Origin of the sequence: Niallia nealsonii, from assembly GCF_002835805.1 — a bacterium.
GTDB lineage: Bacteria > Bacillota > Bacilli > Bacillales > Cytobacillaceae > Niallia > Niallia nealsonii.
On the sequence record NZ_PISE01000060.1, the window covers coordinates 1 to 55,513 of the forward strand.

The window sequence follows — 55,513 nt, forward strand, 5'->3', positions numbered from 1 at the left end:
ACTTGTTGTTTCGTTTTATAACGAAGTTATAAAACGAATATTGTTGACGTTTTGTTTGTTCAGTTTTCAAAGAGCAAGTACATCTTCACTTATAAAAGCGACTCAATAAATATATCATATCCAACATTATTAAGTCAATATCTTTTTTGAAAGTTTTTTCATTTCTTTTCCTCTCGTTGAGGACAAAAATAAATATAACATGAATAAAATGAATATACAACCTCTTTTTTGCTATTTTTTTTAAAATATAGGTCGGTTTTAATAAAAATTTTATTTCCTACCTATTTATATATTTTTTTCATCATATACCACTCCACTAAAAATCTTTACAAGACCTTTATTATCCAATATTTAAACTTCCCCATTTACCGTCCTGAATTAATAAATGCATGTTTAAAAATAAATCTAAAAACCTTATCTCTTTATTAAAACAGATTAACTACACACACTCCCCTAACTTTCCCTTCAAAACACGCACCAATAAAAATCTAGCATCTTTCTTAATGCATAATGATTCTACTATCATACATCTACTTAATGAAAGCACCTCCCACCCAATGGCAATAACAAAAGATTACTACAAACTATGTATTCAAATACATTAAAAAGCAGGGTTTCTCCTTACATAAAACCATTTATTCATTTCATATTAAGTTTTCTTCCGAAATGAAAAGGAAGATTTACTCGTCTAATGAAGGTTATCTTTTATTGACAAGCATAACAACAAAACAATTCTCTAGCGTAATAACTAAATCATACTATTCATAAAATAATATTATTAACTCCTGTTTGGAATTTAATAGTAGAAGGTTATTACATTCTTTATAATAATGATATAACCTTTAAACAAGTACAAAACACTAACTGGAAAGATGGAGATATGATGTATTTTGATTATGATCTTTTTATCAAACTAGGAATTACAACAGTACTAGGCATTATCATTGGCCTAGAAAGAGAAATAAAACGTAAGCCAGTGGGTTTAAAAACAAGTTTAGTTATTAGCATAGTAAGTTGTTTGCTAACAATTGTATCAATAGAAGCTGCATATAAATTTCCAGGCAGCGATGCAGTAAATATCCAAATGGATCCATTGCGCTTGCCGGCTCAAATTGTATCTGGAATCGGTTTTTTAGGTGCTGGTGTTATTCTAAGAAGAGGCAATGATAGTATTTCTGGTCTGACTACCGCTGCTTTAATTTGGGGAGCTGGCGGTATGGGGATTATTGTGGGAGCTGGTTATTACACGGCCGGTATTACTGGCGTTTTACTGCTAATTTTCAGCATTAAATATATTCCTATTTTCATGAGTTTAGTAGGCCCTCGCCAATTAAGAGAAAAGGAAATTCGCATAAAAATTAAAGTGCCTCAGAAAGAAAATGTTTCCTCCATCATTAATTCTGTAGCAAAACTTGAAATGGGCATTAAACATGTACGTATAAAAGATTTAGAAACAGGCGATCATTCTATTCTCCTTATTGTCATTGTAAATAATAAAAGAAGCATCACAGACGTATATCAAGATATTGGAGAATTACACGGGGTACAACAGATAGAAGTTGAAAGTTTAAATTAATCTGTTGTAAAAGAAGAGATAGACTATCAGTAAATTTTATCTCTTCTTTGTAAAACCTTATTTAATTCATAAAAAGATATTGAAATATGGTAAAAAAAAATGTATAATTACTAGTAGTTAAATGGGGGCTTAGCTCAGATGGGAGAGCGCTTGCATGGCATGCAAGAGGTCGTCGGTTCGATCCCGATAGTCTCCACCAATAAAAAACTAACAGGCAAAATATTATTTTGAGATCTTCTACCTAAAGTAAAAGATTTGAAAATAATATTTTGCTTTTTTTCTATGCATATTTTAAAGTAAAATTTCAGTCTTCTATCCATTTTTTTCATAAAAATTTCCTAATACAAATTATTCTATAAAAATTTTTCTTTCTAAAAATGCCTATATAACAAAAAAAATGACATATACTAAAAAAAAATATTATATTTTGTCGGATTTTATGGATTATTTAACACACTTTCTGTATAATCAGCCTTATTGAATTTTTTCAAAAGGATTATGAAGGAGGTTTTTCATTTTGGGAAAAGCATTAATTATTGGTGCTGGCGGTGTCGCTAGTGTTGTTGCACATAAATGTTGTCAGGTGCCAGACGTATTCGAAGAAATTTGTATTGCAAGCAGAACGCTTTCTAAATGTGAAGCGTTAAAAAATAAATTAGACGGTGGCAAAACAAAAGTTTCAGTTGCTCAAGTCGATGCTGATAAAACAGAAGAAGTAATTGAGCTAATCAATTCTTTTAAACCAGAATTAGTAATAAACGTGGCTTTGCCTTATCAAGATTTAACTATTATGGATGCATGTTTAGCTACAGGTGTTCATTATCTAGATACAGCTAATTACGAGCCGCCGGAAACAGCTAAATTTGAGTATAAATGGCAATGGGAATATAAACAAAAGTTTGAGGAAGCTGGTTTAACTGCATTGCTTGGAAGCGGATTCGACCCAGGTGTAACTGGAGTATTTACAGCCTATGCTCAAAAACATCATTTTGATGAAATTCATTATATTGATATCGTGGATGCAAATGGTGGAGATCATGGCTATCCTTTTGCGACAAACTTTAATCCAGAAATCAATATTCGTGAAATTACAGCAAACGGCCGTTATTGGGAAAATGGCAAGTGGATTGAAACAGCTCCCCTTTCTGAAAAAAGAGAATATGATTTAGATCAGGTTGGACCTAAGAATATTTACCTTTTATATCATGAAGAATTAGAGTCACTTGCTGTTAACATTAAAGACCTTAAGCGTATTAGATTCTGGATGACATTCTCTGATAATTATTTAAATCACTTAAAAGTTCTAGAAAATGTTGGTATGACTTCAATTGAACCAATTATATATGAAGGAAAAGAAATCATCCCGTTACAATTCTTAAAAGAGATTCTGCCAGATCCAGCTTCTTTAGGACCTAGAACAAAAGGGAAAACAAACATTGGCTGTATCATCCAAGGTATAAAAGACGGCAAGCCAAAATCTTATTATGTATACAATATTTGTGACCATCAAGAATGCTATCAAGAAGTAGGATCTCAAGCTATTTCTTATACAACTGGCGTACCTGCAATGATTGGCGCTATGCTAATTATGAAAGGTCAATGGAAAAAACCAGGCGTTTACAATGTAGAAGAATTCGATCCGGATCCATTTATGGATGCTCTAAATAAATATGGTTTACCATGGCAGGAGAATTTCTCTCCAACTCTTATAGATTGAGAGGACTGAAATGAAAAAAATCGATTTTAATCAAGCACCATCACCTTGTTACGTGGTAGACGAAAGACTATTAACAAAAAATCTAGAAGTATTAAATTCTGTGCAAGAACGTACCGGAGCAAAAATTCTTTTAGCGTTAAAAGGTTTTTCTATGCACTCTACATTTCCTTTAGTAGGAAAATACTTAGCAGGTGTTACATCAAGTTCCCTATTTGAAGCTAGACTAGGTTTTGAAAAAATGGGGAAAGAAGTTCATGCATACGCTCCAGCATATGTTGATAGTGAGTTTGATGAATTGCTGCAATACACAGATCATATTGTCTTTAATTCTTTTGACCAGTGGAATCGTTTTAAAGATAAAGTAAAAAACACAGACAAAAAAATTGACGTTGGTCTTCGTATTAATCCAGAGTATTCAGAAATTGAAACTCAATTATATAACCCTTGTGCTCCATATTCACGATTTGGTGTTACTCTCGCTAATTTTAAACCAGAAGAATTAGAAGGCATTGACGGACTTCATTTCCATACAATGTGCGAACAAAATTCTGATACTTTAAAGCGTACAATTAAAGTAGTCGATGAAAAATTTGGTGAATACATTAAAAAAATGAAATGGATCAACTTTGGCGGTGGACATCATATTACAAGACCAGACTATGATATTGAAACACTTGTTGAATCTATTCTGTTTATTAAAGAAAAATATAATGTTGATGTATACTTAGAACCTGGTGAAGCAATAGCTTTAAACACTGGCTACCTTGCTACAACCGTTCTTGATATTGTCAATAACGGAATGGATATCGCTATATTAGATACTTCTGCAACTTGTCATATGCCAGACGTTCTCGAAATGCCGTACCGACCTAATATTATTGGTGCAGGCATGCCTGGGGAAAAGGAATACACATACAGACTTGGCGGAATGACTTGTTTAGCAGGTGATGTAATCGGAGACTATTCCTTTGACGAACCATTAAAGCCAGGGGATCGATTAATATTCTGTGATATGGCGCATTATACAATGGTTAAAAATCATATGTTTAATGGAGTAAACTTGCCAGCTATTGCTTCCTACAACGAAGAAGAAGGCATGAAAGTTATCCGTCAATTTGTTTATGAAGATTATAGCAATAGATTATCTTAATAGATGCAAAAAAATCCACCTAGGTGGATTTTTTTGCATCTATTATTTTTTATTAGGATTATGCTGTAGATAAACAACATGTGTTTGCAGGAATTCTTCTAGACCATGTTTGCCATCTGCCCCACCGATGCCAGATTTTTTTCTTCCGGAATGAAACCCTTGAATAGCTTCAAAGTTTTCTCTGTTAATATATGTTTCCCCAAATAATAATTCATTTGCTGCGCGCATAGCTGTATCAAGATTTTGTGTATAAATGGAAGATGTTAAACCATATTGACAATCATTAGCGAGTTTGATTGCTTCATCTAAATCTTTAAAAGTCAAAATAGGTAAAACTGGTCCAAATACTTCTTCCTGAACAATCTCTGAATCTTGTTTAACATTAATTAGTACAGTCGGCTCATAAAAATAGCCCGTTTCTCTATCTGCACGTTTTCCACCTGATAAAACTTGTGCACCTTCAAGCACTGCTTGATTTACCATCGCTTCAACGGACTCTAATGCTTGTTTACTTACTAGAGGTCCCATATCTAAGTTCTCTTCTTCTAATGGATTTCCAAAATTAACTTTTTTCATTGCTTCAACTATTTTAGTAGTAAATGTACCTGCGATGCTTTCATGCACATAAACACGCTCTGCACAATTGCATACCTGTCCGCTATTAATAATACGTGAATCTACTATTGCCTTTACAGCTAAATCAAGATCTGCATCTTCAGCTACAATCGCTGGGGCTTTTCCTCCAAGCTCTAAACTTACTTTTGTTACATTATCGCTCGCCGCTTTCATAACACTTACTCCTGCGTTAACACTGCCTGTTAAACTTACAAGGCCGATTTTTTCGCTAGAAGCAAGCTTATCCCCTACAGTTCCGCCTCTCCCTGTTACAATATTAAATACACCTTTAGGTATCCCCACTTTTTCTACTAACTTAGCAAATTCAAGTGCATTGTTAGGAGTCTCACTGCTAGGTTTAATCACAATTGTATTTCCAGTAACTAGTGCTGGAGCCGCCTTTCTGGCAACAAGGAAAAATGGAAAGTTCCAAGGTAAAAATCCAGCTACTACTCCTATTGGCTCTTTAAATATCATAATATTTTCATTAGGACGATCACTTTGCAAAATTTCCCCTTCATAGCTTCTAGCCATGCCTGCCATATAATCTATATAATCAGCTGTAAACTCAACTTCTGTAGTAGATAGAGCAAGAACCTTCCCCTGTTCTTCTGAAATGACACGTGCAAGAAACTCTTTATTCTTTCGAATTTCTTCAGCTAAAGCTGTTAGATACTTTGCACGCTCACTTGCCGGTTTCTTTTTCCACTGTTTTTGTGCTTGTTCTGCAACATCTATCGCTTCTTGAACTTCTTCTACTGTACAGCTTGGTACTTGTGAAATCAATTCTTCAGTTGAAGGGTTATATACCGAAATATATTCACCAGATTTTGAATCTAAAAATTCTCCATTTATATACATTTGATATTGTTTAGTTTCTGTTTTTGTACTCATTTTATTTCCTCCCCAATGTTATTCAAAAAGGCAAGCGCCAATAAAAACACTCCGTTAATATAACGCTTACATAAATTATGAGGTTTGTTTTTCTGAATGTCAACAAAAACAGACTTCCGTTTATTTTCTTTTACATTTGTTTTTTTTTGATATTACTTTTTATTCTTTGAATTTCCATTGTTCTATAGGTTTTGCAAAATTATCCATAGTTGAACTAATTATTATCAGAATACTTATCAGCATATGCTATATCTGACAGCGCTCTGATACAAAGCCAAATAATTGTATATTTTTGTAAGATAGTTTCTAATACCTTCTCCTCCAGGAAAGCTTACTTCTTGTGCATTCATTTATCACTATATATGTATCTGCCTACCATCAAATAAGTTCTTTTTTTCCTTCTATATCAAAAAAATGGGCGTCTATTTAATTACGCCCATTTTTCATTAGAAATCAGATATTATTGATAGCCATTTTCACGAGCTACAGATTCATCTTCTATTTCTTCTCTAAACCCCTGAATTGATTGTTCTCTTCTTTTGTTTTTTTGTTCAATTTTAGCTTTCTCTTCTTCACTCGAAAAAGCCATTGTTTCCTCTGCTTTATCGATATTTTCTAGTGTATTTTGCACCATATCTTGCAATTTCTCCACATTATCTGAACGATCATCATGATTAGGCTTATTTTGTACCATATAAAATTCCTCCCTTATAAAAAATAGTTACTAAAGTATTTTGGATAATCTTTTATCTAATTATCCATTTTCTATTTACCATTTTTAGGAATATTTTTTTAAGGAAATATTAAGAAATCTTTCTTATACTTTTTATTATTATTTCTTATAAAAAGGGGACTTTATATAATGAACATTTCATCGATTAATTCAAGCATCAACACTACCACTTCTGCAAATTCGAATAATGAATTGCAAAAATTAGAAAGCCAAAAACAGCAACTGCAAACACAGCAAACACAAATTGAACAGAATGAAAATTTAAAAGAAGATGAAAAAGAAAAACAGGTAGAACAAATTAAAAAGCAAATTGAAGCCATTGAAGAACAAATTCAAGCATTAAAAACAAACAGCACTACTAGCAGCCAAATTAGTTCTCAAACACAATCACAAACAATGCCCAAAAATAAAGATTCTTTAACCATTAGCAAAGAAGCACTTTCTTTATTTGAACAAGAATCAGCTGCTGATTCAAATGAAAATCCTTAATCTCCTGACAGATTTTTACTGAACTAAGAAATAATAATTATTTATTGTTTCTTTTTTTTTCCATTATTTTTATCATTTCTATTAGTTCTAGTTCTTCAAATATAGTAAAATATAAACTAGTTTAATATTCTATTTAAATTTGGAGGTTTGTATTTCATTGTTTGTAAAGAAACTATTAATATGCAGTTTAAGTTTTTATCTTGTTTTGATCCCTTTCTTTAAGCCTGATAAAGCAGCTGCCGCAAATTGGAGTTCAACATGTGCTTCGTTTGGTCAGGTAAAGCAAGGTGTGAATCCATCTTTTCAACAAATTAACTGTCTGTTAACAAATGCCGCATTGGCCTATAAGATTCCTCCTGAAATAGTAAAAGCAGTGGCTTATCAAGAAAGCGGCTGGAAACAATATGTTAATACCAAGCCACTTGTTGCCTCAGATGGCGGAATTGGCATTATGCAATTAACCAATCAAACAAAATATTCCGAAGAAAAGCTAAAAACAGATATTCTCTATAATATTCAAGCAGGCGTTGAAGTTTTAGACAGTATGTATAAACGTGGAGATTTGCCTAAAATTAGTGGTGCAGACCGCCAAATAATCGAGAACTGGTATTTTCCCATCATGGCCTATAATGGAACAAAACCTAGCAATAATCCGATTATAAGCAGTACAGGCAAACGCAACAGCAATGCTTATCAAGAAAAAGTACTGGGAATTCTTATGCGTGAAAGCTATCTAGAAGAGCACTCTTTGGCATCCTATCCTTTCAGCAAAAAAGACTTTCAATATAATTCAAATTCCGTGGACAATATAAAATTTATAACAAAAACCTATACGATAAAAGCAGAAATGCATGAATCTATTTATAACTTCACCAAAGGAGCCAAAGTAGTAACAACAGACATTGTAAACATGCGTAAATATCCGAATAAAGAATCTATTGGATTAAAAAATTTAGCTAAAAATACAACGTTAATCATTAATGGAAATTTCACTTATGATACCTCTTCTAAGCCAAACCAATATGTATGGTATCCGGTGAAAACGATGGATGGTAAAATTAGTGGCTTTATTTCATCTGTTTATATTACAAAAAAAGTGGAATCACCAACGGTATATACTGTGACTGATCAATCTAAAGTAATATCAGGGAAAGCCCCGGCAGGATTTACAGTAACGATTAAAAGAGGCGCATCTATATTAGCAGCACCAACAGCTAACAAAAGCGGCAAATTCACGGCTAAAATTGCACCACAAAAAGCAGGAACCAAATTAACGATTACTTACAAAAATAGCTTAAATACTGTAAGTGAAGCAAAAGTAATTACAGTTGCTGACAAAACGTCACCGGCTGCACCAAGTTTAAATAAAGTAACTAGTGTCTCAAAAACTGTTATAGGAAAAGCGGAAACCGGTTCCACCATTACTTTAAAAGTTAAAAATACTGTAATCGGCAAAGGAACTGCAGATAAGGCAAAAAACTTTAAAATTAACATTAAATCACAAAAAGCAAATACTGTTATTACTGCCATTGCAACCGATGCCAGCAAAAACACGAGCAAAAGCAGCGCTATAAAAGTTTTAGATAAAACACCGCCAGCTCCTCCTTCCTTAAATAAAACAACATCCAAATCCAAAGTTGTTACAGGAAAAGCAGAAGCTGGTTCAACAGTCATTTTAAAAGCGAATAATAAACAAATTGGTACAGGAAAAACAGATAAATCTCAAAACTTTAAAATTACGATTAAGCCACAAAAAGCAAACACTATTATTATGGCAACCGCAACCGATTCAGCAAAAAACACAAGCAAAAGCAAAAGCATCAAAGTAGTGAAATAAGCCATATAGAAATAAACATCCATTCTAGATTATAGAGTGGATGTTTTTTATCCTACCATTCATTTTTCAATACAATTTTACCAATAGCCTTACCGGATTCTAAATATTGATGAGCAAGTGGTGCTTCTTCAAACGTAAAGACTTTTTCATCCACTAACGGACAAATTTTTCCTTCCTCTACTACTTTTGCAATGTCTGCTAAAATTCTGCCATGATCTTTTCGCTGCTCTTCATTTAATATTTTTAACAACATAAATACAACGTGAAGAGATAAACCTTTGCTATGTAATGGCGATAAATCATGGGTAGATCGTGCTGCAATTGCCACCACAGTACCGTTAACTGCTGCCGCTTCAAAAGAACGATCTAAATTTTGTCCTCCAACTGTATCAAAAACTAATGAAAAACCTTTACCAGCTGTATACTGATCGACATATGCTTGTACAGATTGTTCCTTATAATTTATAACAGCATCTGCTCCCAGCTGTTTTGCCAACTTTATTTTATTTTCTGTAGAAGCGGTTGTATATACTTTCGCACCTGCCCATTTAGCTAGTTGAATAGCAATATGGCCAACACCGCCTGTTGCGCCATGTATTAACACATCTTGATCTTCCGTTAACTTGCCTTTTTCAAATAACGCTTCCCAAGCTGTAATGGCTACCAAAGGAATGGCTGCCGCTTCTTCCATTGAGATGTTTTTTGGCTTATGTGCAAGAAGGCGTTCATCTGCCAACATGTATTCTGCAAGCGCTCCTCCTGTTCCTTTAAAGCCGCCGGCACAGCCAAATACTTCATCTCCTACCTGAAATGAAGTAACACCTTCTCCAACCTCGGCAACCACACCAGCAACATCCCCATGAATAATAGCAGGCAAACTAGGCGCTGCAGCAGGTACTGCACCACTTCTCACTTTTGTATCAATTGGATTTACACTTGTTGCCCTTACTTTAATTAATACATGTCCACGACAAATAGTAGGCTTCGCTATTTCTGCTAGTTGAAAAACAGACGCATCTCCAAACTCTTTTATTAATTGTGCTTTCATTATTCTCCCTCCTGTTCTTTTTTTATTGTACATAAAAAAAGAACAGCACAACAATAATATGCATAATCGTCACGAAACTTTCTTTCTTTTTACATCCTTCTATTGATTTGATTCTGAGTTAAGCTAATTAGGTTTTTAAATCTCTTTATTGGGTTATAGAGTACTAATGTATTTTCCAATATGTACTATTTATTTGATATACAAAAAGTTTTTTTGATAGGGAGGAAAATAAATAATGATAAATGATTTAATGGATGAGGTAGCAGTTATAACCGGTGCTGCATCAGGGATAGGACGCGCATCTGCTATTTCTTTAGCAGCTTTAGGGGTTAAAGTTAGTTTGCTTGATTTAGAAATAAATCAATTAATGGAAGTCCAAAAAGAAATTTCACATGCGGGAGGAGAAGCTATTATTTTTGAAACAAATGTATCTGATCCTATTTCCTTAAAAAATGCAATTGAACAAACAGCAGAAAAATGGAAAAAAATTGATATCGCTTTAGTTAATGCGGGTATAAATGGACGTGTAGCACCAATTGAAACATTAACTCCATTAGATTGGGATACAACGATAGAAACAAACCTCAGAAGCACTTTTTTAACTGTCCGCTATTGCATTCCTTATATGAAAGAAAATGGAGGAAGCATCATTATTACAAGCAGCATCAATGGAAACAGAATTTACAAAAATTTTGGCATGTCTGCATACAGTACATCTAAAGCCGGGCAAGTAGCATTTGGAAAGATGGCCGCATTAGAGTTAGCGCAATATAAAATTAGAGTAAATATGATTTGTCCAGGTGCCATTTCTACAAATATTGATGCAAGTACGATTTCTGATCAAGAGAAACTAAACGAAATTACCATTCCTGTAGAATATCCAAAAGGAAATCAGCCACTTGCTCAAAAATCTGGAGAACCAGAACAAGTAGCCGACTTAGTCTGTTTCTTAAGTTCAAAAGCTTCCAGTCATATTACCGGAACAGAAATTTATATCGATGGTGCTGAATCATTGCTGTAAAGCTTCCATATAGAAAAAACTGAATGATGTCTAAAAAAGACTATACCATTCAGTTTTTTTTCGCTGCAAAATGGATTAGTTTATTTTTTATAGAAAAAATAATATGATACAAGTAAGAGTATAATTAAAATAATTTTTTTCGGAAATTTCATCTTAAAGAATTTATGTTAAAGGAGGATATACTATATAATGAATCAAGTAATCGAAACACTAAAAAATCACCGTTCATACCGAAAATATTCCCCAAAATCTGTATCAGCAGATATATTGGAAACAATTGTGGAAGCTGCACAGGCGTCACCATCATGGATAAATGGACAGCAAGTATCTGTCATTGTCGTCCAAGATAAGAGTCGAAAAGACCGTCTTGCAGAACTTTGCGGGAATCAAAAACATATAAATGAGGCTCCTGTATTCCTTATATTTTGCGCAGATTTCTATCGTGCAAAACTTGCTAGTGAAATGGAAGATACTCAGTTGGAAGCACTAAATGATATAGATGCATTATTAGTAGGGGCAACAGATGTAGGACTCGCAATGGCAAATGCCATTACAGCGGCAGAATCCTTGGAACTTGGCACTGTGCCAATTGGTGGCATAAGAAGAAACTCTCTAGAAGTGGTGGACTTTTTACAATTGCCAAAATACGTAATTCCAATCTCTGGATTATGTCTTGGTTACCCCACAGAGGATCCTGGCATAAAACCACGATTGCCAAAAGAAAGCATTATACATAAAGAAATCTATAATCAAGACCAGCTGCCTTTTTTACAGGCTTATAACGAAACCTTTAAAACTTATTTAAAAGACCGTGGCGACACAGAAGCAAACTGGACTGACCGCGTTGCTAAGTTTTATAGCCAATCCTATTATCCTAGCAATGCTGATATGCTGAAAAAACAAGGATTTCCTGCAAAAGATTTGCTTAAATAATACAAACATAAATAGGTCGGAGGCGCCTAGCCCCCAACCTATTTACTCCATTTATGGAATACTATTTAACAATTTAGTCCTTTTCTACCACAAGCGGCACGACTTTTCCTTCATTTACATTAATGAGTCCATAATCGGTTATTTTTAAGGCTGGACTTACAGGAAGAGATAATGTACTTAATGACATAATCACATTATAATGTTCATATCCTAAGGACTTTAAAGCATTCGTTAACTGTTCCACTTGCTTTGAGACAGTATCCAAAGGTTCTTCTGATAATATGCCTCCTACAGGTAGTGGAACAATAGAAAGAATCTCTCCGTTTTCTACACAGCATATGCCACCTTGATGTTTAATTACTTCATTTGCTGCTAGCAGCATATCCTTTTTATTTTTTCCTACAACTAAAAGGTTATGATTATCATGAGAATAAGTGGTTGCCACGGCTCCTCTTTTTAAAATATCTCCATTAATTAATCCATGTGCTTGATTATTGTTTTTCCCATATCGTTCAAAGGTTTTTATTAAACAATGATCACTTTCTTCCCATAAAAGTTCCTTATCCTTCACCCGAAGAATATCTTGTTTTTCTTCCGTAAAAGTAGAACCATTTTGTACATGAATTATTCGGCAAGTAAGATTGCTATTTTCATAAGGAAGCCTCACACTAAAATCTTTTTCTTGTAAAGCCCTTAACTTTATACTTTCATAAAAAGATTTTGGAAATTGTTTGTCCATAACCGTTTGCATATAAAGCTCGGAAGCATCATATTCTAAACTCCCCTTCTTATATACATGATCTATCAGAAAGTTTTGCAAATCAGACACAAGCAGGAAATCTGCTATTTTCCCAGGAGCTATTACTCCTCTATCATACATCCTCATTCGCTGTGAAGGTGTATAAGTACACGCATAAATTGCCTTTTCCGGCGCCATCCCCATTTTTATAGCTTTCTTCAATAAAACATTTAAATGGCCCCTATTTTCAAATGAATCTGCCATTACATCATCTGTGACAAAACAAAAGTGTTCATCTACCTGATTTTCTAATAAATAGTCCATCACTTCTTTCGTCATTGATTTTTCTTGGATTTCAAGAAACATACCAATGGCAATCCGTTCTTTCATTCCTTCAACTGTTTGATGGGTATGATCAGAATTAACTCCTGCATACGCTAAAGTTTGCAATTCTAGATCTAATAGTTTTGGAACATGTCCTTCTATTATTAGTTCAGGATAAGATGTAAGAATATGTGTAAGAATCTGGTTTGTTTTACAGTTGGGATCTGTAATCACATCATAATAGTTCATGATTTCACCCAAACATTTAATCTGCTCTGTATTTAACAATTCATCTATATCTTCTATTTCAATAGATCCGCCTGTTGTTTCCATTGATGTTGCAGGAACAGAACTTGGAATAGCATAGAACATATCTACCGTACAGTTCTTGCTTGCTTTAATCATCTCTTTTACTCCTGCTATTCCAAATACATTCGCCATTTCATGTGGCTCAGGTACAATTGTAGTAACCCCATTTTTAATTAAACCATAAGAAAAAGTAGCAGGTGTTACCATAGTGCTTTCAATATGCAAATGAATATCAATTAAACCTGGTATCATATATTTCCCGTTAGCTTCCAATATTTCTTTTGCTTGAAAAACTTCGGCACCTTTTTGACCAATATATAGAAATTTCCTATCCTTTATTGCTACATTTCCTTTAATAAACTTTTTATAATAGCTATTGTAGACAGTAGCACCTACTACTAGCATATCAATATTCATTTTACCCCTCCTGGCTAATCAACTAGCACCATCTGATTTCTTGGAATAACAATTATAACTTTCTGGCCTGCATGATATGGATCAACCATTTCCTTATTAATCGTAAAATCTCCAATAGATGTTTCCACAACATATTGATAACTTCTACCAAGAAATGTAGTAACTTTAACCATTCCGATCATTCCATTTTGGGGTATTACCTGATCTTCTGTCATCTCTGTTAGCATAAAGTCATCTGGACGTATAGCCCCTATTTTTTTATTCAGATTATTCATATGGACATGTCTTTGAATCGTGAATACAAGATTTCCTTTATAAAGTTCAATTTCATTTTCTTTATCTATTCTTTGATCAAATTCTATAAAATTCTTAAAACCAATAAAATCAGCAACAAACTTTGTTTCAGGATACTGATAAATAGTGGCAGGGTCACTAAGCTGCTCAATAACTCCCTTATTCATAATGGCTACCTGATCTGAAATTGAAAAGCATTCCTCTTGATCATGAGAAACATATACAGTTGTAATTCCTAATTCTTGTTGAATACGTCGTATTTCCACTCGCATATTTACACGTAAGTTTGCATCTAGATTACTTAACGGTTCATCAAACAACAGGATTTCTGGTTCAATTACTAAAGCTCTTGCAATTGCTACACGCTGCCTCTGCCCCCCAGAAAGTTCTGCTGGAAATCTATTTTGAAATCCAGATAGATTAACAGTTTCCAACATGTTTAATACACGCTTTTCTATCTCTATTTTTGATACTTTTCTTAACCTAAGACCAAAAGCAATATTATCAAATATAGTTAAGTGCGGAAATAAAGCATAGTTTTGAAAAACAAAACCGAAGTTGCGTTTATTTACTGGCACTTTTGTATAATCTTTATCTTTAAATAAAAACTTACCTTCAGTGGATTGCAAAAATCCAGCTATCAAACGTAATGTGGTGGTTTTTCCGCACCCACTTGGTCCTAAGAGAGAAACAAGCTTCCCCTTTTCTATCTTAAGGTTAAAGTCTTTTAAGATTTCTTTTTTGTTATATGCAACAGAAATATTTTGCAGAGTAAATAAAGCCATCTCTTTTAACCACCTCTATCTTTTTGTAAAATAAGATAATCCCATTAATCTTTCTACTAGGAACATAAAAATCGCCGTAATAAGCATAAGCAATACAGAAATTGCTGCAACGGTTGGATCAAAATAATTTTCTACGTAAAGTAACATCTGAATTGGAAATGTACTAATTCCAGGACCTGTCATATAAACGGAAATATCTACATTATTAAAAGATTCCAGAAATGCAATCATTACAGCGGCCATAATTCCTGATTTAATATTTGGAAGCACTATAGTAAAGAACGTTCCAAGCTTACTTGCACCTAAGCTTTGTGCAGCTTCTTCTATACTAAAATCAAAATTGGTTAGACTAGAATATATTACCCGAATAATAAAAGGCAGCATAATAACGGTGTGCCCAATAAATAAGGAAACATAGATAGGAAGTTGATAAGCAACTACTATATAACGCAAAAACGAAAAACCTAATACAATTCCAGGAATCAGAACAGGAGAAACAAAAACAGCATTTACTAGGCCCTTGCCTTTAAAGTCAAATCGGCTTAATGCATACGCTGCAGGAATCCCTAGTATTAGGGCTAAAATATTTCCTGCTATGGAAACCATAATGGATGTTTTAAATGTAGTTAAAAACATTTCCACTTTAAAAATATTCTCATACCATTTGAATGAATATTCTTCTGGAGGAAATTTCAAAATATTTCCGCTCTCAAAAGAAGTGATGGATATAATTAGTAAAGGCCCTAGTAAGAAAATAAACACGAGGAGTGTAAAAAGGGCCAATCCTCTATTTTTTTCCTGCATACACCTTACCCCTTTGGATTTAATTTTTTGGCTAATCCATTCATTATGGAAATAATAATAAATGTTACGATAATCATAATTGTTGCGACTATTGAAGCAAGTTTCCAATTATTTAGTGTGATCGCATTTTGATATAAAAACGTGGAAATTACTCGTTGTTTTCCACCAAGCAAAGCAGGTGTTGTGTAGGCGGTAAAACTACCAACAAACACTAAAATACCTCCATTAACTAAACCTGGTACACATAATGGAACAACCACTTTTAAAAATACACCTAACTTAGAAGCTCCTAAACTTTCCGCCGCCTGCAACAAGTCATCTTCGATATTCTCCATTACTCCCACTAAAGTAACAATTACTAATGGCAAAAATAAATGAACTAATCCAATTATGATTGAAGAAGGAGTATAAAGAATCTCAAGAGGCTGTTCAACTAATCCCATATTTATTAATAGCTTGTTAAGCACTCCATTCTTCCCGACAATTATCATCCAACTGAAGGAACGGACTACCGGGCTTGTTAAAAGGGGGAAAATAGTCAATAGTAAGAAAATAGCTTTTTTTCTGGCTTGCAGTTTTGAAATATAATAAGCAACTGGGAAGCCAATTAGAATACAAATAATGGTTGTTAACAAGCTAACACGAAGCGTTGTCAGCAATATTTTAAGAAAATAGTCATCTCTAAAAAAATCAATATATCCCTTTATGCTAAAGGTTCCATCATCATGTAAGGTTGTCCCTATCATAGAAAGAATGGGAATAACCATAAATATGGTTAAAAACAAAATGCCTGGCAATAGCAACAGGTATAGATATCTTTTTTTCACGTTACCACTCCCTGTTCCGAGTTTTATTTTATGAATTTAAGATGCGGACAAATAGATTAAAAAATGTCTCTACTTCAATCTCTAAGCAAACGTGCAAATTGGCTTGTTTATTTAAGCGGTTTTGAAAATCGCATACCAACTGTCCATCACATAGTTCACTTTTTGTTTCAACATCTACATAATGCTTTACCATTGTTGCTAAATTTCTTTGTATGGCAATTCCAACTGCTAAAGGATCATGCATCGCACAAGCATGTACACCATAACGAGCGAAATATTTTTGCTGATAATCACTGGTGCTTTCACTTATATATTGAGCCAACCGCTTATCGTGCAATAATTCAATATGCTCTTTTGTTAATAAAGCTTTTCTTGTAATATCTAAACCAACTTGTATTAACGTTTGGAAGCCAGCATGGAGAACAATTTTAGCTGCTTCTGGATCAACATAAGTATTAAATTCAGCGGTTGGTGTAACATTGCCAACTCCCTTTACGACTCCTCCCATAAAAATTACTTCTTTTACGTGCTTCGTAATTTGCGGGCACTTTTTTACAGCTAATGCTAAGTTCGTAAGGGGACCTGTCAAAATCAACGTTACTTCACCAGGAAAACTTAAGATAGAGTTAATAATAAAATCTGGAGCGAATCCATCACTAATCTGATTTTTTATAGGAGCGTTTTTTAACGCTCCTCCAAGTCCATCCGCCCCATGTATCCGGTGTTCAAAAAATGGATTCCTCAATATAGGATTAGAAGCACCTTTAATTACAGGAATATCATCCACCCCTAAAAAATCTAATATTTTACACGTGTTAGAAGTTGCCGTATCTAATGAAACATTTCCATTTACTGTTGTAATTCCTAAAATATCAAATTTTTGGCTTTTTACTGCAAGTATGATGCCAATTGCATCATCTATTCCTGTATCCACATCCAATATTACTTTATCTTTCATTTATGACCCTCTTTTCTTATTGAACAAGCTCACGATTCCAGCGATCAATCCAATTTTGAAGATTACCATTCACAAATTTCATATCTAATGTGTGTAGACTCTTAATTAATTCTTCACCATATGTTAACCCTTCTGCTTCTTTATCTGTTAATTGAACCTCTATGTTTACTGGCGAATCCACTTTATTTTTTGCTGACTTTTCCTGTGCTTCTTTGCCTAATATATAATCAATAAATTTTTCGGAAAGTTCTTTTTGATCGGTTCCTTTTATAATGTTCACAGTATTCAATACTGCATAGCCGCCTTCAGATGGGGTCACAAATTTTGCATTAGGAACAGCTTCCTGTAAATCAGCAAAATACATTTCCATGATTGGACCTGCAGCAATTTCTCCTTGTGCAAACATATTCACATATTCTGAAGTTTGTCCGTATTCTTTTACTACACTTGGCATAAGATCTTTTACTGCATTAAAGGCTTGATCTTCATTAAAGTTATCTTTTCCACTAACCAATGAAGCTGCATCTAAAAACATTGGACCCGTTGTAGATGTAATGCTTGGAATTGTAATTTTCCCTTTTAAATCTTTACTCCAAAGATCTTTCCACGATGTAATTGGCTGAGCTACATTATCAGGATTATAAGCTATGCCAAATTGCGCAATTGTATAAGCTGGACCATATGCTTCTCCAAGAGGCGCCTTTGCTACATCATAGATATTATCAATATTAGAAATCTTACTGCGATCGATTGTATCGAATAAACCATCTTCAATCCCTTGTTGTGCATAATAATCAGATAGGAAAATAACATCCACATCGGAGCTGCCTTGTTTGATCTTATTTAGTCGGTCTGCATTATTGCCTGTATCCAGAACAATTTCTACATTATTTGCCTCTTCAAATGGTTTATAAATTTCATCACGGAAAAAGTCTTCGTTAAATCCCCAAGTAGAAACCACTAATTTTTCTGTTTTTTCCTCCTTGCTAGAGTCACTATTAGAACCGCATGCTGCTAAAAGCAATAAAGATGTTGCTGCAAAAACATTAAATATTTTTTTCATTTTTTTACCCCTCACTTTTATTTGTTAGTATTTGTTTGCCAGCTACTTATTTAGCTAGCTTTTCTATTCGCTAACCACAGAACGTATTTTTATAGTATTACCATAAATAACATTCCGATCTAGCAAAAAAAAAGACAATCTTAAATAGAATTATTCTTCTACTTAAGATTGTCTTTTCTTTGTATACAAAGATTCAACGTATCTTTAGTTCATATATTCATGGCGTTCTCCTTAGAATTGATCCCAGAAAAAATCCACATCTATTTTTTATATAATACTATATTCGTAAAAGCAACTTGCGTATAAGAATCATAGTCTCTAAGAATAGCTTCTATATTCCAGTTTGTTTGTTCTTTTAATTCTTCTTTTAGTTTCTTTTTAAATAATAGGGACAGATGAAAATCTACTTCCTGCTTTAAACTCGGCACTTCTCCTTCTAATGCAGCAGAACGGGAAGCACGAGGATGTTTTGCTTGTAATGTAATAATGTTTTGCTCCATACTTACTTTTAGCAATGTTGTACCAGCACCAAACAATTCTTTTGATATCTTATTATAGATTTGAGAAAGAAATCTTTTTGTCTCATTAGAATCTATGATAAATCACCTGCCAAACTATCGATATTGGTTATTATACATATAATCAATAACTAATTCAATAGAATGTGCGGATTTTTTTAAAAAAATATGTTTTTTCGTCATTTTTTCTTTCGTTACACCGTAAATACCGAACTTTTCCATAATCAGAAATTAATTTATGACTAACTAATTTATTTTTCACCTTACTTTATTATATCTGTGCACAATAAAAAATACGACATACTTGTTATATTTTCTTACAATATCAATTGAGGTATAACTAAAATTAGGAAGGTAGTTAATAAAACTACTTTAGCAAAGAAAATATATTGTCGAATAATAACGGTTAGCGTGAATTACTTCTTTTTGTCATACTAAATCTTTTATAATTTTACGGTCAATACTTACTTACCACTCCTACAGGTACAAACTAAATGACGAGGTGTAAAACTATTTTATTTCCTCCATAGTTATATTTAAGGAATAAATCTAGTTTCCCGTTAGCAATTCTCACATTTTCTTCGAAATAATAAGAATACTCTAACTTATCAAATTACACTTTTCTCCTTATCCTGATAAGCAAAAAGGAGGATCTCATCCTAGAGAATCCCCTTTACCCTAACTTTGGAAATGTAATTTCAAAAGTCGTTCCTTCACCTAATACACTATCCACTTTTATGGTGCCTTCATGCTTATCGACAATCCATTTGGCAATGGATAAGCCTAAACCGGTGCCTTCAATATTTGTTCTAGATTGCTCTACTTGATAAAAGCGATTAAATATTTTTGGTATATCCTCTTTAGGAATCCCTATGCCATTATCTTGCAGCGTTAACGTAATTGTATGTGTTTTTTCAATGGCATTCATAATAATTTCTCCCTCTTCTTCTGTGAATTTCATACTGTTATCCACAAGTATAACGAGGAGCTGATGAATTCTTTCCTTATCGCCGACCAATTGAATAGCATCCTTTAATTGAACTTCGATCTGTTTGCCTTGAAATTCCGCAATATCTGTATACTGCTCTCTTACTTCATTTAATAAATCAGTCAAAGAAAATGCCTGTTTTGTAATCTCCATTTGATTGGAATCCGATCTTGCAAGTGTCAATAAATTTGCCACTAGCTTAATAAGTCTTCTTGTCTCTTTTGAGATAACGGAAATATCTAATGCTTTGTCTTGAATGGTCGCTTCTGGCTCTTGAAATAAAAGATCCGTTCTTGTTTGAATAACAGCCAGGGGCGTCCTTAATTCATGGGATGCATCCGACACAAATTGCTGCTGTGTTTCCCATGATTTTTGTATAGGGACAAGTGCTCTTCCTGCAAGAAAATATCCTGCAATTACAGCACAAATGCCGCCAATAATGCCGCCTACTGTCATAATGATAATTAAACGGTCCAACATTATCTTTTCTGGATCAATATAGCGAATAAATTGAACCACAACTTCTTCATTATTTAGATTTACCTTAGTAGCAAGTGTATGAAAACGACTTCCATCAGAAGATTGTTTTTCTTCAATTAGTCCTATCTTTTCTGGATTAAAGGCACTCTCTTCCTCCTCATAATCAATCATTGCATGATCAGATACTTCTGTTATTTTTTGATCTTTCCAGACAATATAATTCACTTGCGGCTCTAGTATGGGCCCTCGATTTCCATCTCGGTTTCCCTGCTTTTCCATCGATTTAATCATATCAACTGCTTTTATAAGAGACTTATTTACATCGCTATAGATCTGTTTTTCTGTATAGTGATAGATAAGTGTACCTAACACAAACATTAATACAATAAAAACAAGGGAGTTTAGCATTGTCAGTTTTATTCTTGTTTTTTGAAACATTATGATAGGCTCCTTAACTCTCTTTTAAAATATACCCCACACCACGAACTGTTTGAATATCTTTATGATAGGAAAATTCCTCTAGCTTTTTCCGCAATTGGTGGATAAATACTTCTACAATGGCAATGGTAGTATCTGAATCAAATCCCCAAATACGGTCAAAAATCTGCTCTTTCGTTAAAATTTTCCCAGAGTTTTGAATAAGGTATTCTAATAAATCATATTGTTTAATCGTCAGCTTAATAGGAACATCTTTCACCAAAACATCATTCTCTTTGCCCGTTAAAATAATTCCCCGATATTTTATGCCCTCGTCCATATCAAGTACACCGCTTCTTCGCAATAATGCTTTTATTCGCGCTAAAAGCTCAGGTGCTTGAAATGGTTTTACTAAATAATCATCCCCGCCAAATTCCAATCCTTTTACCCGATCTTCTAAAGAATCTTTTGCTGTCAAAAACAAAACAGGTGTCTTGATTTTTTCCTTTCTTATTTCTTTTACAATATCAAATCCATTCATATATGGAAGCATCACATCTAATACAATTAAATCATAAATATTTTGCTGGGCATAAAATAAGCCATCTTCCCCATTATCTGCTCCATCTACTTCATATTCCTTTTCTAAAATTTCTTTTATCGATTCTAATAAGGAAATATTATCTTCTACTATTAATATTTTCATATTCATTCTCCTCACTTTTATTAAAAGCTAATTCTATCTTATTAATCTGCATCTAGAAATACAAGTTGGATTTCTAATTTTATAGGAGTCATCTATATATTGTATCAAGTTTCCCATGTATCGTTTTAATTTCTGACTATCAAAAGAAAAGCGACCGCACCTTGCGAATCGCTCTTCTTCTGCCTAGTTTTCTATTTGCCTTTATATACATATAGTGTAGAACTTCCGCCACGTTGATTCTGGATATCGGTATTATCCGTATTATCAGAAGAACTGCTGTTATCGCTAGAATCATCTGAATACTCACTGCTTGGAACTTCCTCGCAATTCTCTTGAATCCACGAAGTTACATCACTATTTCCACTGCCGCCCATTCCTTGGCCAGAAATCAAGAAATATTTAATCTCCCCATCATCTGCCATTTTTTCCAATTCTTCAACAGTCGGCGCAGGATCACTTCCACCAAATCCTCCCATTGCCATAACAGCATAATCTGTATTCAGCATAATGGAATAAGCAGACTGTGCTCTTTGAACAGCTAGGAAGAATTTTTCACCATTATAATTTTCTTCTAAATATTGCATCAGCTCCGTATCAACGCCATCCATTTCTCCGCCGCCCATTTTCCCATTATCGCTAGGCGGGGTGCCTCCTTGCATTTGTGAAGCATTTCCTTGGTTATTTGTTGAATTGGATGAATTTGAGCTATTGTTGCTATCATCTGCGTTATCTGTGCCACGCGTCATATTACCGCCTGATCCTCCTTGCATGCCGCCAGGTACTCCCATATCGCTACCTGGACCTCCTTGCATACCTCCACCTCGACCGCCGCCCATTGCACTTGTCGGTCCAGCTGTTGGAGTGGATTCGTTTCCTGTTTTTGTTATAGTAATAGCTGTCCAATAGATCGGAAGCACTAAGAGGGAAAGAATGCTTGCAATCGCAATTGTATGTTTGATTGTTTCGCTTGATTTGGCTGCAACAAGAAGCATAAACAATACAACTCCGAGAATAATGCCAACCCACATCCAAATAATAGAAACAGATGAACTATTTTGATAAACAATCAATGCTTCGAATAAACTTGTTACAAGAATGCCAACTGGCAACAACCAGCTTTCCCAGCCTTTTTCTTCTTTATAAAAGTTAAATAATGTCGTAAAGCCAATACCTATTAACGCTGCTATTGCAGGAGCCATCATACTTAAATAATAATGATGGTAAAATAACGCGATACTAAAAAATACCATCATTGGCATAAGCCATGCTAACCAAAATAAAGAAAAATGATGCTGCATTGTATATCTTCTCGTTTTCAAGAAAGTTACTACTAATCCAATTACTGCAAATAACACAAATGGAAGGAGCCAACTAATTTGTCCAGAAAGTTCGCTTTGGAATAAGCGCAGAGGACCTGCATCTCCAGTATTAAACATTCCTGAATTCTGGCTAGAACCGTCATTCATCATGCCGCCTTGCCCACTTGGAGGATTTCCGCCACCATCTTGCATACTTGAACTTGAAGAAGTTCCTTCATTGTTTTGAGTATTTGTACTAGATGATTCAGAATTATCATTACTATTGCTATTAGTTGTCTGATCACTGTTTTGCGTTTGTTCCGTACTGTTAGTAGTTGGCATTTCTTGTTGTCCAGAACTACTCCCGCCACCTGAATTATTCCCTGTTAAACGGGATAATCCATTATAGCCAAGCGCTAATTCTAATACAGAATTTGTTTCGCTTCCGCCCATATAAGGTCGTTCACTTTCAGGTGTTAAATCAACAGCCACTGCCCATGACAAAGAGATAACGGCTAAAACAACTGTTGAAATGACCAAGTTTATTATTTTCTTTACCATTTTTATTTCTCTTGTTGCAAAGAAATAATAGAAGAAAAATGCTGGCAATACCATAAACGCTTGCATCATCTTCACATTAAAACCAACACCTACTAAAGCAAAACTTAAAATTAGCCATCCTAGTTTCTGCTTTTCAACAGCTTTCATAAGAGCCCATGTTGCTGTCATTAACGTCAGAAGCAAAATGCTATCGACATTGTTTGTACGTACTACCGCTACAAAAATTGGGGAGCATGCGAGTACTAAACTTGAAATTAATGCTGAGTTTCTGCCGAATTTTGGTTTCACTATTAAATAAAGTAAAAAAACAGATACGACTCCAGCTAATGCTTCCGGCAGCAATAATACAAAATCATTAAATCCAAAAATATAAGCAAATATAGCTTGTATCCATAAAGCGACAGGAGGTTTATCAACTGTGATAAATCCTGCAGGATCAAAAGATACAAAGAAAAAGTTATGGAAGCTTGTCAACATACTTTTTACTGCCACACTATAATAAGAATTAGTTCCCGCATTTTGCAAATTATAAAAATTTAGCCCTGCAGAAAACAATAGTATGATAATTAAAAGGATATCCACTCTTCCTTTAGTCCATTTTTTCATAAATACCTCATACTTTCTGTTATTTTTCACTATTTTAAACGTTTCTTTCTACTAAGCATCACTTGCTTTTTTGTTAAAAACAAATAGCTTTGCTCCTATAAAGTTGATGAAAACACCAATGATTGTTACTGCAAACTTGCTTGCAGCCAAACTCCAATGATTTTCAGCGTAAAAAAGATGGAGAAAAAACATCGTAATCAATAAAGTTAAGCCATTGACACAAACAAAACGGACAAACTCTTGCCAATTTGCTTTTTCTTTCCTTTTAAATGTCCAAGTACGGTTCATAAAATAGCTATTTAATAGTCCACAAATATAGGAGATGCATTGTGCAAATAAATAATTTACAGATAAAACAGCTAATAATGTATACACAATAAAATCAATGCAAGTATTGATGCCACCTACTGCTGCAAACTTGCCAAAAATGATAAATTTCTGCTTCATTTTGTTGTAACGATCGTTTTTGTTTGATTTTCTACACTATACACATCCTGCACAATATATAATGGCCGATTTTTTGCTTCATCGTAAATGCGTCCTACATATTCCCCCATTACCCCTAACATCATGAGGATAATGCCGCTAAAGAATAGCTGTATCACAATAATAGAGGACCATCCTGTAATAGTAGTGGTTGTAAAAAGTTTTTGATACAGCACAACGAGCATATAAATAAATCCGATAGTTGATAATGCCGCACCTAGATAATTAGCTATTTTTAATGGTTTATAAGAAAAAGAAGTTATGCCATCTATGGATAATTTAAGCATTCGTTTTAATGGATATTTTGTTTCACCAGCATATCTTTCGTCTCTCTCATACTCTACAGCAGTTTGCTTAAAGCCAACCCAGCTTACTAATCCTCTGACAAATCGATTTCTTTCATGAACATTTTGCATCTGCTCACAAACTTTCCGATCGATTAAACGAAAATCACCTGTATCAATCGGAATTTCAATGTCTGTCATGGCTCGTAGTGTCCGATAAAATAGGGCGGCTGTTTGTTTTTTAAAAAAGGTTTCTCCCTTTCTTGCCGTTCTTTTTGCATACACAACATCATAGCCGTTTTTCCATTTTTCAATCATTTCCAATATCAATTCAGGAGGATCTTGGAGATCTGCATCAATAATAATGATGGCATCTCCTTTTGCATAATCCATTCCAGCTGTAATCGCAATTTGGTGACCAAAATTTCTAGAAAAATCAATTATTTTTATATGATTATCGGTTTTTCCTAAATGTTTTAATATATCAACAGTACTATCTCTGCTTCCATCATTAATAAACAATAGCTCATATGTTTCCGCCGTACTGTCCAGCACAATTTTTAGGCGTTCGTACGTATGTTCTATAACCTGTTCTTCATTAAATACAGGTATAATAATAGAATATTTTATGTTATCCATTTATTATCACCTTTCCTTTCATAAACTGTAACAACATTGTTTTGTTACTTCCGAATGGAATAATGTGATTCTACTGAATAAACCTTAATTAATCCTTAACTTTCCTGAAATATCCTATAAAAGAATAGATCTATCGAAATTTATCTTGATATATAATCTTTCATTAACAAAATAATGCTGTCCTTTTTTAAAACACAAAAAATCCCCTACTAGTATAGAGGATTTGAGAGTATATTTAACATATATTTATATAACATCTGGCAATTTAAAGTAATTGGACAATTTGCTGTCTACATGACTTTTCCAGCCATCAAGAGGCACATCAAGCTCTGTTAATAATTTATAGGCGTGCACCCATGCACTCATTTCTGCATGTACGCGATAAGACCAGTCATTTAGCCATTTATCATAATCTAAATCCCCTTGAATAAAATCCAGCACATGGCCGATCTCATGGGCAAGAGCATACGTATTTTCCAAAGAAATTTCATAAGGAATAGTAATAAACATATTTGCATTAAAACTGATTTTCTTCATAGAATTATATACTACCTTACAGCCCAGCTCTTCTGCTTTTTGAACTACCTGCAAAAACTTATCTATTGAAATCATTATGCACATTCTCCTTTTTTCTAATAATATTCAAAACTTATCTTCATTTACTATGCCATTTATCATTGATTTATCAGCAAAATAAAAAAATACCAAACATTTCCTCGCTCATTTATTCTCATTTCATGTTTATCCATCTCCAAATCGGCTATATAACCAATGTACAATTTATTTAAAAAATTTTTTAGGAGTGATCAATATGGCAGACAAAATGAGCAGAGAAGAAGCAGGAAGAAAAGGCGGACAAGCAACAGCTAAAAATCACGATAAGGAATTTTATCAAGAAATTGGACAAAAAGGCGGAGAAGCTACTTCTAAAAACCATGATAAAGAATTCTATCAAGAAATTGGTGAAAAGGGCGGAGAAGCTACTTCCAACAATCATGATAAAGAATTCTATCAAGAAATCGGAAAAAAAGGCGGAGAAGCTACTTCCGACAATCATGACAAAGAATTCTACCAGGAAATCGGAAAAAAAGGCGGAGAAGCTACCTCCAACAACCATGATAAAGAATTCTACCAAGAAATCGGAAAAAAAGGCGGCAATGCAACTAATCGAAACAACGATTAATCCATTGATGCCATTTATAATAGGTAACTCTAAAACCCAAATGCTCTAATTAGAGCATTTGGGTTTGTTCTTATTTCTAGTAACGGTTTTTACACTTATCATTTTACATGAAAACTATATTTATGAAAATGTTTAGACCGGATATATTGTCTGATGATCTGCAACAATAGTTATCTCATTTTCTTTAGCATTCACTGTTAAATCTGCATTAGAGGAATAATACCATGTTTTTTGATTTTCTTCTACTATAAATAAATTTAGTTCTTCTTGAAAATCAAGCAAGTTTTTAAGCTCCGTTTTTGTAACCGATGCAGTAATAATCCATTTCTTCTCTTTTGGAGTTACAGAATAATGATTGGTTTCAAGAAATAGTCTGCTTCCAATGGCATGACGAATCATTAACATTATTGCTCTCCTCCCGGCAAATCAATTAACATAATAAAACTGTCTTCTAAGGCATCTATTTTCAAAAAATCAATATCTGCAATACGTGCAGATCCATGTTTTTCAATGGCATATTCATTGTTTAGCAGCACTTTTCCATCAATTATATAAACAAAAATTTTCCTGCCCTCTTTTTGTTTATATTCTAGCCCCTCTTTGGCATCGATTTTTGATAAATATACAGTAGCATCTTGATGAATTTTTGCAATCCCTTTACTAGAATTAGGAGCTACAATTGGCACTAGCTGATTTTTTAAAAGACTAGTATCATAGCTAATATCTTCATAGGAAGGGGGCAATTGTTTTGCATCAGGAAAAAACCATAATTGAAGAAACCTTCCTGGTTTTGTCTCGGATGGATTAACTTCTGAATGAAGAATTCCTGTTCCTGCTGTCATTCTTTGTACCTGACCAAATTCAATCACTCCACTATTTCCTAAACTATCTTCATGTTTTAGCTGTCCACTTAACGCAATAGAAACAACTTCTGCTTCTCTATGTGGATGTACTCCAAATCCATTTCCCGGTTGAATAATATCATCGTTTAATACTCGCAATGGTCCAAATTGGACATTTTTAGGATCATAATAAGGACCAAAAGAAAAACTAAAATGACTCTCTAACCACTCATTTCTTGCTGAATGCCCAGCTTCTTTCGGAAATATCTGTATCATCCTTGCATCCCCCTTTAGTAACTCCCTCTATTTTGCAAAATGTTGCTGAAACCAGCTTGCTGCTGCTTCTACTTCTGTTCTTGTTAATTGATGACCATAGTTTTCCCAATGCATATGAATATGTGCTCCGGCATTTGCCAATAACACTTTCAAGTCTTCTGATTCTTGCAAAGGACAAATAGGATCATTTTTTCCTGCTGCAATAAAAACAGGAAGATCCTTTAAATTTGGAAGGTCTATCCCTCGGCTTGGAACCATCGGATGATGTAAAATAGCCCCTTTTAATCCATCCGCATAATGAAATAAAATGCTTGCTGCTATATTTGCCCCGTTCGAGTAACCGATTGCCACAATATTTTTGCGGTCAAATTCATATTTTTCTGCACTTTCATTTAGAAACTCATTTAATTCTGTTGTACGAAATACTAAATCTTCCTCGTCAAACACACCTTCTGCTAATCTGCGAAAGAAGCGAGGCATTCCATTTTCTAAAATATTGCCGCGAACACTTAAAACAGAGCTTTCTGGCTCTACTAATTCAGCTAAAGGAAGCAGATCATGTTCTGTTCCGCCTGTACCATGCAATAATAGCAGAGTTGGTTTATTCTGATTGGTTCCTTTTTTAAAAATATGTTGCATCTGTATCCTTCTCCTATTCTTAATTTGGTCTTTTTATACTAAACATTTCTCCAAGTTTGCTATAATTATCGCCAGCAAGTCTAGCGACAGGCTTTAACTGCTCAGCATCTATTTTTCCATCCTTATATAATTCTTCTTGAATATGAAAGCAAACAGCGCGGCCGAGTATTAAATCACAGGTAGGTTTCCCTTCATCATTTGTAATGGTAATAATGCTCTCTAGCTTACATTCTATTCTAATTTTAGCTTCTGTTATTCCTGGTGTTGAGATTTTAGCACTTTCTGCCTTCTGCATATGAGCATACTCAATTTCACTTTGATTGCTTGGCAAACTTGCTGCTGTTTCATTTATTTTTTCTATATTCTCCTGATCACAAATATGGACAACAAAATCCTTATTTAGACTAATATTACGAGCTGTATCTTTTTGTATATGGTCTTTTCTTTGAATAGCGATAGAAAGAATCGGCGGATCCGAGGAAACGATATTAAAAAAACTAAAAGGTGCACCATTTAAAGCACTTTCTTCTCCTATGGAAGTCACAAATGCTATCGGTCTAGGAAGGATGCTTCCAATTAAAAATTTATACACATCCTTAGGCGACAAAGAGGCTGGATCAATCATAAACATTATTTTTCCTCCTAGTTATCTAATCAATCGTATAAAAAACGCATTTATCTTGAATTCAAGATAATTATACTATTTATATTTCTTTTATGTCAAATAGATAAAGTGAAATTTCCAGCAATGAGTTTTATGGACAAATTTCCTCTCCAAATTCTTGAGTTGATAGTCTTAAAGTCTGTTAAATAAGGATAAAATCAGCTAGCCTGTACATGCTTTCAAAACGAAAGACACATGATTCATTCATGTGCCTTTTTTAAAATTTTTTCTATTATTTAAAGACTTTAACACGTTCTTCTAACGGCTTAAATTCTTTTTGGCCTGGTTCAGCTGTTGGTTTGCCAAATGGCATTTGTGCCACTAATTTCCATGTTCCTGGAAGATCCCATTTTACTTGCACCGCTTCATCAATTAGAGGATTATAATGTTGCAAAGATGCTCCAAATCCAGCTTCTTCTAACGCCGTCCAAATAACTAACTGATGCATCGCAGACGTATGTGCAGACCAAACCGGGAAATTATCCGCATATGAAGCAAATTGTTTTTGTAATCCTTCCACTACTTCTTGCTCTTCGAAGAAAAGAACCGTTCCATAACCTGCTTTAAAAGAATTTATTTTTTCTTCTGTTGATGCAAAATTTTCAGCAGGAACAATTTTTCTTAATTCATCTGCCGTAATATCCCAAACTTTATCATGGTTTTCACCTAATAAAACCACTACACGAGTACTTTGAGAATTAAAAGCAGAAGGAGTATGCAAAACAGCTTCATTCACAATTTTTTGAATTTTTTCATCAGAAACGACCTGCTCTTTACTAATTCCATAATAACTGCGTCTGTTTTTAATTGCTTCTAAAAAATTGCTCATCATTCATTCCTCCGTTTTCTTTTTATCTTAAACTTACTATTCGTAATTCACTTTATTTTAATAATCTAGAATTGTCAAATAATTAATCTTATTCTCAAAAAGGTCTACATATATCATTATAAATTCCCTATACCCTCTGTAATTATTTATAATCTTTTGATATGATAGGATTGTATGTGAAAATTAGTTTTTTAATGGATGAAAAATGCGCCAAAATACCTAATTCACTAATATGTACCTATTAAAATTGGCACACTTTTCATTTAAAATATAGACAGATGAGTTTTCTATTAATATAGCAACTTACTACTATAGGGGGCTAGCTTTAAAGGAAAGAGGTAAGATAAGTGTGGGCATTATTAATGCAGGCGAGTTTATAGAGACTGTACATATTAAAGGACTGCAAGTATCTTTAGTATCTTCTGGGGATGGTACAGAGATTATTTACCATAAACTTCAACCTGGGACTGACTGGGCTATTACACCTGAAGAAGGTTGGAATGCATTTGAGTACTTATATATTATTTCAGGACACATGAGGCTTCAGACCAAAACAGACCATTTTGAGTTAAAAATAGGTGATTCTTTTTCTGAGAACCCCGTTAGAAATCATTACTTATTTCATGCAATAGAATTAACTGAATTTATATATGTATCTAGTCAGCCTGTTTTCCACCATTTCAGTTTTGTTTCAAAAGAAATGATGGAATTAACTGTTTCTATCGAAGAAAAAGACGGCTATACAAGTGATCATTGTAATAGAATTAAACAGATTTCTATGTTAATAGGAAAAACATTAAAATTAGACTCAAGACAACTATTAAGATTGAATATGGCTTCTTTTCTTCATGATTTAGGCAAAGTTAAAGTTCCCTTGCAAATTCTGCAAAAACCGGGTAAATTGACCGCTGAAGAATGGGAAGTAATGAAGCTTCATCCTATTTATGGAAAAGAAATTCTTGCAGATACAGGAATTACGCTTTTAGTAGAAGCCGGAGAGATTGTGGCTCAGCACCATGAAAGATTTGATGGAAAGGGTTATCCTTTAGGTTTAAGCGGGGAGCAAATCTCTATAGAAGCTGCTATCATTGCTGTTGCTGATTCCTATGATGCCATGACAACAGATAGAGTTTATAGAAAAGGCATACCTAAAGAAAAAGCAATGGAAGAAATACAAAATTGCAGAGGTACCATGTATCATCCATTAATTGTGGATACATTTATTGCAATAAAAGATTCGATAAATTTTTAAAAGGGAGAGAATTATTTTGAAAAAGTTAGCATGGATTTTTATTGCAGCTGTTTTATTTGTTTCCTTTCAAATAAAACCTGCAGAAGCTGCATATTTGCCAGAATACGATAAATATGTAGAAGTATCTTACGATCAAGCAAAACAAATTGCTGATCTATTAGGAATGAAAGATATTCCACTTGGAGAACAAACAGCAAAAACATCTTTTGATGTACAAGAAAAAACAATCGCTAAAATTGAAAAAATTATTGGAAAAGAAATTGACCATTATTATATTTGGTTAACTGTAAACGGGGTGCCTGTATTAGGCATTGATCCTCCTCATCCTGTTTTTTAATCAAAAAGTCACATTTTGTGGCTTTTTTATTTTGTTCTTACAAACAAAAAACAGCTCAAAAATCGAGCTGCATATTATATAAAAACTCAAACCAAATGTGATAACATTTTAATCCATCCAAAAAAAGAAATCCAAAGAGGTATACTGATAACTACTCCCCATTTTAAACCCTTTAAAAAATTTGCTTGTTCTTCCATTCTATCCACTCCTTAATGTAAGTAGATCAGCTAATGAATTGTATATATTTATTATAAACGAAAACGCTTTCATTATGCCAATATTTATAATTATTTTTATCACTTTTTTGATTTTTTAAACATTTTGGATTTTTTTCTAATTTCGTATCAATATAACAAAGAAGTATGAACATATTATGAAACCCCCATAAAGAAGGTTCCTGCCAACAGATTTCAACGATAAATGGCAATACAACTCATTAATAAAAAATATTTTTTAGAAATTTTATTAATCTATTAATGATTTGTTCATTATTTTTTCATAATTATCCTTTACTATATAAACATGTTAAGAGTTTCCCCTCTTAAATATATATTTTTTTTGATTCGAATGGTCCCATTCGAATCTTTTTTTTGCTAGAAATGAATAAAGTGAAACTCCAATCAGCGGGAGGCAAAGGCCCGTTAATGCTTGATAAACCAATACTAGTCAGAAAAAAGAAGCTACATGCATTTGGCATCGTTAAAGTTCCAAAAAAAAAGACTTAAAGAATCTAATGTAGATTCTTTAAGTCTTTTTATGCTTCAACAGAAATATAAGAAAAAGATTGAAAATCAAACAACCCTTTATCTGTTAGCTTTAATGTTGGAATAACAGATAAGGATAAAAAAGATAACGTTAAAAATGGATTAAAGGATTCATAGCCTCCTAAAACCTTCACCTTCTTATTTAATTCCCCTATTTGACGATAAAGCGTTTGATAGCTTTGATCGGAAATCAAACCTGCAATCGGCAATGGCAATGCTGCAATTGGTTCTCCATCCGCTACTATCGAGATGCCACCTTTTATTTCTATTAAATATTTTATCGCTTTTAATATATCTTCATCATTTGTTCCCACTGCCACAATATTATGAGAATCATGAGAAATGGTTGTCGCAATTGCACCTTTTTGCAAACCGAATCCTTTTACAATCGCTTGACCAATATTACCTGTTTGATGATGTCTTTCCACGACAACAAGCTTTAGCTGATCTTTTTCTATCGACGGTTTAAACACACCATTTTCTAGTGTAATATGCTCTTTGGCATGATTTGTCACAATGCTGTTTGGAATCACTTCAATAACATGACAAAAATCAGATAACAAAGGAAGCGCTAATTGGGACAATTCTAAGTCAGCAGCATTTATTTCTGGCAAATCTCCATCTAAATAAGCATGTTTTTTAAATCCTTTTTCTTGTAGAACTCCTTCTTCTACAACACATTCCCCCCCTTTAAAAACCATATTAATTGCTAGCTTTTCCAAATTATCTAGAAGTAAAAAATCAGCTTTATAGCCAGGAGAAACAGCACCAATATTATCCAACTTAAAACATTCTGCCGTATTAATTGTTGCCATTTGAATGGCTGTAATAGGGTTGAGTCCTTCTTCTATTGCTAGACGAATACAATGGTCAACACTTCCTTCATCTACTAAATCATCAATTAATTTATCATCAGTAACGAATAAACAGCGTCTTGAATTTTGGGCCGTCACCACTGGAAGTAGTGCTTTTAAATCCTTTGCAACGGTTCCTTCCCTTATCATTAAATACAAACCTAAATCTAAACGGTCTTTTCCTTCTTTGGCCGTTGTTGCTTCATGATCATTTCGTATTCCCGCAGCGCTGTATACATTAAGCTGTTCTCGTCCTATTCCTGCTGCATGGCCATCTATTAAGGCATAATTTTGTTTAGCAGAAAAAAGTTTATTAATCATATCTAGATTTGTATGGAAAACAGAAGGGAAATCCATTACTTCTGCTAAACCCAAAACTCTATTATGCTGGAAAAAAGGAGCTAAGTCCTTCGCCCCTAATGTTGCACCATTGCTATCTAATGGAACAGCTGGTACACAGGATGGAAGCATAACTCGAACATCAAGGGGCAAATCTTCTGATTTATCCAGCATATATTGAATGCCATTTATTCCGGCAACATTTGCTATTTCATGGGGATCGGTAATAACTGTAGTCACACCGTGGAGCAACAGTACTTTAGCAAATTCTTGAGGTGTTAGCATGCTGCTCTCTATATGTACATGGCCATCTATTAATCCTGGCACAACAAATTTCCCTTTTGCATCTATCATTTTTTTTCCGTCATACTGCCCAATTCCTGCGATGCAATCATCGGATATCGCAATGTCCCCTTCCATTATTTCACCTGTAAAGACATTAACAATTTTTGCATGTTTAATGACTAAATCTGCTTTTTCCGTTTTTGCAGCAATTTTTATTCTTTTTTTATATTTGCTAATATCCATTCAAATCCTCCTAAAAAATATTTCTCTCCTAACTTCTAATCATAAATATGTGTGATAAAAAATACTTTTTATCACACATTAACGGGCTTTTAATCCCCACCTAAGGAATTATAAGAAAAAACAAGAAATCTAGGTGGGGAGAAACTTGCTGAGTAAAAGTCTGATTGTTAGTTTCACTTTATTTCATTTGTAAAAAAATAAAGATTTTATATCGATAATAAGCTTCAGATCCTTCTCAAAAAAATCACATCATCTTTTAAAAAATATAGTAATGAAGAAGTTCCTTTAAATCCTGGCTCATTATTTCCAAATTATTTTTACTATTGTATTATATGTGCCATAAACATTCAAATTATTTTTTAGTTAAAATCCACAAAAAAACTTATACAATATGTAATTATTTATCTAATTAAACTCTAGATATATCCTATAATTATGCTATTATTATTACATATTGCTATATTTTTACTATTTTTATTTACATAACGTTTTAAAAAGGAGGAGAAATCAATGATTTATAAAGAACTTATTATCGGATTGATGCGATCAGGCATCTTCGGATTTGGAGGAGGGCCATCTGTTATTCCACTGATCCGTCATGAAGCGGTTAATCGCTTTAAATGGGTTACAAATGACGAATTCGGAGAGATTTTGGCCATTGCCAATACACTTCCTGGTCCAATTGCTACAAAAATGGCTGCCTATTTAGGTTATAAAAATAAAGGAACCCTTGGCGCAATAGTTGCTGTATTAGCACATATACTTCCTACTTGCCTTGCTATGGTGTTATTGATTACTTTTGTTAATGTTTTAAGCAATTCCGCTATTGTTACAGGAATGATTTCTGCAGTTCTTCCTGTCATTGCTGTTATGCTTGGAGTGATGGCATATGAATTTGGCGAAAAAGCTGTGAAAGGTTTAGGAATTTATTTCGGCATTCTATTAACCATTGTTTGCTTAGTGCTCATACAAACGATTTCTATTCACCCAGCCATTGTTATTTTAGTGTTTTTAACATACGGCGCATTTCATTTTAAAATTAAAGCAAAAGTAAAAAACAAACAAAGAGGGGTAGAATAGATGATACTCGTTAGCCTATTTTTAAGTTTTCTATTGGCAAATCTTCTTGGTTATGGAGGAGGGCCAGCCTCTATTCCATTAATGTATGAGGAAATTGTGAATCGGTATAATTGGTTGTCTAATGCTGAATTTTCTAATATGCTTGCATTAGGGAATGCTTTGCCTGGACCAATAGCTACAAAAATTGCTGCATATGTCGGCTTTGGCATGGGTGGATGGCTAGGTTTTTTTATTGCATTATTTGCAACCGTTGTTCCATCTGCAGCTGCTCTTATCTTCTTAATAAAAGTAATGAGCAAACATCGCGATTCTCTTATTGTAAAAGGGATGACTATTATGGTGCAGCCGGTTATTGCAGCTCTAATGATTGGCCTTACATTTGAAATGTTCCAAAATTCTTACCATTCTTTAGGACTTATTCAATCAGCCATTATTGCTATTATTGCATTATTGCTATTGCAAAAATTTAAAGTCCATCCAGCACTCGTAATTATCCTCGCATTTCTTTATGGAGGACTTGTTGTTCCACATATTCATTAATATTTAGTAATCAATAAGGAGATAATTATAATTATGTCTAATGATTTTCAAATCCCATACTTTAAACTTGATGCTATCGACCAATCCATCTTAGATTTACTTCATGAAAATAGCCGGATTTCTTATACAGATATCGGGAAACAGGTTGGCATTTCACGAGTAGCTGTTCAAATGAGGATTAACACACTAATGGAACAAGGAATTATTGAACGTTTTACAACGGTTATTAATCCTACTAAAATTGGCATGATGGTTTCTGCTTTTTTTAATGTGGATGTAGAACCAAAATATTTGGAACAGGTTGCGGAAAAATTGGCAAATGATCCTGCTGTTTCTAGCCTTTATCATATGACAGGGCCAAGCAAACTTCATATGCATGGGATTTTTGCTGACAATCAAGAAATGGAAGGGTTTTTAACAGATAAATTATACGCAACAGAAGGTGTGGTAAGTGTTGATACCCAATTGTTAATTAAAAGATATAAAAGCAGAATGGGTATGAAGCTATAAGGATAAAACAAAGGGGGCAAATAAAGCGCCCCCTTGTTTTATTTCTTTAAAATAGATGCAAGTTCAGACCAATCTTTTAATCTGTTCATTTTTACTTCTTGATTATAAGGATGATCTTTTACATAGACTTGAACAACAGTATCTGCAAGAGTTTCCACCACTTGTGGCTTATCATCAAAGTAAAAATCCAGCTCTAATTTTTTTATGATATGAATTTTCTCATGATCTTCCATTCCACAATAAAAATGCCCTTCTTGCATAGGAAAACCTTGTCGTTGCATCCATTCTTTTGTACGTTCGCCAAACTCCTTATTTCTTGCCGTTATATAATAAACATCATGTCCACTTTTCACTAGCTCATTTAATGTTTCAACTGCCATTGGAAAAGGCGGGCAATCGGTAAAATAGATTTCTTCACGCAAAGAATTCCACAACTCTTTTCCTTCCACATCCTGCAAACCAAATGGATGATGAATCTCCACCGTCTTTAATGCTTTAAATATTTCTAAATCAATATTTTTTTGCAGTTTTTTATTATATAAACCAAAAGCATACTCACGTAAATTAATAAGAGTATCATCAATATCAAATCCAAACTTCATTTTTATTCCTCCATACTTGTGACAAACAGCAACATTATTTAATAATCAGCTTTTATTGTAAAATGATTTTTAAAACTAGACTCACGCTTCAATTGTTCTAATTGAATTTCCTCAACAGATATTTTCCGAACATTTTCATATTCTTTTAAATGAGAGAAAGGTTTCTTGTCTAAAAGAACAGCCGCAATCACTCCTGCTAAAACCTCTGCATCTTTTAAGGAACTATTTAATCCAAAAGCGCCTGTTGGACTCATTGTATGGGCAGCGTCTCCTAATAAAACTACATTTTGTTTGATCCATGTGGAACTTTTCGAACTCTCTACCTTTAATAAAACAAAATCTTGCCATGACTGAATGTGCTCTGAAACGTTTTTTTCTAACTCAGGAAAAGCTTCAACTAGACTATTGACAAAGGTGTGACAGGATCCCTTTCTTAATGCTGGAAAACTGCCTTCTTTTATATTCCAGCCAATTTGAATATATCCTCCATATTGTGTGAACAAAGCTAATTGGCTGTCATTTGCCAATGCCATCCTTACAGTTGGTTCCCAATTAGGAGGTGCTGGGATTTTTGCCCATAACAGATCATATCCATGCCTAATAGGGGTAATAGGGAATTCAGCTTTTTTTCTAATAGTAGAAAACCTTCCATCTGCTGCAATAATCAGTTTGCTGCGGACAAGTGTTTTCTTATTGTCTATGATTGCCATTACTCCGCTATAGCCACCTTTCTCGTCTGCTACTAAGTCCACTACTTTTGCATTCATTTTTAATTGAAAATCAGGAAAAGTATTTGTCTTATTTAGAATAACCTTTAATAAATGATTTTGGGGTACATGTATGCCAGTATGATTTATTCCTTTCGCTGGCAATATCGTTTTAAAAACTTTGCCTCTATCTACATATTCTACTCGTTTCATAGGCAGGATGCCCATCTTTTCTAAAGGTACAAAAAGTCCTGCCTTTTTTAAAACAGCCATTCCTTCCTCATTTAAATGCTCGCCTCTAAACTCTTTATTAATGTCTTGATGACGTTCCAGTAAAATAGTAGAAACATTGGCTTTTTCCAACAAATAGGATAATAATGCTCCGCCGGGTCCTGCACCCACTACACAAACATCTGCTTCTAATACTGTCAAATTCCCCATCTCTTCTCTTCATTTTATCTTATAAAAAACCCTTCCCTTTATAGGAAAAAGGAAAGAGTTGATTTTGTTAATATATATTAAAGTGGATAAGCCGTTATCTTTAAATCTTCTCCAACTTTCTCCACATCAGTATACCGAAGATGCACCGCCTCGTTAATCGTTTCTACATCTTCTCCTCTATATGGTGTATAAGAGGATTTACCTCCTAGAATTTTCGGGGCAACATAGACAAGGTATTTTTGGATAAGATTCTCCCGCATAAAACTTGCATTAATTTCGCTGCCCCCTTCTAATAAAATATCTGTAATTCCTTCTTTATACAGCATTTTCAAGGTCATATCACCAGCAATTTTTCCATTTATGCTAGGAACGGTTAAAATTTTAACTCCCTTTTCCTCTAGCAACTTTGCCTTTTCATCGTTTCTTTCCTTTGTTGTCACAATAATTGTCTTGGCTTCTATACAATCTGCTACATGAGCATCTAGTGGTGTCCGCAAATTAGAATCCATAATGATTCGAACTGGATTTTTCCCTTGAAAATCAAGTCTTGTTGTAAGTTTTGGATTATCTGCCAGCACTGTCCCCACTCCTACAAGAATTCCATCTACTTCATTACGTAGCTCATGAACCTCACGCCTTGCCTCTTCTCCTGTAATCCACTTGCTATGTCCAGTATATGCAGCAATTTTTCCATCTAAGGTCATGGCGACTTTAGAAATGACAAATGGCATTTCATAAATCATATTGTGGATAAATCGCTCATTTAGCTTTAATGCTTCTTCTTTTAAAACGCCTACTTCTACTTCAATTCCTGCATGTTTAATAAGATTTATGCCTTTTCCTCCTACAGCAGGATTTGGATCTTCGGTTGCCACCACTACTCTTTTTACACCAGAATCTTTGACAAGATTAGCGCAAGGAGGAGTTTTTCCAAAATGTGAACATGGCTCAAGGGTTACGTAAAGGGTAGCGCCTTTTGCATGCTCTCCTGCCATATGAAAGGCATGAACTTCTGCATGGGGTTCCCCTGCTTTGCGGTGAATGCCTGACCCAACAATCACTCCATCCTTCACAAGAATTGCCCCAACAACAGGATTTGGATTTGTTTTTCCTTTTGCCGTAGCTGCAAGATCTAATGCCATTCTCATAAAATCTTGATCTGTTTTCATCCTTTTTTCTCCCTTATGTTGTTACCATTTTTTCATTTGCCGGAATATGACCTGATTTAAGCACTTTTGTTTTTAAATAGTTTTCATTATATTCCGAGATGTCTCCCCAAATCGGAACATTTTCTTCTGCTGTCAGCCCTATTGATTTTAATGCTGCTAGCTTCTTCGGATTATTTGTAATTAATTTTACTTGCTTTTGACGCAAAAACTGAAGGACCTTAATTGGCTCTTCGTAATTGCGCATATCATCTGGAAAATCTAAAGCATTATTTGCTTCTACCGTATCAAATCCCTCTTGTTGAAGAAGATAAGCCAAAGATTTCGTAAATAATCCAATACCCCTTCCTTCATGGTTTGCAAGATAAAATAGTGCTCCACTGCCATTTTCTACAATCATCTTCATTGATTCTCGCAGCTGAAAGCCACAGTCGCATCGTTTGCTTCCAAATATATCTCCTGTATGGCAAATGCTGTGCATACGAATTAATGCATCGTCCGCATTTTTAAAATCTCCATACACAAGGACTGATGATTGCTGATATTCCGCTAAGTTTAAAGAAGGAAGCATTTCTAATAGTTCTTCTTTTGATTGATTTTTCTCGATAGGCAGCCATGTATACCATTGAAAAGTAACCGTATCTTTTCCAAGTTGAACAGGAAGTTTCACTGGTCCAACTAGACATAAATTATTTGTATCATTAAATAGAAGAATCTCCATTTTATTTTGAAGAAGATTTATCACTTCTTTTTCCATTTCATAATCTCCTTTTCCTTATAGGCCATGTTATTTCTTTTCATGTGTAAAACAAAAAGAATAAACGATAGAACTCTTATTACTTACTATATGTAAGTAAGTATATATTGATAACATATTGACGTCAAGTAACGAAAATAAAAATTACTGATAATTATTATCATATAGGAATTTTTTAAAATATACAAACATGATTTTTTAGTATGCTTTTTTTCCAACATTTACAGTATTTCAATAGCCCCTTTAATTTTCTTTAGCAGAGCCCTGTTTTAAAGCAACTAACTGTTATCACTATGCTAGATTCTATTGTTCCATAATACTTGCGTTTTTATTGTGAATATCCCACAGAATTTTTGGGTATTGTACATGTACTGTCCAAATCACTTTGCAGTCTGAAACTAAATCAATTTGAACATAATACAGAATAGAACATTACTGATACGTTTTGAGGTGAAGATATTGCCTAACAATATTTTAGCTACATTTTTGCGTTTGCCAATCACTTTACGAATTTTAGCTATGTCGATCATTATTATTGTTGCTTTCGGTGCAGCTATTACATGGATAGAACCTCAAAATTTCCCAACATTTTTTGATGGTGTTTGGTGGGCAATTATTACTACATCTACTATTGGATATGGAGATTATGTTCCTAGTACCATATTAGGCCGCTTAGCAGGAATTGCACTTATATTTACAGGAGTAGGCTTTATTTCTACTTATTTTGTCACTTTGGCAACCGCCGCCGTGACAAAACAAAATACTTTTATAGAAGGGAAAGCTATGTATAAAGGAAAAAATCATCTTATCATTATCGGCTGGAATGAACGATCAAGATCCCTTATCTATTCACAGATACAGGACAATAAAAAGCCATCAATTACCCTTATCGATGCCTCCCTAACGAGAAATCCTTTGCCTGACTCTGTTCATTTTATTCAAGGGAATCCTAATATTGATGGTACCCTTCTTATGGCAAATATTGTTTTAGCGGAAAAAGTGATTATTACTGCGGATCAGAATAAAGATGAGCTGCAAGCAGATATGAGCTCGATTTTAACCTTGCTTGCCGTCAAAGGATTAAATCCTGTTGTTACCTGCATCGTAGAAATACTGACAGTCGAACAAGTTGCTAATGCCGAAAGAGCAGGTGCAGATGAAATTATTCAGTCTAATAATTTAACTAGTTTTGTGATGAATAGCAGTTTAAATTCTAAAGATACAATGGTCGCCTTTTTAGACTTGCTTAATCAATTAAAAGAAAAAAAATTAAAAATCATTCCGTTAATTGAGGAAAAGACATGGCAGCCAAATAGCAATTTTGCAGCGTTGAGTGCACATACTTTACAAGAGGGGAAACTGCTTATTGGCATAAAAAGAGGGGAAAAAACTTATTTTGATCCTTCTTCTTCTTTTTTAATAGAAGAAGGAGACGAATTAATTTTTATTACTTCATAACGTGAAATTTCAATCAGTCAGTGTTTTCTTCCTCCCCACTGGTTTCTCGTTTTCTCTTATAATCCCTTAGGTAGGGGAAAATGCAGGATAACGAAATAGACATGAATTATTTATGATAATCCATGTCTATTTCGTTATCCTTATTAATCAAGATAGCTTTTACAAACCTCTAGACATTGTGTACAAATTTCTGCACAATACTGGCAATGTTTATGCTTATGCTTTTGGCATTCTTTTGCACATTCTCCACAAATAGATATGCATAAGCTAGTCAGCTCCTGTACAAACGGTGACTTTCTGATCACTGCTTGTTCCAGATAAGAGCAGAATTCGGCACACTCCCTATCTAAGCGAATACAGTCCAACATTTCGCCTACATGAGGTTCTGCCAAACACTCATTAAGACAATGATTACAAACAATCATGCATTCTTGCAGAGATCGCACTAGCTGTTGCTCTTTCTCAGCCAACATAATAACTCCTCCTTTACTTTTACCTATCTATTTATTTAACCTATTATTTTATCTTCAAACATCCTCTTATTTCAGGAAAAAAACCCCGAAAACAAATTGTTTTCGGGGTTTTTGCAATATCTATTAGTCATTTAAACGTTTTTCAAGCTCTGCTTTTTTCTCTTCAAAGCCTGGTTTTCCTAAAAGAGCAAACATGTTTACTTTGTATGCTTCTACTCCTGGCTGATCAAATGGATTTACTCCTAGTAAATAGCCGCTGATAGCACATGCTTTTTCAAAGAAATATACAAGATAGCCAAATGTATACTCGTCCATTTCTGGAATAGTTACAACTAAGTTTGGAACTCCGCCGTCTGTATGTGCTAATAAAGTACCTTGGAATGCTTTATTGTTAACAAAATCAACTGATTTTCCTGCTAAATAATTTAAGCCGTCTAAATCACTTTCTTCTGCCTCAATAATAATTTCATGACGAGGCTTTTCAACTTTTACAATGGTTTCAAACAAATCACGGCGGCCTTCTTGTACATATTGACCTAGTGAATGCAAGTCTGTTGAGAAGTTAGCTGATGAAGGATAAATTCCTTTTTGGTCTTTTCCTTCACTTTCGCCAAACAATTGTTTCCACCATTCAGAGAAATATTGTAGACCTGGCTCATAGTTAATCAGCATTTCAATTGTTTTCCCCTTATTATAAAGGACATTTCTTACTGCTGCATATTGGTAAGCAATATTTTCCTTTAATTCAGATGAACTAAAGTCCACACGAGCAGCTGCCGCACCTTTCATCATTGTTTCAATATCTGCACCACTAACAGCAATTGGCAATAATCCAACAGCCGTTAATACAGAATAGCGGCCTCCAACATCATCAGGAATCACAAATGTTTCAAAACCTTCTTCTGTTGCTAATGTTTTTAGTGCCCCTCTTGCTTTATCTGTTGTTGCGTAAATTCTTCCTTTTGCTTCTTCCGCACCATACTTTTGTTCCAATAATTTGCGGAACACACGGAAAGCGATTGCAGGTTCAGTCGTAGTACCTGATTTAGAGATAACATTGATAGAAAAATCTTTATCTCCTAAGAAATCAATCACATCACTCATATAAGTAGAGCTGATATCTTTCCCAATAAAGATAATTTGAGGCGTTTTTCTTTTATCATTTGATAATGAATTATAGAAACTATGGTTTAACATTTCGATTGCTGCACGAGCTCCTAAATAAGAACCGCCAATTCCAATTACAAGCAATACTTCTGAATCATTTTGAATTTTTTGAGCTGACTTTTGGATACGAGAAAATTCTTCTTTATCGTATTCAACAGGAAGGTCAATCCATCCTAAAAAGTCATTTCCTGCTCCTGTTTTTTCATGCAGAGAATGATGGGCTACTTTTACAGCATCCTCTAAATATGTAATTTCATGCTCTCCAAAGAAGCTAAGCGCCTTTGAGTAATCAAAACGAACGTGTGTCATAAATGATCCTCCAATTATTTTATTTTTGCTTCTATTTCACTTTAACTAATGTAAGATAACTTATCAAGAAAGATATTAAATTGTAAGCGTATTCAACAAGACTTTTTTCTATTAGGTCTTTTTTTTAAAAGAAAAGGCAAAAAAATCAGCTTCTTTTGATAAGCATGCAATGGTTCCACTTTATCAAAAGGACCAATGTTTTTGCCTTGCTAACTATTGTTTATAAAGAAGCTTCATAAATTGCTTTTACATCCTGAGCATTTAGCGCTTTAAATCTGCCAAATTCTCCATTTGCCATTGCTTTTTCTACCATTACATCTATTTTGCTGTCATCAATATCATAATCAGCTAAACGAGATGGTGCACCTATGCTATTCCAAAATTCTCTTAATTTTTCAATACCTTCTAATCCAACTTCTTCATCGCTTTTTCCTTCTGGATTTACATCAAAGACACGAACAGCTATTTGTTTAAAACGCTCAGGTTTTACGGATAAATTATGCTTCATCCAATTAGGGAAAAGAATAGCAAGTCCCCCGCCATGTGGAATATCGTATACAGCTGATACAGCATGCTCAATATTATGTGTTGCCCAATCTCCTTGGTAACCCATGTTGATCATTCCATTCAGCGCCATCGTTCCACTATAAAGAATGGTTGCACGATACTCATAATTTTCTAAGTCATTTACTAGCTTAGTACCAACTTCCATTACTGTTTTCAACAAAGATTCACACATATAATCTTGGAATTCTGTATGTTCTGCTAAATGAAAATAATGTTCAAATACATGGGACATCATATCAACAATACCGTAAATGGTTTGATCCTTCGGCACTGTGTATGTATTTTCTGGATCAAGAATAGAGAATACCGGGAATGTTAATGGACTTCCCCAACCATATTTTTCTTGCGTTTCCCAATTGGTAATAACAGACCCAGAGTTCATTTCAGAACCAGTTGCAGCTAATGTCAGCACTGTCCCAAATGGAAGTGCACTTGTTGGCATCGCTTTTTTTGTTACGATATCCCATGGGTTTCCATCATATTTTGCACCAACTGCTATTGCTTTTGTACAGTCAATAACGCTACCGCCGCCAACTGCCAGCAAGAAATCAATTCCCTCTGTTTTGCAAATATCTACGCCTCGTTGAACAGTCGATAAGCGAGGATTAGGCTCTACACCAGCCAGTTCAAAAACTTCTTTGCCGCTTTCTTTTAAGATTGCAACCACTTTATTATATAATCCATTTCTTTTGATGCTTCCTCCGCCATATACAAGTAATACTTTATTTCCAAAGGAAGCAACTTGATTTTTTAATTGCTCTAATTGGCCTTTTCCAAAAATAAGTTTGGTTGGATTCCAAAAAACAAAATTCTCCAATATTTTTCCTCCTTAAGAATTGCTAGATAAGACATAGCAAAAATGTCTGTACCTATTATGAAACAAATAATAGATAAAAAGCAAAATTTTAGCTTGAACATTTTATTTTCACAAAAAATCTTGTTTCTAGCCGAAGAAAAAATTAGCATTTATTTCATCATGTATAATTATATGCACTATAAACCACCCTATTAATGAACCCAACAAAGGAGGAAAAGAACATGAGCGCAATCCAAAGAATTGCATTATTACTTACTATCGTTGGCGCAATAAATTGGGGATTAATTGGATTCTTCCAATTCGACCTTGTAGCATTTATTTTTGGCGGACAAGGATCTGTCCTTGCTAGAATTATTTACGGATTAGTTGGTATTGCTGGATTAATCAATCTTGGCTTATTATTTAAACCCTCTCAAGAAATAGTACGTGAACCAGAACCAAGAGCAACAAGATAAATTAATATACTAATATGGTATAAAAAGAGCATATATCCTTTTTAGGCTATATTAATAAATAAAATTCAAAAAACCTGGTATAAAATAGATAACCTATTTTATACCAGGTTTTTTATTTCATTAAGCCTAAAATAACTTTTGGATTTCTTTGCCCTTGATTTACAGCAGGATCGCCAATTATCTCATCCATATATGCATGGCTTTCTGGATTCTTCCTTAATACAAATCTAAATTCCCAGCTTTCCTTAACAGACAAATAAAACTAAATAAAAAGCCAATATAACAGGCCATTGGTTTCCCAAAAGAACTCTATATAAACATTAAATGTTTATATTTATAGTCATTATGCCTTTATATCAGCTTTTATTTTAATTACTTTTTAATTAAATCGTTGCGGTTTGATTGATCAATCCACTCTTGTAATTTATCTTTTAATGTATTAAATCCTTGCGCACTTTCTGTTTCTGTTTTAATTGGTGCTGCTGCTTGGCGTTTTGCACGAGGTTTTTTTGCTTTTTCAGCTTCAGGCTGTGCTGGAGCTTCTTCAGTTGCACGAATAGATAAACCGATTTTCCCTGCGTTTTCATCAATAGAAAGTACTTTTACTTGTACTTCATCTCCAACTTTTAAAAACTCGTTAATATCTTTAACAAAGCCATGCGTTACTTCTGAAATATGAACAAGACCTTGTGTATTTTCATCTAATGATACGAACGCGCCATATGGCTGAATGCCCGTTACTTTTCCTGTAATTACGCTTCCAACTTCAATTTTATCTGACATGGTAACACTCCTAATTTTTATATTAACTTACCTTTTATATGCATTATAAAATTATATCACAAATCTGCTCACATTACAAAAAAACTTCTTTTTAAGCATAGCTTTTTTATTTTCTTATCACTTTACTATAGAGATGGAGGGTTAACAGCGAATACTAAAAAAGTAAAAGAACGGCATTTTCAGCCGTTCTTTATTTAAAAATATATATCATGAATGGTTGCTAATAAAGTTTTTGATTCTTTTCATCGCTTCTTGCAATTGTTCTAATGATGTAGCATAGGAACAGCGAATATGACCTTCTCCACTTATCCCAAAAACATTTCCTGGAACAACCGCCACTTTTTCTTCTATTAGAAGTTTCTCAGCAAATTCCTCAGAACTCATCCCGGTAGAAGCAATGGAAGGAAATGCATAAAAAGCTCCACCTGGAATATGACAAGTTAAACCCATCTCATTTAAAGATTCTACAATATAATTCCTTCTTCTATGATAGCTTTTTTTCATTTCTTCTACATCGTTGCTGCCATTTCTAAGAGAGTCCAACCCAGCAAATTGTGCCATTGTAGGAGCACACATTAAACTATATTGATGAATTTTCAACATCGCCTGGATCAGACTTTCTTCGGCACAAACAAATCCTAAGCGCCACCCTGTCATAGCAAAACCTTTTGAAAAACCAGATATTAAGATCGTTCTATCTCGCATGTCTTCAATGGCGCCCAGGCTTGTATATTCATCGTCATAACAAAGTTCTGCATAGATTTCATCGGAGAGAACCAGCAAGTCATGCTCTTTAGCAATTGCTGCGATGCCTTTCAGCTCCTCTTTTGATAAAGTAGAACCTGTTGGATTATTTGGCGAACATATCATAATAGCTTTTGTTTTTGATGTTATTGCTTCTTCCAGTTGTGATGGCAGCACTTTAAAATCATTTTCCTTTAATGTTTGAACAGCAACTGCACTACCACCAGCCAGTTCCACTAATGGAATATAGGAAACGAAGCTTGGTTCTAAAACAATTACTTCATCACCTGGATCTAAAATCGCTCTTAATGCAATATCAATAGCTTGGCTTGCTCCAACTGTTACAATTATTTCTGATTTCGGAGCATATTGTACAGCAAATCTAGTCTTCATATAATGAGCAATTTCTACGCGCAGTTCAAGTAAACCAGCGTTTGCTGTATAAGAAGTATAACCCTGCTCAAGAGAAAGGATTGCTGCTTCCCGAGCCGACCATGAAGTAACAAAGTCAGGCTCTCCAACACCAAGGGAAATAACTCCCTCCATTCCCGACGCTAAATCAAAAAATTTTCGGATTCCTGATGGTTTTATTTCCTCCACTTTTTTTGCTATATAACTTTTCGTTGTGTTCATTATGGTGACACCACAATTCGTTTGTCATCATCATTTGGTGCAAAAATAGTACCATCATGTTTATATTGTTTTAAGATAAAATGTGTTGTCGTAGATATAACAGAATCAATTGTAGATAATTTTTCAGAAACAAATCTTGCTACCTCATTCATTGATTTCCCTTCAATAATAACAGACAAATCATATGCTCCTGACATTAAATACAGGGATTTCACTTCTTTGAAACGGTATATTCTTTGCGCAACCTCATCAAAGCCTACCCCTCTTTTCGGCGTTACTTTTACATCAATCATTGCTGTAACACCTTCATGCCCCTCTACCTTTGACCAGTCAACAATGGAAGTATAGCGGACCACTACATTCATTTCTTCTAGTTTTTGAATCATCTGTTTCGTTGACTCTAAGCTCTCATTAACCATTTTTGCAATATCTTCATCAGAAACACGAGCATTTTTTTCTAATATTTCGGCAATTTCAATTTCTTTTTCCGTTAGTATCATCTAAACTCCTCCTGGTTTCCTAAAATAAATCTATTATATCAAAAAAGTGCTTCCATTATTTTTAAAAATAAATATTTTTTCTTCTTTTTTAATCAGATAGAACAGGCTCCGCTATTCTTTATTGCTAAAAGTCGCTTAGCAATCATTTCACACTTATCCATTGGAATAAATTCCTCAAAAGAGAATTCATAAATAGCTCTTATTTTCACGGCTAATGGTTGATAATCATCGAAATCGTGAACCGCTTGAATACAATCTGCAATTTCTGTATCATAATTTCCTTCTCCCATTTGAAAAGGATCCCATTCATTTAAAGTCCTTACAAATTCAAGATTCATCTCTTGATTATTCATTTTCTTCACCCTTATCATAAAATTTCATAAAACATATTTTATCACAAACATCCTCGAATCTGTTGACAATCGCTTGCATTTATTTATGTATGAGATCTCTCTTTTTTATAGGAATATTTACCTTGTTCATTCTCCTTCATTACATCTTTTCCATTGACAATTATACAGACAAGTTTTATGATTTCATTTAGTTAAAAAAAGCTACTATTAAAATTTTTCCGAAAAAAGAGCAAATTTAGGTGTCCTCCAAAATGTTTTTTACATAGGCTGTTTTCGTAAACTTGGTTACTTTTAAAGGAGTAGGTTATTTCCGTTCTAGGACGCTCGCTCGCTTTTCGTGGGGCGGTGAGCCTCCTCAGGCTGTGGCCTTGGGGGGTCTCATCTGTCCCGCTAATCCCACAGGAGTCTCGCACCTTTCACTCCAATCCACCTGTTTTAACCATGGATTTACTCATGGAAACGATCCGAAAAACAACAATCTTTTAGAAAACAGCCTTTACATAAGCTCTTTTAAAGTTTGGATTCCTAAAAAGGGCCATCAAACAAAAGATTATACGCTCAGTCTTCTATAGGAATAAAAGTAAATGTTTTTTCAGTTTAGCACTGTTAATATGATTTGTTGATTTATGATTCATTTGTAAAAGAGCTTGTTATTAATAATTATCCATTAACTAAAGCCTTCTATATTAATAAAGGATGTGGCAAAAATGATACAGACAGAAGTAAGAGGTGCACCAGTTTATTATGCCTGTGAACCAAGAGTATTAGACCAATTAGATCAATTATTACAGCGTTATGATAAAAAAAATTGTTTAGTATTGCATGGGGAGAAATCTTGGAATGCTATTTCTCCATATTTTCCAAAATCCCTTGATTATGCATCCCTAACATTTCTGCCTTATAACGGGGAATGTTCATTAAATGAAATAAGCCGGATTACCGAGCTTGTTAAGGAAAATAAATTTGACTCCATTATTGGAATAGGTGGAGGTAAAGTTTTAGATATTGCCAAAGCGAGTGCAAATGATGCACAGGTTGATGCTATTTTAATTCCTACCTTGGCCTCTACTTGTGCTGCATGGACACCACTAAGTGTTATATATACAGATGATGGTGTTTTCACACATTACACTATTTTCCCTAAAAGTACATTAATGGTGCTATTTGAGCCAAGAGTTCTTTTGCAGTCACCAACAGACTATTTTATTGCTGGAATTGGGGATACTTTAGCGAAGTGGTATGAAGCAGATGTGATTATTCGAGAATTGACAGAAGTTCCTCTTGTTGTAAAAATTGCACACCAATCAGCACAGCTTTGCCGCGATGTTCTCTTAGAACATGGGGAACAAGCGATTAAAGATCAACGAGAAGGAATACTTACTAGCGCACTGCAAAAAGTTATGGAAACAAATATTGTTGCTGGAGGAATGGTAGGCGGATTTGGGGATAAATTTGGCAGAATCTCTGGAGCTCATTCTATTCATAATGCCTTAACAACACAAGCTGAAACTCACCATTTATTGCATGGAGCTAAAGTTGCTTACGGTATACTTATTCAGCTAATTCTTGAAGGAAATGCTCAAGAAGTGTTGAATTTAAGAAATTTTTATAAAAATTTGGCTTTGCCTCTTACTTTAAAGGATTTAGGACTAACAATCGATCAACCACAAAAGCTTCGCCAGATTGCTGAGGCTGCAACAATGGAAAAGGAATCCATTCATTTGTTAAAAGAAGAAATTACAGCAGAAAAAGTACTGCAAGCAATTTATGATTTAGAAGAATTGTTGCAATAGAAGCAAAAAATGCCGAGGTCTGACTGAAAATATTTCAGTCAGATCTTTTTTATGAATCAATAACCACCAGCATCTTCCCTTACCAATTCTTAAATTTTATCATTACTCTCTTAGCCTTATTCTATTGCTGTAACCCTTCGAACCCACCAGTTATATCCAACTTTTACAGTAGAATTTTTTTCTTAATATTAATTAAATTTATTGACAATATAAAAATATCGGAATATGATTTTATATAAAGTTGCATTAACGCAAAATTTTAATACTCAGCAAAAAAATACAACTACAGAAACAAGGTGACATTCATGAATAATGAAAGTGAAAATACCTTACCAAATAAAAAGAGCGTACCAGTTGAAGCTATTCTAAAAGGGCAAACAAAAGGATTCCGTCAAATTCTTCCTTTTTTAGGTCCTGCTTTTATTGCAGCGATTGCTTATATTGATCCTGGCAATTTTGCAACAAATATTGCTGCTGGCTCCAAGTATGGCTATTTATTATTATGGGTTATATTGTTTTCAAATATTATGGCGTTGATTATCCAATCACTATCTGCAAAACTTGGAATTGCAACAGGAAAAAATTTAGCAGAAGTAGCAAGAGAAGAATTTTCAAAACCAGTTTCTGTTGGATTATGGATTCAAGGCGAGCTTGTGATAATGGCTACCGATTTAGCAGAATTCATCGGAGCTGCTCTTGGCATCTATTTATTGTTCGGTATTCCGATGATTGAAGCAAGCATTATTGCCGCAATTGGTTCCTTTGCAATTTTAGAATTGCAAAGAAGGGGATTTCGTTCACTAGAAGCTGGCATTACAGCCATGCTTTTTATGGTAGTATTATCTTTTATTGTACAAATGTTTTTTGCAAAACCAGATGTTCATTCTGTTTTACATGGACTTTTCACCCCTCAGTTTCAAGGAAATGACAGTATATTGCTTGCAGCGGGCATACTCGGAGCAACAGTTATGCCTCATGCCATTTATTTACATTCTGCTTTAACCCAAAATAGAATAGTCGGTCATTCTGATAAAGAAAAAAAACTCATCTTCCGTTTTGAATTTATTGATATTCTGATTGCAATGCTTATTGCTGGATTTATTAATGCAGCGATGCTGATTATTTCTAGCTCTTTATTTCATCAAAATGGATTATTTGTGGAGGATTTAGAAGTAGCCTTTCATCACTTTGAACATTTGGTTAGTCCATTATCTGCGATTCTGTTTGGTTTAGGGCTATTAATTGCAGGGCTTTCCAGTTCTTCTGTCGGCACCATGTCTGGCGATGTTATTATGCAAGGATTTATTCATTACCGAATCCCCCTTTATGTGAGAAGATTTATTACAATTATTCCACCAATTGCTATTATTGCTTCAGGAGTAAACCCCACTACTGCATTAGTGCTTAGTCAAGTGGTGCTCTCTTTTGGGATCGGATTTGCATTAATTCCTCTCATTATGTTTACAAGTAATCAGCGCATTATGGGATCACTCAAAAATTCAACCATTATTACGATGATTTCTTGGTTAATGGCTATTATTATAGTTTTTTTAAATATATTTTTATTAATTCAAAGCTTTTAAAATTAAAAACACTCTCCTCTCAAAAGTTGTTTTACCGTAAGTAAGGCGATGCCGTCATTTTTTTGGCATCGCCTTATTGATTATTTTTTTATAGCACCACAAGAAACTCGTGCACCTGAATCTCCAGCAGGCTGTGTCATGCCATCATCTCCTGTTTCTGTTATAACTATAGACGTTCCCTTTTTTTGAAACAAAGAGTTTTTCCCCTCTTTTAAAGTAACTTGGGGAGCCATAATTTCTGCCTTTACTGTTCCATCATCTTCTGCAATAATATTTGGCAAATCCCCTGCATGTGCCCCCTTCGGATAAAGGAGGCCATGGTCTTTTTTATCTGGATTAAAATGATTGCCTGCCGATTGAAAATCAGGAGCATCGCATTTTTTTGTTTCATGAATATGAATGCCGTGGACACCAGGTGTTAATCCTTTTAAATCTAAGCTTAACATAACCCCATTTGATTTCTCTGTTAATGTAATGCTCCCTAATGAATCACCTACATCATTAAACATTTCTACATCCATTTTTGTCACATTTCCTTGTGCGCAACCGCTAAGAAGAAACAGCATGACACATAATACGATTAATTTTTTCATCTTTTTAGCCTCCGCAAACATTTTTTTTAGTTTTTGTAGAAATGAAAATATTTATGCCCGTTTATTCATGTCCATAAAAAAATCGATATGATACTATTTAGTTAGCGGCTAAATGAAAATAGCTGCTTTTAAAAAATGAAGGGGGTTTTTTTTTGTCGGAATTAAAGGTAGGAGAAATTGTTGCTGCTTTTTATAAAACAGGAAAATATATAGGAGAAATAAAGGAGATTCGTGCACAAAGTTATTTGGTGGAAGTTCTTGCCGTTTTAAAACACCCGATGCAAGGTGACCTTCATCATCCGAAAATAGTAGATGGAGTTTTTTTTCACGAACGAAAAGCACTTAACTTTAAGGAAAAAACCAATGTACCAAAACAAATGGCCAAAAGATTGGAAGAACCCGTTCCAAACTATCAAGATTCTTTACGCACCTCTTTAGAAAAAATGAAACAAGAGCTTACAGAAGATTCGTCAGCGTTTGCAGAACGGAGTTTGCAAAACCTTCATATAATCGAAAAAGAATATTCCTTATAAAGTGAAACTTCAATCAATGGGAGTCTTACTGCCCATTAATGTGTGATAAACAACTTTTGTCATCCAGTCATGCAAATAAAAAAGTGGGATAAATGAAAATGCTTCATTTCATTCACCCCACTTTTTGTACATATAAGCTTAATGTTTGATTTCTTTTAAGCAAACTTATTAAATAGTTTCGAAACATCAATTAAGTCTCCAATAGTTGTTGGTTCAGGTTTTTCCAAATATTTTTTATCTTGTTCAACAAGTCTGAAAATATGATAGGTCGTTAGGGCATCATCCAAGGCACGATGATGTCGCCCTGTTCCTTCTCTTCCATATTCTTTAACAGCCTTCCATAATCCAGTTTGATTTTGATCACCAAAAAAACGCTTATATTCCATCGACAAATCTACTTCGTCCAATTGTAGGGAGAAGGGAATACCCGCTTTAAAGCAGTTGTTTTTTAATACCTTCATATCCATATTGCCCCAGGTGACAATAATGTTATGATAGCCACAACATACTTCCTCTATTTTCTTCACTAAGTCGTAAAAAGATATTCCTTTATTCACATCTTGTTGTGATATATGTAGAAAGGTTTTGCATCTTTCAGAAAGAATTGGAAATTTACGGGGAGCAACATAGGACGAAAATTTTTCTCTAACAACATCATTTACAACCGCTACAATACCCACTTCAATAATTTCAGGAAAAAAGCCTTTAAATTTTGCACTTTTTTCAGGCATCGTAAATTCAAAGTCAATAAATACATATTGATTTTTTTCCATCTTTTCACCTTCTTTCACACTCTTATGACGAAAACAGATGATTCTAATGATTTCCTACTACTAAAATATGAAAACAAATGCACCATTTATGTTTTTATTATAACAGAATATTTCAGTAACCTTTTTAATTTTCTGTATTTTTTATACGAATTATGGAAAAATTTTTAATAAAGAGGGAAACAAAAACAGAAGTAATCTTTATCCAAATAATATATGATAAAAAAGAACTACTACTAAAGATTAATCAGAGGGAAAAGCGTGGTAAAAAAAAGAAGTTATATTATTATAGGCATTATGTTCTGCTTATTTATTTGCATGATTATAGCTGTAGCAAAAGAAAAAAAGCAGCTAGTCAGCTTTCATGCTTATTTAGAGAAAAAAATATCTATGTCAAACTTGCAGCTTGAAGAAACAAGTTATATAAAGGATAAAAATAATCAAATCATATCAGAAATCCAAACATCTATTCACAGAAAAAGTTTAACAGAGGAGAAAATACCTAATTTTATAAAACAAGTGTTTATTCTTTCCGAAGATCAACATTTCTATGAGCATAAAGGCTTTGATGTTCCTTCTATGGGTAGAGCCCTATTTGCGAATATAGAATCGCAAAGTATAGAGCAAGGAGCCAGTACAATTACACAGCAACTGGCACGTAACTACTTAAAATCTTATAACAAAACATATAATCGCAAGCTGCAAGAGCTTTTTTACGCATATGAATTGGAGAGGAAAAGGACAAAAGAAGAAATTTTGACTGATTACGTAAATGCCATTTATTTTGCTAACGGAATGTACGGCTTAGAGGCGGCAGCAGAGTTTTACTTTGATGATTCTGTAGCAAAATTAACAAAGGCTCAGCTTATTTTTTTAGCAAGCATTCCAAATAATCCGACTGTTTACAATCCTATTCATCATTTTAAGCAGACAAAAAAGAGACAAGAGCGACTAATTGATCTCCTTGCAGCCAACAACATCATCTCGAAAAAAGAAAGCATACAGTTAAAAAAAGAGAAACTCAGCTTAACCTTAAAAACAGAGACTGATTTATACCCAGACTATACAACCTATGTAGAAGAAGAATTAAAACAATTAATTGCTGAAAACTATGGCTATACTAAAAAACTGCAAAATGCTTCAGATAAAGAAAAAGAGATAATAGAAAAGCAGCTGCAGCAAGAAGTTGCTGATTTATATAAAAAAGGCATTACTATTCAAACTGCTCTTTTGCCATCCATTCAACAAAAAGCTGTAGCAGCGCTAAACAAGACACTTGCTCCTTATGAAACAGAAGGAGCAGCCGTTGTTATTGATCAGCACACACACCAAATTCTGGCATTAGTAGCAGGGAAAAATTATAAAAAACATGACTTCAACCGAAGCTATCAAGCTTATCGTCAGCCTGGATCTGCCATTAAGCCTCTTTTAGTGTATGCTCCCTATTTAGAAGAAACGAAAAAAGGAATTTATTCTCAAGTGAATGCAGGAGCATATTGCAGCGGAAGCTATTGCCCCAAAAATTATAGCGGCAAAAATTATGGAATGGTTACAATCGAAAATGCATTTATCCATTCTTACAATACACCTGCTGTCAGAATTTTAGACACTATTGGCATAGAAAAAGCCTTCACTTATTTACAGCCTTTTCAATTCCAGCACGTTTCCGAAAATGATTATCATTTATCTGCAGCCGTTGGGGGATTTTCTTCTGGAATAACTCCGTTAGAGCTCACAGATGCTTATACTACTTTCGGCAATGACGGGACATACAAAAAAGCAAGAGCTATTCTTTCAGTCAAAGATGCAAATGGAAAAGAAATAATGAAATGGAAAGATAAATCAATTTCTGTTTGGAGCGAACAGACAAATGAAAAAATGAGGCAACTACTAAAACATACCGTTACATCTGGCACTGCAAAAAAAGCTTATTTTCCCTCCACTTATCTTGGCGGCAAAACTGGCACCACTAATAACTATAAAGACTATTGGATTGTCGGCTTATCCAATACCCAAACAGTAGGCGTTTGGGTTGGAAGGGATCAGCCAAGCAGCTTAGAAGCAATAGAATCTCAATCGCCTCATCTCCATATATGGAAACAAATAATGAAAAGATAAAAATACCCTTTCAAAAAGGGATTTATAAGTGAAAGAAG

53 protein-coding genes, 1 tRNA gene and 1 pseudogene are annotated in these 55,513 nt (G+C 34.1%); 20 read left to right on the forward strand and 35 right to left on the reverse strand.

Annotation, left to right across the window (positions count from 1 at the left end; translation table 11 throughout):
- Positions 1 to 880: 880 nt before the first annotated feature.
- From CWS01_RS20300 to nspC, 4 genes are all read left to right on the forward strand, one after another.
- Entirely contained in the window at positions 881 to 1,576 is a 696-nt protein-coding gene (locus CWS01_RS20300) for an MgtC/SapB family protein (RefSeq protein WP_101179028.1), read from the forward strand.
- A gap of 123 nt (positions 1,577 to 1,699) precedes the next feature.
- Positions 1,700 to 1,775, forward strand: a tRNA-Ala gene (locus CWS01_RS20305).
- Positions 1,776 to 2,093: 318 nt separating this feature from the next.
- The gene (locus tag CWS01_RS20310; protein WP_101179030.1) at positions 2,094 to 3,293 is read left to right on the forward strand and encodes a saccharopine dehydrogenase family protein; all 1,200 of its coding nucleotides are present in this window, start codon (positions 2,094 to 2,096) and stop codon (positions 3,291 to 3,293) included.
- Positions 3,294 to 3,303: 10 nt separating this feature from the next.
- Positions 3,304 to 4,443 (forward strand): carboxynorspermidine decarboxylase, encoded by a 1,140-nt coding sequence (gene nspC, locus CWS01_RS20315; RefSeq protein WP_101179032.1) that lies wholly within the window; start codon positions 3,304 to 3,306, stop codon positions 4,441 to 4,443.
- Positions 4,444 to 4,485: 42 nt separating this feature from the next.
- Here nspC and aldA read toward each other — a convergent pair whose 3' ends face one another.
- Together aldA and tlp are read right to left on the reverse strand one after the other, a co-directional pair.
- Positions 4,486 to 5,952, reverse strand: coding sequence for an aldehyde dehydrogenase (gene aldA, locus CWS01_RS20320; RefSeq protein WP_101179035.1), 1,467 nt, complete (start codon positions 5,950 to 5,952; stop codon positions 4,486 to 4,488).
- 460 nt (positions 5,953 to 6,412) lie between these two features.
- Positions 6,413 to 6,646 carry a small acid-soluble spore protein Tlp gene (gene tlp, locus CWS01_RS20325; protein ID WP_101179037.1) on the reverse strand — a complete coding sequence of 78 codons (234 nt, stop codon included), beginning with the start codon at positions 6,644 to 6,646 and terminating at the stop codon, positions 6,413 to 6,415.
- A gap of 168 nt (positions 6,647 to 6,814) precedes the next feature.
- Here tlp and CWS01_RS20330 point away from each other — a divergent pair, with 168 nt between their 5' ends.
- Together CWS01_RS20330 and CWS01_RS20335 are read left to right on the forward strand one after the other, a co-directional pair.
- Entirely contained in the window at positions 6,815 to 7,174 is a 360-nt protein-coding gene (locus CWS01_RS20330; protein ID WP_101179039.1) for a hypothetical protein, read from the forward strand.
- 157 nt (positions 7,175 to 7,331) lie between these two features.
- Positions 7,332 to 9,011: an Ig-like domain-containing protein gene (locus CWS01_RS20335; protein ID WP_157827711.1), complete on the forward strand. Its 1,680-nt coding sequence runs from the start codon at positions 7,332 to 7,334 to the stop codon at positions 9,009 to 9,011.
- 52 nt (positions 9,012 to 9,063) lie between these two features.
- On the opposite strand, the gene CWS01_RS20340 is transcribed toward CWS01_RS20335, so the two are convergent.
- Positions 9,064 to 10,059 carry a zinc-dependent alcohol dehydrogenase family protein gene (locus CWS01_RS20340; RefSeq protein ID WP_101179041.1) on the reverse strand — a complete coding sequence of 332 codons (996 nt, stop codon included), beginning with the start codon at positions 10,057 to 10,059 and terminating at the stop codon, positions 9,064 to 9,066.
- A 235-nt stretch (positions 10,060 to 10,294) separates the two neighbouring features.
- On the opposite strand from CWS01_RS20340, the gene CWS01_RS20345 reads away from it, so the two are divergent.
- Entirely contained in the window at positions 10,295 to 11,080 is a 786-nt protein-coding gene (locus tag CWS01_RS20345) for an SDR family oxidoreductase (RefSeq protein ID WP_101179043.1), read from the forward strand.
- 189 nt (positions 11,081 to 11,269) lie between these two features.
- Positions 11,270 to 12,013: an NADPH-dependent oxidoreductase gene (locus CWS01_RS20350; RefSeq protein WP_101179045.1), complete on the forward strand. Its 744-nt coding sequence runs from the start codon at positions 11,270 to 11,272 to the stop codon at positions 12,011 to 12,013.
- Positions 12,014 to 12,086: 73 nt separating this feature from the next.
- On the opposite strand, the gene CWS01_RS20355 is transcribed toward CWS01_RS20350, so the two are convergent.
- The 13 genes from CWS01_RS20355 to CWS01_RS20415 form a co-directional block, all read right to left on the reverse strand.
- Positions 12,087 to 13,802 carry an adenine deaminase C-terminal domain-containing protein gene (locus CWS01_RS20355; RefSeq protein WP_101179047.1) on the reverse strand — a complete coding sequence of 572 codons (1,716 nt, stop codon included), beginning with the start codon at positions 13,800 to 13,802 and terminating at the stop codon, positions 12,087 to 12,089.
- 14 nt (positions 13,803 to 13,816) lie between these two features.
- The gene (locus CWS01_RS20360; protein WP_101179049.1) at positions 13,817 to 14,881 is read right to left on the reverse strand and encodes an ABC transporter ATP-binding protein; all 1,065 of its coding nucleotides are present in this window, start codon (positions 14,879 to 14,881) and stop codon (positions 13,817 to 13,819) included.
- 15 nt (positions 14,882 to 14,896) lie between these two features.
- Positions 14,897 to 15,685: an ABC transporter permease gene (locus tag CWS01_RS20365; RefSeq protein ID WP_101179051.1), complete on the reverse strand. Its 789-nt coding sequence runs from the start codon at positions 15,683 to 15,685 to the stop codon at positions 14,897 to 14,899.
- 5 nt (positions 15,686 to 15,690) lie between these two features.
- Positions 15,691 to 16,512, reverse strand: a complete 822-nt coding sequence (locus tag CWS01_RS20370) for an ABC transporter permease (RefSeq protein WP_101179053.1) — start codon at positions 16,510 to 16,512, stop codon at positions 15,691 to 15,693.
- 28 nt (positions 16,513 to 16,540) lie between these two features.
- Positions 16,541 to 17,470, reverse strand: a complete 930-nt coding sequence (locus CWS01_RS20375; protein ID WP_101179055.1) for a nucleoside hydrolase — start codon at positions 17,468 to 17,470, stop codon at positions 16,541 to 16,543.
- Between the two features lie 16 nt (positions 17,471 to 17,486).
- Complete coding sequence (locus CWS01_RS20380) at positions 17,487 to 18,533, reverse strand: ABC transporter substrate-binding protein (RefSeq protein ID WP_101179057.1); 1,047 nt, start codon at positions 18,531 to 18,533, stop codon at positions 17,487 to 17,489.
- 260 nt (positions 18,534 to 18,793) lie between these two features.
- Positions 18,794 to 19,132 carry a DUF2294 domain-containing protein gene (locus tag CWS01_RS20385; RefSeq protein WP_101179059.1) on the reverse strand — a complete coding sequence of 113 codons (339 nt, stop codon included), beginning with the start codon at positions 19,130 to 19,132 and terminating at the stop codon, positions 18,794 to 18,796.
- A gap of 592 nt (positions 19,133 to 19,724) precedes the next feature.
- Positions 19,725 to 20,957, reverse strand: a complete 1,233-nt coding sequence (locus tag CWS01_RS20390; protein ID WP_101179061.1) for a sensor histidine kinase — start codon at positions 20,955 to 20,957, stop codon at positions 19,725 to 19,727.
- Between the two features lie 13 nt (positions 20,958 to 20,970).
- Entirely contained in the window at positions 20,971 to 21,642 is a 672-nt protein-coding gene (locus tag CWS01_RS20395) for a response regulator transcription factor (protein WP_101179063.1), read from the reverse strand.
- A 191-nt stretch (positions 21,643 to 21,833) separates the two neighbouring features.
- Complete coding sequence (locus CWS01_RS20400; protein WP_101179065.1) at positions 21,834 to 24,107, reverse strand: glycosyltransferase family 39 protein; 2,274 nt, start codon at positions 24,105 to 24,107, stop codon at positions 21,834 to 21,836.
- A 51-nt stretch (positions 24,108 to 24,158) separates the two neighbouring features.
- A complete protein-coding gene (locus CWS01_RS20405; RefSeq protein ID WP_101179067.1) occupies positions 24,159 to 24,554 on the reverse strand; it encodes a GtrA family protein in 396 nt (131 codons plus the stop codon).
- Complete coding sequence (locus tag CWS01_RS20410) at positions 24,551 to 25,516, reverse strand: glycosyltransferase family 2 protein (protein ID WP_101179070.1); 966 nt, start codon at positions 25,514 to 25,516, stop codon at positions 24,551 to 24,553. Before CWS01_RS20410 ends, CWS01_RS20405 begins: the two co-directional genes overlap by 4 nt.
- A gap of 246 nt (positions 25,517 to 25,762) precedes the next feature.
- Positions 25,763 to 26,128 carry a hypothetical protein gene (locus tag CWS01_RS20415; protein ID WP_101179072.1) on the reverse strand — a complete coding sequence of 122 codons (366 nt, stop codon included), beginning with the start codon at positions 26,126 to 26,128 and terminating at the stop codon, positions 25,763 to 25,765.
- 199 nt (positions 26,129 to 26,327) lie between these two features.
- On the opposite strand from CWS01_RS20415, the gene gsiB reads away from it, so the two are divergent.
- Positions 26,328 to 26,699 carry a glucose starvation-inducible protein GsiB gene (gsiB, locus tag CWS01_RS20420; RefSeq protein WP_101179074.1) on the forward strand — a complete coding sequence of 124 codons (372 nt, stop codon included), beginning with the start codon at positions 26,328 to 26,330 and terminating at the stop codon, positions 26,697 to 26,699.
- A 132-nt stretch (positions 26,700 to 26,831) separates the two neighbouring features.
- Here the strand turns inward: gsiB and CWS01_RS20425 are convergent, their stop codons facing one another.
- From CWS01_RS20425 to CWS01_RS20445, 5 genes are all read right to left on the reverse strand, one after another.
- A complete protein-coding gene (locus CWS01_RS20425; protein ID WP_101179076.1) occupies positions 26,832 to 27,104 on the reverse strand; it encodes a hypothetical protein in 273 nt (90 codons plus the stop codon).
- Entirely contained in the window at positions 27,104 to 27,817 is a 714-nt protein-coding gene (locus CWS01_RS20430; protein WP_101179078.1) for a pirin family protein, read from the reverse strand. Before CWS01_RS20430 ends, CWS01_RS20425 begins: the two co-directional genes overlap by 1 nt.
- A 27-nt stretch (positions 27,818 to 27,844) precedes the next feature.
- On the reverse strand, positions 27,845 to 28,456 hold the full coding sequence (locus CWS01_RS20435; RefSeq protein WP_101179080.1) for an alpha/beta hydrolase: 612 nt from the start codon (positions 28,454 to 28,456) through the stop codon (positions 27,845 to 27,847).
- A 19-nt stretch (positions 28,457 to 28,475) separates the two neighbouring features.
- Positions 28,476 to 29,087 carry a flavin reductase family protein gene (locus CWS01_RS20440; protein ID WP_101179082.1) on the reverse strand — a complete coding sequence of 204 codons (612 nt, stop codon included), beginning with the start codon at positions 29,085 to 29,087 and terminating at the stop codon, positions 28,476 to 28,478.
- A 265-nt stretch (positions 29,088 to 29,352) separates the two neighbouring features.
- Positions 29,353 to 29,949, reverse strand: a complete 597-nt coding sequence (locus CWS01_RS20445) for a nitroreductase family protein (protein ID WP_407938586.1) — start codon at positions 29,947 to 29,949, stop codon at positions 29,353 to 29,355.
- 349 nt (positions 29,950 to 30,298) lie between these two features.
- Between CWS01_RS20445 and CWS01_RS20450 the strand changes: the two genes are divergently transcribed.
- Both CWS01_RS20450 and CWS01_RS20455 read left to right on the forward strand, forming a co-directional pair.
- Positions 30,299 to 31,201 carry an HD-GYP domain-containing protein gene (locus CWS01_RS20450; RefSeq protein WP_101179086.1) on the forward strand — a complete coding sequence of 301 codons (903 nt, stop codon included), beginning with the start codon at positions 30,299 to 30,301 and terminating at the stop codon, positions 31,199 to 31,201.
- 16 nt (positions 31,202 to 31,217) lie between these two features.
- The gene (locus tag CWS01_RS20455; RefSeq protein ID WP_101179088.1) at positions 31,218 to 31,538 is read left to right on the forward strand and encodes an 8-amino-7-oxononanoate synthase; all 321 of its coding nucleotides are present in this window, start codon (positions 31,218 to 31,220) and stop codon (positions 31,536 to 31,538) included.
- A 754-nt stretch (positions 31,539 to 32,292) separates the two neighbouring features.
- On the opposite strand, the gene ade is transcribed toward CWS01_RS20455, so the two are convergent.
- Positions 32,293 to 34,023, reverse strand: a complete 1,731-nt coding sequence (ade, locus tag CWS01_RS20460) for an adenine deaminase (protein ID WP_101179090.1) — start codon at positions 34,021 to 34,023, stop codon at positions 32,293 to 32,295.
- A 510-nt stretch (positions 34,024 to 34,533) separates the two neighbouring features.
- On the opposite strand from ade, the gene CWS01_RS20465 reads away from it, so the two are divergent.
- Genes CWS01_RS20465 through CWS01_RS20475 form a run of 3 tightly spaced genes read left to right on the forward strand, consistent with a single transcriptional unit; the run spans position 34,534 to position 36,153 of the window.
- Entirely contained in the window at positions 34,534 to 35,103 is a 570-nt protein-coding gene (locus CWS01_RS20465) for a chromate transporter (protein WP_101179092.1), read from the forward strand.
- Complete coding sequence (locus CWS01_RS20470; protein ID WP_101179094.1) at positions 35,104 to 35,643, forward strand: chromate transporter; 540 nt, start codon at positions 35,104 to 35,106, stop codon at positions 35,641 to 35,643.
- Positions 35,644 to 35,676: 33 nt separating this feature from the next.
- The gene (locus CWS01_RS20475) at positions 35,677 to 36,153 is read left to right on the forward strand and encodes an Lrp/AsnC family transcriptional regulator (RefSeq protein WP_101179096.1); all 477 of its coding nucleotides are present in this window, start codon (positions 35,677 to 35,679) and stop codon (positions 36,151 to 36,153) included.
- A 38-nt stretch (positions 36,154 to 36,191) separates the two neighbouring features.
- On the opposite strand, the pseudogene CWS01_RS20480 reads toward CWS01_RS20475, so the two are convergent.
- From CWS01_RS20480 to CWS01_RS20495, 4 genes and pseudogenes are all read right to left on the reverse strand, one after another.
- Positions 36,192 to 36,764 (reverse strand): annotated as a pseudogene (locus CWS01_RS20480) (5' nucleotidase, NT5C type); the annotation flags it as partial.
- A gap of 29 nt (positions 36,765 to 36,793) precedes the next feature.
- Complete coding sequence (locus CWS01_RS20485; protein ID WP_101179100.1) at positions 36,794 to 37,903, reverse strand: FAD-dependent monooxygenase; 1,110 nt, start codon at positions 37,901 to 37,903, stop codon at positions 36,794 to 36,796.
- 77 nt (positions 37,904 to 37,980) lie between these two features.
- Positions 37,981 to 39,072 carry a bifunctional diaminohydroxyphosphoribosylaminopyrimidine deaminase/5-amino-6-(5-phosphoribosylamino)uracil reductase RibD gene (gene ribD / locus CWS01_RS20490; RefSeq protein WP_101179102.1) on the reverse strand — a complete coding sequence of 364 codons (1,092 nt, stop codon included), beginning with the start codon at positions 39,070 to 39,072 and terminating at the stop codon, positions 37,981 to 37,983.
- A gap of 13 nt (positions 39,073 to 39,085) precedes the next feature.
- Positions 39,086 to 39,826, reverse strand: coding sequence for a GTP cyclohydrolase II (locus tag CWS01_RS20495; RefSeq protein WP_101179104.1), 741 nt, complete (start codon positions 39,824 to 39,826; stop codon positions 39,086 to 39,088).
- Positions 39,827 to 40,276: 450 nt separating this feature from the next.
- On the opposite strand from CWS01_RS20495, the gene CWS01_RS20500 reads away from it, so the two are divergent.
- Complete coding sequence (locus CWS01_RS20500; RefSeq protein ID WP_407938587.1) at positions 40,277 to 41,284, forward strand: potassium channel family protein; 1,008 nt, start codon at positions 40,277 to 40,279, stop codon at positions 41,282 to 41,284.
- 143 nt (positions 41,285 to 41,427) lie between these two features.
- On the opposite strand, the gene CWS01_RS20505 is transcribed toward CWS01_RS20500, so the two are convergent.
- The 3 genes from CWS01_RS20505 to CWS01_RS20515 form a co-directional block, all read right to left on the reverse strand.
- Positions 41,428 to 41,757 carry a four-helix bundle copper-binding protein gene (locus CWS01_RS20505; protein WP_101179108.1) on the reverse strand — a complete coding sequence of 110 codons (330 nt, stop codon included), beginning with the start codon at positions 41,755 to 41,757 and terminating at the stop codon, positions 41,428 to 41,430.
- A gap of 123 nt (positions 41,758 to 41,880) precedes the next feature.
- Positions 41,881 to 43,233, reverse strand: a complete 1,353-nt coding sequence (locus tag CWS01_RS20510; protein ID WP_101179110.1) for a glucose-6-phosphate isomerase — start codon at positions 43,231 to 43,233, stop codon at positions 41,881 to 41,883.
- 220 nt (positions 43,234 to 43,453) lie between these two features.
- Positions 43,454 to 44,617 (reverse strand): iron-containing alcohol dehydrogenase, encoded by a 1,164-nt coding sequence (locus CWS01_RS20515; protein WP_101179112.1) that lies wholly within the window; start codon positions 44,615 to 44,617, stop codon positions 43,454 to 43,456.
- Positions 44,618 to 44,838: 221 nt separating this feature from the next.
- Here CWS01_RS20515 and CWS01_RS20520 point away from each other — a divergent pair, with 221 nt between their 5' ends.
- Positions 44,839 to 45,072: a DUF378 domain-containing protein gene (locus tag CWS01_RS20520; RefSeq protein WP_101179114.1), complete on the forward strand. Its 234-nt coding sequence runs from the start codon at positions 44,839 to 44,841 to the stop codon at positions 45,070 to 45,072.
- A gap of 372 nt (positions 45,073 to 45,444) precedes the next feature.
- Here the strand turns inward: CWS01_RS20520 and yugI are convergent, their stop codons facing one another.
- From yugI to CWS01_RS20540, 4 genes are all read right to left on the reverse strand, one after another.
- Positions 45,445 to 45,855 carry a S1 domain-containing post-transcriptional regulator GSP13 gene (gene yugI / locus CWS01_RS20525; RefSeq protein WP_101179116.1) on the reverse strand — a complete coding sequence of 137 codons (411 nt, stop codon included), beginning with the start codon at positions 45,853 to 45,855 and terminating at the stop codon, positions 45,445 to 45,447.
- Positions 45,856 to 46,062: 207 nt separating this feature from the next.
- Positions 46,063 to 47,232: an aminotransferase gene (locus CWS01_RS20530; RefSeq protein ID WP_101179118.1), complete on the reverse strand. Its 1,170-nt coding sequence runs from the start codon at positions 47,230 to 47,232 to the stop codon at positions 46,063 to 46,065.
- A complete protein-coding gene (locus CWS01_RS20535) occupies positions 47,232 to 47,732 on the reverse strand; it encodes an Lrp/AsnC family transcriptional regulator (RefSeq protein WP_101179120.1) in 501 nt (166 codons plus the stop codon). The genes CWS01_RS20530 and CWS01_RS20535 overlap by 1 nt, the downstream gene beginning before the upstream one ends.
- A gap of 92 nt (positions 47,733 to 47,824) precedes the next feature.
- Complete coding sequence (locus tag CWS01_RS20540) at positions 47,825 to 48,085, reverse strand: DUF1871 family protein (protein WP_101179122.1); 261 nt, start codon at positions 48,083 to 48,085, stop codon at positions 47,825 to 47,827.
- A gap of 707 nt (positions 48,086 to 48,792) precedes the next feature.
- Here CWS01_RS20540 and CWS01_RS20545 point away from each other — a divergent pair.
- Together CWS01_RS20545 and CWS01_RS20550 are read left to right on the forward strand one after the other, a co-directional pair.
- Positions 48,793 to 49,878 (forward strand): iron-containing alcohol dehydrogenase family protein, encoded by a 1,086-nt coding sequence (locus CWS01_RS20545; protein ID WP_101179124.1) that lies wholly within the window; start codon positions 48,793 to 48,795, stop codon positions 49,876 to 49,878.
- Positions 49,879 to 50,183: 305 nt separating this feature from the next.
- Positions 50,184 to 51,461, forward strand: a complete 1,278-nt coding sequence (locus CWS01_RS20550) for an Nramp family divalent metal transporter (protein WP_101179126.1) — start codon at positions 50,184 to 50,186, stop codon at positions 51,459 to 51,461.
- Positions 51,462 to 51,541: 80 nt separating this feature from the next.
- Here CWS01_RS20550 and CWS01_RS20555 read toward each other — a convergent pair whose 3' ends face one another.
- A complete protein-coding gene (locus tag CWS01_RS20555) occupies positions 51,542 to 52,054 on the reverse strand; it encodes a superoxide dismutase family protein (protein WP_101179129.1) in 513 nt (170 codons plus the stop codon).
- Positions 52,055 to 52,206: 152 nt separating this feature from the next.
- Here CWS01_RS20555 and CWS01_RS20560 point away from each other — a divergent pair, with 152 nt between their 5' ends.
- Positions 52,207 to 52,587: a kinase-associated lipoprotein B gene (locus tag CWS01_RS20560; RefSeq protein ID WP_101179131.1), complete on the forward strand. Its 381-nt coding sequence runs from the start codon at positions 52,207 to 52,209 to the stop codon at positions 52,585 to 52,587.
- Between the two features lie 155 nt (positions 52,588 to 52,742).
- Here the strand turns inward: CWS01_RS20560 and kapD are convergent, their stop codons facing one another.
- Positions 52,743 to 53,360, reverse strand: coding sequence for a 3'-5' exonuclease KapD (gene kapD, locus CWS01_RS20565; protein ID WP_101179133.1), 618 nt, complete (start codon positions 53,358 to 53,360; stop codon positions 52,743 to 52,745).
- A gap of 258 nt (positions 53,361 to 53,618) precedes the next feature.
- Here kapD and CWS01_RS20570 point away from each other — a divergent pair, with 258 nt between their 5' ends.
- Entirely contained in the window at positions 53,619 to 55,475 is a 1,857-nt protein-coding gene (locus CWS01_RS20570; protein WP_235852136.1) for a transglycosylase domain-containing protein, read from the forward strand.
- Positions 55,476 to 55,513: the final 38 nt, after the last annotated feature.

Bases quoted from the DNA above. Each gene is read 5' to 3' on its own strand.
- CWS01_RS20345 (WP_101179043.1), top strand. From the start codon at position 10,295: ATGATAAATGATTTAATGGATGAGGTAGCAGTTATAACCGGTGCTGCA.
- CWS01_RS20415 (WP_101179072.1), bottom strand. From the start codon at position 26,128: ATGATTTCAATAGATAAGTTTTTGCAGGTAGTTCAAAAAGCAGAAGAG.
- CWS01_RS20355 (WP_101179047.1), bottom strand. From the start codon at position 13,802: ATGAATATTGATATGCTAGTAGTAGGTGCTACTGTCTACAATAGCTAT.
- CWS01_RS20430 (WP_101179078.1), bottom strand. From the start codon at position 27,817: ATGATACAGATATTTCCGAAAGAAGCTGGGCATTCAGCAAGAAATGAG.
- CWS01_RS20340 (WP_101179041.1), bottom strand. From the start codon at position 10,059: ATGAAAGCACAATTAATAAAAGAGTTTGGAGATGCGTCTGTTTTTCAA.
- kapD (WP_101179133.1), bottom strand. From the start codon at position 53,360: ATGGAAAAAAATCAATATGTATTTATTGACTTTGAATTTACGATGCCT.
- CWS01_RS20350 (WP_101179045.1), top strand. From the start codon at position 11,270: ATGAATCAAGTAATCGAAACACTAAAAAATCACCGTTCATACCGAAAA.
- CWS01_RS20545 (WP_101179124.1), top strand. From the start codon at position 48,793: ATGATACAGACAGAAGTAAGAGGTGCACCAGTTTATTATGCCTGTGAA.
- CWS01_RS20485 (WP_101179100.1), bottom strand. From the start codon at position 37,903: ATGGGGAATTTGACAGTATTAGAAGCAGATGTTTGTGTAGTGGGTGCA.
- CWS01_RS20540 (WP_101179122.1), bottom strand. From the start codon at position 48,085: ATGAATAATCAAGAGATGAATCTTGAATTTGTAAGGACTTTAAATGAA.
- CWS01_RS20440 (WP_101179082.1), bottom strand. From the start codon at position 29,087: ATGTTTATGATTGATCCAGCCTCTTTGTCGCCTAAGGATGTGTATAAA.
- CWS01_RS20530 (WP_101179118.1), bottom strand. From the start codon at position 47,232: ATGAACACAACGAAAAGTTATATAGCAAAAAAAGTGGAGGAAATAAAA.
- CWS01_RS20380 (WP_101179057.1), bottom strand. From the start codon at position 18,533: ATGAAAAAAATATTTAATGTTTTTGCAGCAACATCTTTATTGCTTTTA.
- CWS01_RS20360 (WP_101179049.1), bottom strand. From the start codon at position 14,881: ATGGCTTTATTTACTCTGCAAAATATTTCTGTTGCATATAACAAAAAA.
- CWS01_RS20510 (WP_101179110.1), bottom strand. From the start codon at position 43,233: ATGACACACGTTCGTTTTGATTACTCAAAGGCGCTTAGCTTCTTTGGA.
- nspC (WP_101179032.1), top strand. From the start codon at position 3,304: ATGAAAAAAATCGATTTTAATCAAGCACCATCACCTTGTTACGTGGTA.
- CWS01_RS20425 (WP_101179076.1), bottom strand. From the start codon at position 27,104: ATGTTAATGATTCGTCATGCCATTGGAAGCAGACTATTTCTTGAAACC.
- CWS01_RS20445 (WP_407938586.1), bottom strand. From the start codon at position 29,949: ATGAGCAATTTTTTAGAAGCAATTAAAAACAGACGCAGTTATTATGGA.
- CWS01_RS20495 (WP_101179104.1), bottom strand. From the start codon at position 39,826: ATGGAAAAAGAAGTGATAAATCTTCTTCAAAATAAAATGGAGATTCTT.
- yugI (WP_101179116.1), bottom strand. From the start codon at position 45,855: ATGTCAGATAAAATTGAAGTTGGAAGCGTAATTACAGGAAAAGTAACG.
- aldA (WP_101179035.1), bottom strand. From the start codon at position 5,952: ATGAGTACAAAAACAGAAACTAAACAATATCAAATGTATATAAATGGA.
- CWS01_RS20395 (WP_101179063.1), bottom strand. From the start codon at position 21,642: ATGAAAATATTAATAGTAGAAGATAATATTTCCTTATTAGAATCGATA.
- CWS01_RS20405 (WP_101179067.1), bottom strand. From the start codon at position 24,554: ATGAAGCAGAAATTTATCATTTTTGGCAAGTTTGCAGCAGTAGGTGGC.
- CWS01_RS20390 (WP_101179061.1), bottom strand. From the start codon at position 20,957: ATGTTTCAAAAAACAAGAATAAAACTGACAATGCTAAACTCCCTTGTT.
- CWS01_RS20520 (WP_101179114.1), top strand. From the start codon at position 44,839: ATGAGCGCAATCCAAAGAATTGCATTATTACTTACTATCGTTGGCGCA.
- CWS01_RS20470 (WP_101179094.1), top strand. From the start codon at position 35,104: ATGATACTCGTTAGCCTATTTTTAAGTTTTCTATTGGCAAATCTTCTT.
- CWS01_RS20330 (WP_101179039.1), top strand. From the start codon at position 6,815: ATGAACATTTCATCGATTAATTCAAGCATCAACACTACCACTTCTGCA.
- CWS01_RS20555 (WP_101179129.1), bottom strand. From the start codon at position 52,054: ATGAAAAAATTAATCGTATTATGTGTCATGCTGTTTCTTCTTAGCGGT.
- CWS01_RS20550 (WP_101179126.1), top strand. From the start codon at position 50,184: ATGAATAATGAAAGTGAAAATACCTTACCAAATAAAAAGAGCGTACCA.
- tlp (WP_101179037.1), bottom strand. From the start codon at position 6,646: ATGGTACAAAATAAGCCTAATCATGATGATCGTTCAGATAATGTGGAG.
- gsiB (WP_101179074.1), top strand. From the start codon at position 26,328: ATGGCAGACAAAATGAGCAGAGAAGAAGCAGGAAGAAAAGGCGGACAA.
- CWS01_RS20535 (WP_101179120.1), bottom strand. From the start codon at position 47,732: ATGATACTAACGGAAAAAGAAATTGAAATTGCCGAAATATTAGAAAAA.
- CWS01_RS20475 (WP_101179096.1), top strand. From the start codon at position 35,677: ATGTCTAATGATTTTCAAATCCCATACTTTAAACTTGATGCTATCGAC.
- CWS01_RS20435 (WP_101179080.1), bottom strand. From the start codon at position 28,456: ATGCAACATATTTTTAAAAAAGGAACCAATCAGAATAAACCAACTCTG.
- CWS01_RS20365 (WP_101179051.1), bottom strand. From the start codon at position 15,685: ATGCAGGAAAAAAATAGAGGATTGGCCCTTTTTACACTCCTCGTGTTT.
- ribD (WP_101179102.1), bottom strand. From the start codon at position 39,072: ATGAAAACAGATCAAGATTTTATGAGAATGGCATTAGATCTTGCAGCT.
- CWS01_RS20300 (WP_101179028.1), top strand. From the start codon at position 881: ATGATGTATTTTGATTATGATCTTTTTATCAAACTAGGAATTACAACA.
- CWS01_RS20410 (WP_101179070.1), bottom strand. From the start codon at position 25,516: ATGGATAACATAAAATATTCTATTATTATACCTGTATTTAATGAAGAA.
- CWS01_RS20400 (WP_101179065.1), bottom strand. From the start codon at position 24,107: ATGAAAAAATGGACTAAAGGAAGAGTGGATATCCTTTTAATTATCATA.
- ade (WP_101179090.1), bottom strand. From the start codon at position 34,023: ATGGATATTAGCAAATATAAAAAAAGAATAAAAATTGCTGCAAAAACG.
- CWS01_RS20505 (WP_101179108.1), bottom strand. From the start codon at position 41,757: ATGTTGGCTGAGAAAGAGCAACAGCTAGTGCGATCTCTGCAAGAATGC.
- CWS01_RS20375 (WP_101179055.1), bottom strand. From the start codon at position 17,470: ATGAAAGATAAAGTAATATTGGATGTGGATACAGGAATAGATGATGCA.
- CWS01_RS20465 (WP_101179092.1), top strand. From the start codon at position 34,534: ATGATTTATAAAGAACTTATTATCGGATTGATGCGATCAGGCATCTTC.